Raw genomic sequence first — 57,671 nt, forward strand, 5'->3', positions numbered from 1 at the left:
AAACAAAGCAATTGTCTTGGTCTTATTAATTGAACCAGATAACTTTCTGAGGGCTTGAGACATTAATCTAGCTTGTAGACCAACGTGAGCATCACCCATTTCACCTTCAATTTCAGCACGCGGAACTAAAGCTGCAACTGAATCGACAACCACAATGTCGACCGCACCACTGGAAACCAAAGCGTCTGCAATTTCCAAACCTTGTTCACCAGTATCTGGTTGAGAAAGTAATAGATCGTCGATATTAACACCTAGTGCCTTAGCATACTCAGGATCCATAGCATTTTCGGCATCAATATAAGCGGCTGTTCCACCTTGTTTTTGCACTTCAGCAACAGCGTGTAAAGCAACTGTAGTTTTACCAGAACTTTCTGGACCATAGATTTCGACAATTCTTCCACGAGGAAATCCACCAACACCTAGCGCATTGTCTAAGGCTAGTGAACCTGTTGAAACTGTTGAGATTTGAGTGTTTAAATCATCACCCATTCTCATAATGGCACCCTTACCAAAATCCTTTTCAATCTTCTTTAAGGCTACATCTAGAGCCTTTTGACGTTCATCTTTAGCCAAATTCTTTCCTCCTAATGCATTCATCACTAAGTATATTATTAGTAATTCACCAAAAAAGCAAGAAAAAAGCGAACAAATGTTTGTTCGTTATAAAATTTTCCAAATGAGAGCAAATCCACAGAGAACTGATTTTAGACGAATAGCTTGTCTAGAGCCTGTAAAATGAAATTCTTGAACATTTTTTTGTTGTTTCTTACGATTCGTAGCGCCAATAAAAACAGTTCCAACAGGATTTCCTTCTAGTGAATCTGGTCCTGCCACACCAGTAAAGCCCAGTCCTAAATCTGCCGATAATTTTTCAGCAGACAATTTAGACATAGCTTCTGCAACAGGCGCACTCACCACAGTATATTGCTCAATAAGCTCAGGATTCATCCCTAGAAGGTCTATCTTGACCGAATCAGCATAAGTGACAAAGCCACCGTCAAAGACATTAGAGGCCCCCGGAACGGATGCTAAAGTCGCCTGAAATAATCCAGCAGTTAAACTCTCCGCAGCAGTTAACTTTAAATGCTTCTCTTTCAACAAATTAACCGTTTCAGTTGAAAAATCCTGCCATTTTGCTGGGACTCCGTTTTCGAAATCAGTTGTTTCAACATTTTTTAAAATATTGTTTGCTTCATCCATTGCTCTCACTTCCAAATTACGTATTATCTTTTGAAAATATCTCTAGCTTGGTAGAAATAATCAGCACCTGAGTAAATCGTAAAGATCAAACAGATGTATAAGAAAATTTGTCCAATTGGAATATTGATAGCTGAGAAGAAAATATTATGCATCAATAAGAAAATAATTGCCAACATTTGAGTAGTAGTTTTAATCTTACCAGGCATTTGAGCAGCCATGACCTTGCCACCCTCTTCTAAGACGATCGTTCTCAAACCAGTGACAGCCAATTCACGACAAACAATGATTGCAACGACCCAAGCTGGAGCCATTTTGAAACTTACTAGAAAAATAAAAGCTGTCATAACGAGCATTTTATCTGCCAACGTATCAGCAAACTTACCGAAATTAGTTACCAAATGATGTTTTCTGGCAATCTTTCCATCTGCTAAATCTGTCAATGATGCTGCAATAAAGACTACAGTTGCAAAGACGTGACTCATAGGAATCAAATCTCCTAAAACGAATAGGTCTCCCCAATCAGACCAATCAAAGGCAAGTAAAATAATAAATACCGGTATTAAAAAAATTCGAATCATGGTTAATTTGTTAGGTAAATTCCAAACCATTAAAATATCCTCCAAAAAAATGTGTTTTTACAAAATAATGGTGCCTACCATAAATAGATTAGACACCATTAGTTTATTTTTCAACATTAAAAGTAAGTGTTCTGACAATTGAACTGTTATCACTGCTACTCAAGTCTAAAGACTTACCATTAATAGTAATAGTTGTGTTATTAACATTACCAGTTTGAATCTTGAAACTAGTCGTATCAGCTGGAACAGTCGTTTCTTTCTTTTCGTCTGCACTAAGAGCTTGTTGCCAAGTAGTGTTTGAACCTTCAGTAAATTGGATCCAAGCTTGACCATTCTTTGCAGCAACTTCAACCTTCAAACCATCTGTCGGCATATTCTTAACGGTATATGTATCAGCGGTATCTGTAGATGTGACACTAACTGTCTTCGTTGCTGTTTTCTTAGTTTCCTTCTTAGCTGTAGTAGTTTTCTTAGCTTTTTTAGTCTTTTTCTTCGTCGTTTGTTCCGTATTATCTTTAGGAATTGTCACACTAGAAGTACTTTGACTACGATGAATCATCCCAAAAGCAATTACACCAATAATCACTAAAATAACGATTCCGACTACGATTTGAGGAATATAATTTCCCAAATTAGAGAAGAAAGAATTTGATTCTTCCTTGATCGTACGAGTCTTCGTTTCTTGTGGTGCTGCTTCTTGCTTAGGTTGTGAATTAGGAATATCAGCTTTATATTCCTCTAACAAGTCATCGCTTGAAATTCCAACAGCATCTGAATACTGTTTGATAAACGCTCTGACATAAAAGTCACCTGGAAGATGATCAAATTGACCTTCTTCGATTGCGATTAAATATCTCTTTTGTATTTTTGTGATTTGTTGTAAATCATCAATTGTGTAGCCCTTTTTGATACGGGCATTTCTTAACTTTTGGCCAATTTCGTCCATTATTTACCACCGATTAACTAATTTTTCTAAGTATAACATAAATTATTATCTAACTACCAACGACTACAACAACCAACCACCGGCGAAATAAATCGTCTGTCCAGTTAAATAATTTGATTTGATATTGACTAGATAACTGACTAAATCAGCTATTTCATCGGGATCTGCCAACCGATCAGCTGGTATTTCCTCTTTAACACTTTCTAAATCTTCACTACTGAATTCTTGTGTATTCATCTTAGTGTTAACAGCCCCAGGAGCTACGACATTAACTGATAAACCTAATGAGGCAACTTCTTTAGCATATGCATCTGCAAATGAAGACATAGCTCCCTTAACAGTACTGTAAACTACTTCCATTGCCGAACCAACTTTACCATAAATTGAACCGATAAAGACGATTCGACCGTGATGAGTTTTTGCTAACTTGTCTTGTAATTGCTGCAAGATCAAAATCGGCAACTTAACATGAATTTTCCACAGTGCATCGATTTCTTCTTCAGAAATATCCACCAACAACTTATAGTAAGTATTTCCTTGTGCAAAAACAACTGCATCTAATCCAAAAATTTGTTGTGTCAACTTATCTACAGAATCATTTTCCATGTCGAATTGAATCGGAATGAAATCCTGATGAGGATAATTTTGTGTCAGTTCCTTTGTTAACTTTTCAATTCGATCAACATTATGATTGTAATGTAAATAAAGCGACCAACCCTTTTGGGCTAAATTTTTGGCCGTGCTGGTACCAATATCACCAGAACTACCCATAATTAATGCGTACATAGCTTACTTCCTATTTGGTAATAAATTGTAGTAGGTACTATTGTCATCTTTTAAAAACTTCTTTGAAACTTCTAACAAGTCATCTTTTTGAATCGAATTGATCATTGCAACTAATTGCAAGTAATCAACATCGTAAAAATTCAATTCCGCCATTTGATTGGCAATTGCTTCAGGTGAATTTTGAGCAAATAAGTACGCTCCGATTGCATCACGTTTAATACGTTCAAATTTTTCATCCGATAAGACTTTGACTAATGATTCATAAGATAAGTGATTATGAAGATATTCTTGAAATTGTTCAGAATTATTAGTAGACCCACTAATAATGATAAAACAATAGTTGTTTTCTGCAACCACATTATAAGAAAAACTGTCATCAATTATCTTTAAATTATTCATTTCTTGATAGTTAGGTGAAGATTCACCAATCAAAGTTTCCATGATCATATTCATGATAAATTGGTGTCGGACTAATTCATAGCCGCTCAAATCGCTGTCAATTCGAATTCCATAAGCTGATCGAGCTTGCGTGATATCCATATATTCTTGACCACCAGACCCAATTTTTTCAAATTGATTCAAATTTTTTTGAACTGGTGCACCATTACTTTGAAAATTAGAATTTTGAACAATATTTTCAATTTTTTCAAAATCAACATCACCGACAATGACTAAATCCATATTATCCGGCCGATAATTATTTTGATAAGTCTCTAATAGATTTTCGCGGTTAATTTGCTGCAAGGACTGGCTACTGCCCGCAATATCTTCAGCAATCGGATCATTCGGATAAAGTTGCGCCAAAATTTTTTGTTCCAAAACAAACTCAGGCATATCCAAATACATTTGAATTTCTTGATCAATAATTCCTCGTTCTGATGCAACATTTTCAGCTGTAAAATGTGGGTTTTGAATCAAATCAAGTAAAACTTTCAAATTTTCATAAGGTTTTTCTAGTGTTTGAAACAAGTAAGCTGTCTTTGTGTAACTAGTGTAGGCGTTTGAATTAGCACCGAATTTAGCAAATTTCTCAGAAATATCATATCCTGGTTTAGCAAATAATTTATGTTCAATAAAGTGTGCAATTCCAGCAGGCAACTGTTTGTCGTTTTGCCAAGTATCAACAGAGCCAAAATTTGTCATTGCAACGCCATAAACTTGATTAAATCCGGTTAAAGGTACTACTGATATTTGAAAGCCATTCGGTAATTTTGTAACGTGATTTTCCAATCTTTGTGTCATATTAGTCTCCAATCAATTGATACTGAGCAATTGCATGCATGTTTTCTGCTACAACAGCGACCTGTTCTCGATCAAGATCATTTAATTCTTGTTCAAATTGTTCATCATCCAAAAGAGTCTTTGGATAGACTGTCTCCCAAATTCCTCGCATGATGTAATGCTGAATCGTATCACTAGAAATTTTACGTTGCGTCAACATAACTTTCTGAGCATGTCTAATTTGCTCATTGGTGACCTTGCCGTCTTTGATGTAGGCAATTTGCTCATTGATCAAATGTAGTGCTTTTTCAATCGAATTGGCATCTAATCCTGCTTGAATGGTGACTAAATGACTGAGTGGTTGATAAGTACTAGAAACTGAATAAGCTAAGCTGTTTTTCTCACGAACTTGTAAGAACAGCTGTGATTGGTCATCTCCACCTAAAATCAAATTCATAATCTGTGGAGCTAACCGATTAACTCCCTTGGTAAGACTGGTTTCGTAAGCCAAACCAATTCGACTTTGATTCAATCGCTTATGTTCAATTTCACTGGCTGGCTGTTTGATTAAATCATCAAAGTTGCTGAAAGAAATTTGTAAATCATTGCGATCACCCTTCAAAGCTTGGGTAAAAATACTTTGGTTGATATCTTCTAGAAAATTATTTTCATCAACGTTACCAACCACATTAATTATGACCGCATCATTAGCGATCACATCTTTATAAATATCTAACAATTGTTCGTTTGTGATATGTTCCAATTGATCAATATCACCAAAAATTGGAACTTGACGATCGGGGTCATTTTTATAAATCAACTTGATTAGTCCTAAAGCGCTAACTAGATCTTGATTATCCTGAATCGACACCAAATTAGACATTAAATTTCTTTTTTCAGTTGAGAAAGCAGTCTCATCAAAATAACCATTTTTCAGATTAGGTTTAAAAATAATTTCTCCTAATAGATCCAAGTTATCTTTAATTTGAGTCTGTGAACCAATTAAAAAACTAGGATCAGCGAATTCAACGCTAAAAGCCAAATCATTAAAATTCAATAAATTACGAGTATAGACGTTGATTTCTGAACCATACAAATCCATTTCCCGGTCATTTATCGCTTGAAAACTAGGATAGTTTTGTGTCGAATTAGACAAGACGTTTGCCAACAGGCGGCGACCAGTCGTCTCATCTTTTTTCAAAGGTCGCAAAAAATCGACCTGAATTTTAATCGTTCGAAATTTTTTAATTGGATTGATATTTAAAAAGACATTCTTTGCTAGTATTTGTTTCATTTTTCACCTAATTTTTTCTCATTGTTTCGAGTTGTTCTTCAGTTATTAAGACTTTGCGCGGTTTACTACCTTCACTCGGTCCGACGATTCCCTTTTCTTCCATCTGATCGACCATTCGAGCAGCTCGGTTATAACCAATTTGGAATCTTCTTTGTAACATTGAGACACTGGCCGATTGCTGTTTAACAATTAAATCAACGGCATCATCCCAGTATTCATCATTTGGTTTATCACCGCTGCCACTAGCCGAACCCTCATCAACATCGGTTGGAATCATATCTTCATCGTACTCAGCTTCTTGTTGATTGCTTACAAAATTAACTACATTTTCAACTTCTGATTCCGAAATATAAGCTCCTTGTAAACGAACCGGCTTACTCTTACCAATTGGTTGAAAGAGCATATCGCCTCGACCTAATAATTTTTCTGCCCCGACTGAATCAAGGATTGTTCGGGAGTCGACCCCACTGGACACCGCAAAAGCGATTCGCGAAGGAATATTGGCCTTAATCAAACCAGTAATGACATCAACTGATGGACGCTGTGTAGCAATAATGATATGTAAACCGGCCGCACGAGCCATCTGAGCTAAACGGACAATCGCAGCTTCGACTTCATGACCTGCTACCATCATCAAATCAGATAACTCATCGACAATAACGACGATATAAGGAAGGCGTTCCATTTTATCTTCCTCATCAGCCGTTTCATTAAACTTATCAACATCAGCGTTATACTCACCAATGTTACGGTGACTGGTATCTGCGAAAAGTTTATAACGCCGTTCCATTTCTTTAACTGCTTTTTGCAACGCTCCAGCAGCTCTTCTGGCATCAGTTACAACGGGAATCAACAAATGTGGTATACCGTTATAAACATTCAATTCAACCATTTTAGGATCAATCAAAATCAATTTAACTTCACTCGGTTTAGCCTTCATTAAAATTCCGGTAATAATCGTATTGATTGCAACAGATTTACCACTACCAGTCGATCCAGCAATTAATAAATGGGGCATTTTCGTGATATCTGCTTCAATAATATTCCCCGAAACTTCCTTTCCTAAAGGCACTACAAGCGGATGCGTTTTATCTTTTTGATTTTCAGTAATGTCTCTAAAGGAAACGGTTGAAATGGTTTGATTAGGAACCTCGATCCCAACAAAAGACTTACCAGGTATTGGTGCTTCAATACGAATATCTTTAGCTGCAAGTGCTAAGGCCAAATCATCAGCTAAGTTAACGATCTTACTTACTTTAACTCCGACAGCAGGCTGGACTTCATACTTAGTGATAGTTGGTCCTAAACTAGCTTTCTTAACTTCAACATCAACTCCAAAACTCTTGAAGGTCTGCTTTAACTTATCTTTATTTTCATCGATCAATTTGACTTCTGCACTTTGATCGGTTTGTGGAACTTGTTTCAATAAATCAACGCTGGGTAACTGATAATCACTGTCATCAGTTGCCTTGGTGCTGACTGGGTCAGGTAAATCTTTATCCTTAGTTCCGTCGATTCCATAAGGCTTAGAAACAACTTCGGCTTTATTCTCTTCAGCCTTTAATTCTGGAGCCTTAGGCATATCGATATGAAACTCTGAATCCTCTTCTTTAGGACTCTCACTTTTCTTAGCAAAACTATTAACATCCTTGAACTTATCATCGTCACGCTCGACTTTTGGCGAAATTGGACTTGGTTTCTCCGCTTTTGTCGTAGCACGCGTTTCCACGTAATTACTATATCCACCACTGAGTGAATCCTTGATTTTAATTAGTAAATGCTTAAATGAAACCAACACATTAGTTGTCACAATTGAGACTTGTTTCATCGTTACGTTGAACAACATTAAAATACCAATAAAAATTAATAACGCCGTTACAAAATACGTTCCAACAGTTGAAAACATTGGCATGAAGAAGCTATAAATATATGAGCCTATCATCCCTCCACCAACTGAATTATCAACTGATACTTGAGTCATTTCAGTAGCTAAAGTATTCCAAGTTACTAAATTATAATTATGGTACAACGACATATTAGAGAAAAATATGCCATGCAGAATAACTAAGGTACCCAAATATACAAATAACAAACCAAAATTACGTTTGGGTGTCATCATCGGTATTCTACCCGTTGCGATAATGAATGCTGCAACAAAAATACTAATGATCAATAAAACAGGATAACTGTCACCAACAAAAATTCGATAAATATTGTCAAAAGTTTTTCCAACAATACCGAATTTGAATAATCCTAAAACTGACAGTAATATCCACACGAGACTGACTAGTGATCTAATCAATCGGGAATTATTCGTTGTTGTTTTTCTCTTTCTAGGCTTTGTAGTTGCCTTTTTTCTTGCCATAAATACCTCACACGATCCTTAAAGTAATCATCTAAAATTATACCTTTTTTGAAGCTCAAAAAAAACAGCCCAGCTGGACTGTTTAACTTTCCTCTTGCTTAGCGAAAAATTCCGTCCTCCGCAACAAACTCAATTTTGGCTGGAACAATGTGGGCACGACATTTGAACCAAATCGAGTTTGTTGCTCCGGACTAAATAACGGTTCTATGATTTTTTTATTATCCATCTGATTATAACCAACAGATTTCCACATCACAGAACTTTTATAGAAGACTCCTACCAATACTAACAAGATTTTAGAAAGGATTCTATTTATCTGATTTTTTCTCTTTTGATTTTAATTCTTTTAAAGCGTCATTTGGTTCGATTTTAATATCTTTATTGAAATTCAATGAAAATCCTTGATTCAAGGCGACGCTTGTTACTTGATATGTCAAAGTTTCAATATACTCAACTACTGGGCGTGACAGTTGTTGAACATCTTTGGCTTCTAAATCTTGAATTTCACCATGGAAACCAACTGGTTGAACAACTTGGCCGATTAAACCTGAAACTTTGAATGGAGCATTTTCGGGATGGATTTCAAATGGTACGACGATTTGTAAAATCTTACCTTTGTCTTCATTCAACGGTTGACCATTCTCATCCTTAAATTCGGGATGTTCAATATTGATATTTAATTCAGTCTTAGGATCAGCACTCGTTGATTCAACGTCATAATGAAATCCTTGAACATTTACAGCACCCTTGATTATTTTCATAATTTTTTCTCCTAATCTAATTTATCATTTTCGTAATGGTGACTTAACTCTAAACCTGCGAATTTTTGTTGACGAACGGCTTCATAAAGGACTAAAGCTACACTATTTGATAAATTCAAAGCACGAATATTATCGCTCATAGGAATTCTCAAACATTTTTCAGGATTACGACGCATGAAATCTTCTGGTAATCCGGTTGTTTCTTTACCAAATAAGAAATAATGATCTTTTGATGTGTCAGAATAATCTTGATCACTGTATACCTTATTAGAAAATTTAGTAATTAAGTATAGATAATTGTCATCTGGAATTGAATCAAGAAAATCATTCAAATCATCATGATAAGTGATATCTACTTTATCCCAATAATCAAGTCCAGCTCGCTTCATGTGAGCATCATCAGTATTGAAACCTAGTGGACGAATTAAGTGCAATTTAGTGTTAGTACCTGCACAAGTTCTAGCAATATTCCCAGTATTAGCTGGCATTAGTGGCTCATATAGTGCAACGTGATTAGTCATTTTTCTTCTCCCTTTTTAACAAAAAAGCGCATACCCTCGGTGAAAACCACAGCAAGGACATGCGCTAGTAAAGCCTGATATTTATTTGCTTTTGTCAAAACTTCTTCTGAGAAAAACAAATAACTGCAAACTCAGTAAGTATTATATCCGACATATCCGGTATAGACAATAGAAATTTGAATTATTCGTGAATTTTTTTAGTAGTTTCCGTTTCTTTTGCCTCATTTTGATCATTATCGTCATACCAATTTGAATTACGTTTAAACCAATTGAAAATTCTTACAACAATAATTTTTAAAATGGCAAAAATTGGAATTCCGGCGACCATCCCGATCAAACCGTACATTCCCGCTGAAACTAGTAAAACTAAAATCGTTGTAACGGGATGCATTTGCATCTTATTTCCGACAATAATCGGTGAAATAACACGTGTTTCAACTGTTTGTTCAACTACAAAAACAATAATAACTTTTACGACCATTGATGGTGCAATAAAAGCCGCAATTACTAATGACGGAATCAGTGCCAAAGTAGAACCGATATAAGGAATCAAATTCAAAATGCCGGCAACAATTCCTAGTACTAGTGCATATCGTTGGCCAATAATCAAATAACCCACGAAAAACATGACTGCTACCCAAAAGGCGACTGTCAATTGGCCAGTAATATAAGAACTCAAGGCCTGACTGATTTCTGAAAGTGTGTCACCAACTGATTGTTTGATTCTATTAGGCATCACTTTTACAACTGATTGTTTAAATTTTTTATCATCTTTCAACATAAAAAATAAAATGAATGGTGCCGTCATGATGATAACTACAACGTTAGTAAGTACCCCCACTGCCGATCCGATATTATTGACCGTTCGTGGCAGAATTTGATTCATTGATTTTTCAAAACTTTTGGTAATACTTTCATTGGTATTTGCCAGTCGATCCCGAATAACATGCAATTTGGGATCAGAAAACATATTTTGTAAACTTTCATTTAGCGAATGCCAATACTGCGGCCAATTTTTAATCAGTGATTGAATTTGTTCTTGGACAAATGGTATTAGGGACATCACGCCCCAAATCAGAAGTGCCAAAATAATAATGAATACAAACGTGATTGAGATAATTCGATTAATATGAAACTTACTTTCCAAAACATTGATCAACGGATTAATCAAATAAAACAACACCAATGCTAGAATTACCGGTGGCATCGTGATTCCCAAGATTTGATTAATTGGATCAAAAACAAAACTCACTTTGGAAAAAAGATAAATAATCAAAAATACTAAGAAAATATTAAGCAAAATCACCGTCAATTGATTGTTTAGAAACCATTGGTAAAACCAACTTTTTCTCTTTTCTGGTGTTTCTTTCATAAAAGTACTCCCCAAAAATTTTCTATAAAGAATATACTATATACTATACAATGTTTGGAGGTTTTTGTAATGTTTGAAAAGGTTCTCTTTAGTGGATACACAAAAAAAGATGGTAAGGGTGTTTACTCTGCCGAACTAAATTCAGAAAATGGCGAATTGTCAACGCCAAAAGTTTTACTTGAGCTTAACGGCCCAACTTATATTGATGTAACAAATGATATGAAATTGATTGCTTTGGCTAAGAAAGATAATCGTGGTGGTATTGTTGTTTATGATATTAACGGTGACGAGCCAAAATTATTGGATGAAGATTTCTCAGAAGAAACTTCTCCTTCATATGTAAAATTTGATGCCTCACGTAATTTAATTTTCAGTGCTTATTTCCATTTGAGTAAAGTAAAGATTGATCATCTAACTGATGATGGTAAGATTGAACACTACTCAGAGGTTAAATTTGAAGGCCATGGCCCTCGAGTTGAACAAGACCAATCAAAGCCTCACTTTAGTGCTTTGACTCCCGATGGCAAGTTGATCATTTGTGATTACGGTGCTGACCGCATCTATATTTATGATATTTCTGATCCAAAGAATCCAGAACTCATGAATAATTACATTGCACCAAGTGGTTACGCTCCAAGACATTTGGTTTTCAATCCAACAAAACCTTATGTTTACGTTGCTTGCGAATTGTCATCAAAAGTTCTAGTTATGGAATATGATGCTAAAACTGCTGGCTTAACCTTAGTTGATGAAGTTGAAGCTGCTAAGGATGAACAAAAGAATACTACTGCTGCCATTAGAATCACTAAAGACGGTAAGTTCTTATATGTTTCAACTCGTGGTGCAAATACAATTGCCTTGTTTAGCGTCAGTGAAGATGGATCACGTTTGAAGAAAATCACTACAACATCTACCGACGGTAAAGGTCCGCGTGATTTCGATCTTGATCCTTCAGAAAAATACTTGGTCGCTGCTAACCAAGATTCTGACAACATCACTATTTTCAAACGCAACGAGAAAAAAGGAATTTTGACTAGTTTGGAAAATAATATTTCCATTCCTGAGTGTGTATGTGTACACTTTATTTAGTTCCAAAATTAGTCAGGAGAATAATTAATTATTATGTTCATTGAAATCATTAAAACTATTATCCTTGGAATCATCGAAGGTTTTACTGAATTTCTACCGATCAGTTCAACTGGTCACTTGTATTTAGCTGATGAATTCATCAAATTAAAGGAATCCACAGCCTTTATCAACATGTTTATGGTAGTTATTCAATTTGGAGCAATTTTGGCGGTTATACTCATCTACTTCCACAAATTGAATCCATTTTCGCCTAAAAAGGACAGTCACCAAAAGAAACAAACTTGGGATATTTGGTTCAAAGTTATACTCGCCATCATCCCTTCTGTCGTAATTGGTCTACCCTTAAATGATTGGATGGATGCTCATCTAACGAGTTGGCAAGTCATTTCAGCCACTCTATTGATCTACGGTATTCTTTTCATCGTGGTCGAGAATTGGTTGAAAGATAAAACTCCGCAGACAGCCGATTTAGATAGTTTATCTTATAAAACTGCCTTTCAAATTGGACTTTTCCAAGTGCTCTCTTTAGTTCCTGGTACTTCACGTTCCGGAGCAACTATTTTAGGTGGTATGACGGTCGGAACCTCTAGATTCGTTGCCACAGAATTTTCTTTCTTTCTAGCTATTCCAACGATGTTCGGTGCTAGTTTATTGAAAATTGTTAAGTTCTTTGCTAAAGGTAATACTTTCTCAGGAGATCAATTGATTATTCTCCTGATTGGTACATTCGTTTCATTTATTGTGGCTTATGCCTCAATCAAGTTCTTACTTGACTATATCAAACGTAATGACTTCAAAGCCTTCGGTTGGTATAGAATCATCTTAGCTATCATTGTGATTGCTTACTTTGGTATTAAAACTATGATAAATTAACAAAATCTGTGATAATCATAATGATTATCACAGATTTTTATTTCCAAACATTATTAGTGTTGTAACCGCTATCCATTTTGTTAGAATGGACTTATCAAATATCAAAAAAGAGGTTGATTATTATTTTTAAAGAAGTCGCAGTTGAAAATTTCACTAAAATTCCCCTAGCCGTTGCTAAAGGTGCCAACCGGATCGAATTAAACGACAATCTAGCTGTCGGTGGTACAACTGTCAGCCATGGTGTATTACAAGAGGCTACTAAATATCTGCAAGAAAAATCTATTCCCGTGGTCGAAATGATTCGTCCTCGTGGTGGCAATTTTGTTTACAACGATTTAGAGATCAAAATGATGGAAGCTGACTTGTTCGAGGCCCAAAAATTAGGTGTTGACGCTGTTACTTTCGGTGCTTTGACAAGTGATGGGGCAATCGATGAAGATGCCATGGAACAACTGATTGCCGCATCTAGTGGCATGCAAGTAGTTTTCCACATGGCTTTTGATGCTCTAGCAGAAGATAACAAAAAAGACGCTATCGATTGGTTAGTTGATCACGATGTCGACCGCATCTTAACCCATGGTGGCCCATTGACAACAGATATCAACGATACCTTAGAAAATATTAAAAAATACATTGACTACGCTGATGGTAGAATCACGATTTTACCTGGAGGCGGAGTTAACTTTAAGAACTGCGATGCCATCGCTGAAAAACTTGGTGTCAAAGAAGTTCATGGTACAAAAGTAATCGACGGAATTAACAATTAATTTACAAAATAAAACAGCACCTATTCTTAACGCACACAAGACTAATAATAGTCAACTGTACCCTACGAATAGATGCTGTTATTTTTTTGTTCCAGCTCAAATTGATTGCAAAAAGCACCATTCAGACTCTAACAAAATACTGCATAAACATTCCGGCAATACTAAAGTAAATCAAAACACTAGTTAAATCACTTAAAGTTGAGATAAAAGGTCCACTAGCCACGGCGGGATCAAAGCCAAAACTAGACATCAACATTGGAATCAAACTTCCGGCTAAGTTAGCAACAGTAATGGCAGCACACATGGCTAGACCGATTACCATCCCTAGCACAAAATTATGTTTCCAAATACCAACTAGTAACATGACCGAGACCCCAGTTACTAAACCAGTCACAAAACCAGTAATTAACTCTTTACCAATTAATTTTAAAAATTCATGACGATCAATTTCTTCAACTGCTAGTCGCCTAACTGCCACGGCCAAACTTTGTGTACCCGCATTACCGGCCGTACCAGTAATAGTTGAAATAAAGACCGCTAAAATACTAGCCTCTGCTAATAAACTCTCATAATGATTGATCAAAGTCGCTGTGATCATACTCAAAAGTAACAACGTAATCAACCAAGGCAAACGTTTGGAAGCTGACTTAAATGGTCCGTCATTATTGGCTTCATCCATACTAACACCGGCCAAACCTGAGTAATCTTGTTGAGCTTCATCATCAATAACTTCAATGACATCATCAACTGTAACAATTCCGACTAATTTATTTGAGTGATCAACAACGGGAACGGCTAAGAATTCATAATCTCTGAAAACTTGAGCAACTTCAGCCTGTTCAGCATCGACGTTCACCGTTATAACGTCACTATTCATTTTTTCACCAAGAGTATCGTTGTCATCTAGCATGATCAAATCACGCAAGGACATCACTCCAACAAGGTCTTCATGATTATCTAAAACGTATAGGTAGTAAATCGTTTCAGCCGTTTCAGCAAATTTTTTCAAAGCCTTAATTGCCGTTGCTGCAGTTTCTTGCTCATTAAACTGAACATAGTCGGTCGTCATAATACCACCGGCAGTTTCTGTATCGTAATGCAACAAACCGCGCAAATTATTAGCATCGTTACGTGGCATCAATTCTAAAAACTTATCCACATCAACTTTATCCAAATGTTCCAAAACATCAGCCGCATTATCATCATACATATCATTCAACATTTTTGAAGCGTATTCCAAATCCATTTCCTTTAGTAAATCAGGAATCGCTGGATTGTCATCTTCAATCGTATCAAACATATCACCCATTTCATCGGGCTCTAAAATTGAATAAAGGGTAATGCGTTCCTCTTTATTCAAAGTGAGATAGAACGTACTTTGATCATAGAAATGCATATCTAGATAGGTTTTTCGGAACCTTTTTTTATCATCACTATCAAGATATTTCTTTAACTGTTCAAATTTTTCTTGCAGTCTTTTTTCATTTTCATCCATTTCTCTCACCCCTCAACGCACCCTTTAAGACTACCATATCTTCTGGCAATGGCGCCTTTAAATTTAACAACTCTTTTGTTACCGGATGAACTATTCTTAAATTAAAACAATGTAACGCCTGTCGCTTAATTCGTGAATCTGTTTTCTTACTGTACATCTCATCCCCAATGATTGGATGACCAACCGCTGACAGATGAACTCTAATTTGATGAGTTCGCCCTGTTAATAGCTTCAATTCAACTAAACTGCCTCCCGAATAGACCGCCTTAGTTCGATAAATGGTCTGTGAAGCTTTGCCTTTTTGGTGGTCAATCGCCCGCAAATAAAAGGCGGTCGGATCAATACCGATCGGCAAGTCAATCAATCCAGTTGGCGGTGTCAGTTGACCATAAATCATTGCTAAATAAAATTTTTGAAAATCATCTGTATGTAAAATCTGATCCAATAGTGAATGAGCATACGACGTTTTAGCAAAAACCATCAATCCTGAAGTATCTCGATCTAAACGCGTAACTAAATGAATCGAACTATTTTCATGATTCTTTATCAGATAAGCCTTCACCAAATTTGCCATCGTTTTACTTGATTTAGCTTTTGCTGGTAAACTGGCTATTCCTGGTGGCTTATTGACTACCAACAAATATTCATCTTCAAAAATAACATCAATTTTACCAGCCATTGGTTCAATCAAATCCGATGGTTCTTCACTACTCAATACTACTAATAATTCATCCCCTGTTTTCAAACGAAAATTGAAATGACGATGCTTGTGGTTAACAAAAATCAATCCGCCTTTATTTTTCAAATTGTGCAATTGACTAGAAGAGAATTTATGTTGCACTAAAAATTTGCGGACAGTCTTTTTGTCAGTATCCTTGAGAATGAATTTTAAAAAGCGATTAGTCGTTTTCATTTTGTGCTAAAAAGGCAGTCTCTACTCTAGTCCAGAAGTGACGATGACGATATTGTGCAAACTGGGCACGTTGATAATGTAATTTGATGGTAATTTTTTTAACATTACGTAATTTAGTATTGATTCCATCACAACTGATCACGTAATCATCAGCTACTTGTGGATAAAGGTCGACTTGTTGATTGTGTGGGACGATAATTGGCGAAGAAATTGTCCGATAAACGCGATTGTTGATCGAAGCAATTTCAATCATTTGAAAAACACTAATCTTAGGGTGAATTAAGGCTCCACCAATTGATTTAGAATAAGCCGTCGAACCAGTAGGGGTAGAAAAACAGAGTCCATCCCCACGAAAACTTTCAAAAAATTCCTTATCCAAATCGACTCTTGTTTTCATTGTCAAAGAAGACAAACGACGTACAACAGTTTCGTTGATTGCCACACCATGGAAAAGTGAACCTTCCTTATTTTCAACTGCAACGTCTAAAACTGGATAACTCGTTGACGGGATATTGTCTTGACATTCAATAATTCGATTGGCTAATTCATCGATTTCAGTATCCATCCAATCAGAATAAAAACCTAGATGTCCCGTATGTAAAGCTAAAAATTTAACTTTATCCAGTCTGGCAGCATAAGCATGAAAAGTGCTCAAAAGCGTGCCATCACCACCGACACTGATCACCAATTGAGGATTTCTTCTATCCAAAATCAAACCAGCATCCAATAAACGACTACGTAATTTATTAGCAGCAGCTACTGATTGTTCTTTGTTATTATTATTGATCCATAATTTCATTTTTTATTTTGCTCCGTTGGACTATTCAGATCTCGTTTTCGATCCGTAAAATATTGTTGTGCATCTTGAATTTCTTCACGTATTTTCGACATTTCCTCATCAAGCATAAATGAGGCTTCGGCAGCTCGCTTCAAACGTTCATTAATTTCTTCAGGAAAATCGCCTTTATATTTATAATTCAGTGAATGTTCAATTGTTGACCAAAAGTTCATCGCTAAAGTTCGAATTTGAATTTCAGCTAAAATATTGATTTGGCCTTGAGAAGTTTGAATTGGATATTCAATTACAACGTGATAAGAACGATAACCACTCGGTTTACTATTAGCAATGTAATCACGCTCTTCGATCACTTGCATGTCTTCACGAATATGTAGTAACTTGGCAACCTCATAAATATCTTCAACAAATTGACATTGAATTCTGATTCCAGCAATATCTTGCATATCTTGCTTCAACAAATCTTCAGAAATAAATCGACGGCGCATTTTTTCCTTAATACTATCGACTGTTTTTACACGCCCCGTCACAAACTCAATCGGTGAATGTTCATTCTTTTCTAGAAACTCTTTACGTAAATTTCTAAACTTAATTTTTAATTCATCAACCGCCTGTGAATAAGGTATCAAAAATTCATTCCATTTAATTTCTGACATAATAACCTCGCTTTAATATTAATATATCGTAAATATCTAAAAGAATCATCTAAATCCAAATAATAGCTGTCATGAGTTTAATATTTTACCTTTTTGTAAATTGTTGGTAGAATGACAATGCAATAGAGATGGAGGGAAACATAATGTGGGAAGTATTCTTATATATTAATCCCTTATGTTCGTACTGCTTACGTGTGGAACAAAGCATCATTGATTTTACTCGTAAACACGACATTGACACACAATATCACTTTGTTACAAATTATAATATGGCAACAATCAACGATTACATTCAAATGAAGGGATTCAAACTTTCGGATATTGAGGAACGAAACAAAGCATCCCAAGAAGTAGTAGAAGCTGCGAAACTTTACAAAGCTGCTTCTTGTCAAGGCAACAAGAAAGCTCGTAACTTTTTAATGAACCTACAAGAACAAGTAAACATTTTGAATAATCCCTTTGATGATACCACTATCAGACGCGCAATTAACAACAGCGGCCTTGATTACAAAGCAATTATGACAGACAAAGAGAGTCAATGTGTCGAACAAGGATTAAAACATGATCAACAATTATCTATGGAAATGAATGTCCAAAAGGCACCAACAGCCGTTATCTTCGACTGCGAAAATGAGGATAAACCTGGTGTTATGATCAATGACTTCGGCAATTGTACCAATACTGAGGAAATCAATCGTAATATCAACGCGATGTTAGAAAGAGAACTTCCAAAGAGTGTTTCAAATAAATACGTTACTTCAGGAACTGTTATCAGTTTAGATAAATTTAGACATTAATAGTATTTAGATGTTGTCTTCTGCAACAAACTAAATAAGTAATTTTATTGTTTTATCCGATTTAACTCAAAATAAAGAAGCTTACTAATGAAAATGAAATTCGTTGGTAGAGCTTCTTTTTTTGTTCCATAATCTAATTATACAAATCTGATTTCTTTATCCTCAAAGACGGTTGCAACAACAATTGAGTTTTTTCTCCACAGCGCCGTTGCCAAGCTGGTGTTTTATAGATTGGGGCTTCCGCAAGAAAGTTTTGATCCAATAAAAATTCTTCAACCGTCTGTTGATTATTTAAGTAAAATCTCATTTTAATTTTTTGTGATTTAGCATCCAACTTGTGGCGTAATTTCCCAATCAAATACTCGTTCATTTTAATTTCCACAGTTTCTGGTTTTTGAGGATGAAAGACAAATAATTGAAATAAATTATCTTTTTGAAAATACTTCTTTTGATAATAAATTTTATTGAATGGCCCTAAAAAATAAATATGATGATATAAAATCAAACGATTCTGATTCGAATCTAACATCAGAATGAAGTAGCCAAACATTTGACTATAATTGATAAATTTCAAATGCTCCTTAGTCAATTTTCGATTCAAATAATGACCACCTAGGACCCAAATACTTTTCAAGTTAAGTGTTTGATAACCTTCAATTCGGTCGTTTAACGTCTTAGCATTGATGCGAGCACATTGATATTCAAATACCGTTTGATTCATTAAAATATCTGGTCGCTGTTGAATACTTGGTAAATAAAATTCTTCAAGTAATTTTTTTGGTTTCAAAAGTTTTAACAAGGAAATTAATATTTGCTTACCTTGCAAATGGATATCACGCTCATTAATTTCATTATTATTTTTATTTTTGTGTCGGAAATATTTACGTGAAGCTGTCGTAATCAATTTAACTTTTTGATGACAATCACAACAATAATAATCCATTTGGGAGTTAGCTTCTTTGGCAACAATTAAACTTCCTGACTCATTCAAAGCTGCATACATTTTTACCACCTCAGTAAAAATTACGCAAAAAAAAATCAACCCGCAGGCTGATTTCTATTTTCCAAAATAATATCTTGTTAATTCTAAAGCTGTCTTCTTCATGATTTCTTTACCATATTCTGAGAGAACAGCCGCAGTAACTTTCGTCTTAAAACTATATTCACTTAGCAATGCCAAAACATCACTATAACTCATCTCGTGCATTTCATCTGTGAATAAAATCAATTGTAAATAATACTTGTCTTTGTATTCCCAAAGATTGGAGATACCACTTTCCAAGTGTAGTAAATCAGCCAATTGGACATAGTCCTCAAAGTCCTTAAATTCAACAATAATTGTTTTCGTAGGTGTATCCGGGTCGTTCAGATATGGTGCGGTGTCACTATCATATTCTTCCGTGCCCATTTTTGCCTCATTATTATGATTATTAACGACTGAACCTTGTAGCCCATTTAATGGCAATGAACCTGTACCCTCAGAATCATCACTCTTACTGATCAACAATTCCAAACCTTCTTTGTTTGGCATTATTTGGAAAGTAACAGGTTCATTATTCGTAAAGACATGATCCTTATCAACTTCATCCAAAATACTGTAGAAGAACGTTTCAATTTGCTTTTTATTACCCAACAAATCTAGGACTGTTACCCCTCGTTCTTGTAAATCTTCTGTACTAAGAATGACTCTGATTGTATTCTCATTAAGTCGATCCATTTCCATCATAGTCACCTCAATTCTGTATCTACATTCTAACAGTCTCAAAAACTATTTCAACTATCATATATCGATAATTTTAGCCATTGAATTAATATACTAAATACAGAAATGTTAGTCAAAAATAATGACTTGTTTTTACAGACTATCTACTAAAGACCACTTCAGTGAAGTAGAATATGTCCCCCGTTGCACCGCTTGTCCATGCATGTTTAACAATAGACCTTTATTCTTATCCCACTCTAAGGTACTTTCGCCAGTTGGAAAATCACCAATCGAGACAACATTCGGTTCATTGGAAATTTTAGTATCTTGATTGTATTCATTTCGAAAGATTATCGCATCATTTAAAACCGAACCTTCATCGTTAGTAAACGGTGTCGCCATCTGCAGAGTTAAATATGCGTGATAGGTCTTTAGCGGGTAAGAATTATTCTCAATTTTTATTTGCATAGTATCTTTTCGAGAAATCACGCCAGAAAATGGTGTAACAAATCCGAAATCAACGTCTGGCACTTCTAAAGTCAGGCTCTCATATGGTTGTTGCTGTCTAACAAAAGTTTGCGCCTCGTGTCCTGGGGTCGAATAGTCAGCAATCAAATCGCTAGTGGTCAACAGTAAATTTCCAAGTGGATTAAAATCAGTACCACCTTTTGAAAAATCCACATTTTGCCAACGGTCACTGATTGAAATATTACCACCACTGCCAGGGATAGCTAGACCGGCATCAGCCTCAGGAAAATTCATATCTTCAGTGATAAAGGAATTACTACCAAGAGCTATTTTCCAAATATTAGGACTTCCAGAACTAAACGAGTCTGTATTAGTTACTTTTCTCATATCCCAATTAGATAGATCATAAGATGTAATTTTAGAAACACCTTTTAACATTTCCGAAACATTGGTTACATTTGAAGTATCAAAATCCCAAATATCAGCATCGACCAAATTAGAGTTACCGAGAAACATTTTCGAAAGATTTTTAGCACTACTAGTTTTCCAACCTGATAGATCACAACTCACTAATTTAGAACAACTGGCAAACATTGAACTGAAATTTTCTACTGCTGAAACGTTCCAATTTTTAACAAAATCTATATCTGTAAAGGTATTTTGAAAAAACATCTGCGACATTGATGTAACACTGGAAGTGTCCCAATTAGATAGATTTGTAATTTTGAAATCTAAGAGTTTAGTATTATAAAACATTCTGTCCATATTATTCACTTTAGAAGTATCAAAATTTTCTAATAAAGTTTCCAATTTTGTACATCCAGAAAACATACCGGCTGTTCTTTTTAGACTAGACGTATTCCAATTGCTTAAATCAAGATTATCAAATGCGCATCCCAGAAACATTTGTTCAGTAATTTGAACTTTCTCAGTATTAAAATCGCTCAAGCCTACAACTTCATTTAAATTACCATCATTCTGAAACATATTAGACATAGTCGTAACATTGGAAGTATTCCATTTAGATAAATCCAAACTAGTCACATTAGATAAACCAGAAAAAGTACCTGACATATCAGTAACGTTAGAAGTGTCCCAATTAACAATTTCAGGAAATTCAGATAAATTCATATTTCCGAAAGTGAAAGACATGTTTTTCACGTTACTAATATCCCAATTTTCTAATCCTTTAAGAGAACTTATTTTAGTACAATAACGAAATAAATAACTAATATCTGTCGCATTTTCCGGATTCCATTTGGATAGATCAACATCACTCAACGTTTTAGAAGAATAAAAAAGATTGCTAAAATCAGTCACTTTCGAGACATCCCAGTCCGCAATATCAGCCGTCGTGACTAGAGAGGAATAACTAAACATACTATCTAAATCATTAACTTGACTAGTATTAAAATTTTTTAAACCAACTATATTGGCTGGAACATTATAAAACATTCCCGACATATTGGTAACATTTTCCGTTTTAAAGTTGGAAACATCCAAATTCCCTGCTAAATTCGTCGCTTTAAAAAACATATTGGAAAGATTCGTCGCTGCAGAAGTATCTAGATTCTCAATACCAATTATTTCCTGCAACTTACTAGTATTGATAGTACTAAAAGCAAACATATTAGAAAAATCAGTAACTTCTGAAGTATCAAGATTAGTAACATCAATCGTCGTAGCTTGCGTCAAATCATAAAATAAATTATTGGAATTTTGATTAGCTTTAACTCCAGGTTCGACAACTACACTAGTGATTGATTTAGAAAAATCCTTCCAGTTACCAATTCCAACTCCCAATTCACCGGCATAAATGGTAAGTTGGCCGTTAGAATCAATATCCCAATCACACGTTCCAAATGTGCCACTAGCAATTGAAAGAGTTGATAAAGAATTGTTTTCCACAATATTGCTTTGAACAAAGGCATCCAAGCTAGTCGTCGAATCAGCCTTTACGACACCACGTCCACCAAGTAGAAGACCAAAAAATTGCACTCCAAAGAAGATCCTAAAAAGTGGCTTGATGCGTTTTTTATTAAATCCTCTTAAGAAAAACATTTTACCCAACCCCTATTGTATTTTTACCAAATAATACAACATTTATTTGTCTAAACAGACTTAATTTTAATAAAATATTTTATTTCTTTTTGATTATATTTCTAAAAAAATTTTTATTTCAGAGGGATGTAAGTTCTATAATTTGGCAAATAAATACCATTAAATTTTTTTGTGTAGAATCGGTACACAACACTCCATCACTAAAGAGAATAATGCTGTTCTCTTTCCAAAAGCTGTTTTCCAAAATAGCGTGACACTAACTCAAAAGTCCAATTCCATAAAAATAAGAACATAGGTTAATTCCAATAGAACATCTATTTCTAAAAGAATGGAAAATAACCAAACCATAGATTCTCCATTCAGCACCGGAGCAACATACTTAACCAAACATCCCAAAAAAAAGCAAAAAAAAAGACCACCCTCCGAAAAAGAAAGTGATCTGCTTATATTTTATAATCCAGCCATTAATTGAGCCTTTTGAAGTTCCATAGTTCTGACACTTCTTGGCAAGAATCTTCTAATTTCATCTTCATTGAAGCCAACTTGAAGACGTTTGTCATCCATGATGATTGGACGTTTTAGTAAACCAGGGTTTGTTTGAACTAAATCTAACAATTGATCAATTGTTAAATCATCCAAATTAACCTTTAAGTTTTGGAATGCCTTTGAACGTGTTGAAATAATTTCTTCAGTACCGTTCTCTGTCATTTGTAAAACTTGTTTAATTTCTTGCTTATTTAAAGGTTCTGAGTAAATGTTTCTTTCTTTGTAAGGAATGTCATGTTGTTCAAGCCAAGCCTTAGCTTTACGACATGATGTGCAACTTGGAGATGTATAAATGGTAACCATATATAATCTCTCCTTTCCTGTGTAGTATCAAACTCTTTAAACACATAACTATTGTAACTTAATGTAAGTGTAAAATCTACACTTTTCACAAAAAAATCACGAATATTTGTTCGAAACTAATAATATTGTGAAAACACGTACCCGACAAATGGCTATTTATGTAAATTATTCACAAGCAAAATAACAACATGCTTATTTATCCTATTAGTTAGAATTTATATCACTTTCATTGAAAGTGAAGTCCTTATTTCAAGCCATTACACTTCAATTTCTAGTCCCTGGAAAGCATGAACTACTGGAATATCACCGGCATATTTTTGTGACTGATTTAACATAACTTCGACATCAACCGTCTGTGGTAAATGACTGATCATTAATCTTTTAACTTGAGCATCCTTAGCTAAAGTTCCAGCTTCTTTCGTGTTCAAATGCCACTTTCTGCCAGTAACATCTTCTGGAAAATTAGTATCAGCAATTAATAAATCAGCGTCACGACTAAAATCAACCAAGCCATCAAAGTAAGTCGTATCAGCAGTATAGACGATAACCTTACCATCACTATTAGTGATTCGCATTGCATACGCTGGAACCGGATGAACCGTTCTCATGAATTCGAATTTCAAGCCTTCGATTTGAGATGGTTCATAATCGTTGTAAGCAATTCCTTGCGTTGCATTTGGCTCTGTCAGTTGTGCAAAGTTGACAAAATCTTGCGTATGACCATAAATAGGAAGTGGGTTTTCTTTTTTGGCTGCGAGCCAATTATACTGTAAAACGCCAACATCTGCTGTATGATCATGGTGATAGTGCGAAAGAACCACGGCATCCAAATCTGTTGGTTTCATGTAACTTGCTAGCGAGTTTAAAACACCGCTACCACAATCGATCAACAAGTTCTTGTCGTCATTTCGCAATAAGTATCCAGACGTACCGATACCATTGTATGGATACCCTCCGTAAAAACCTAAAACCGTAACTAACATAGAAAACCTCCAAAAAATTTAATTGAAAGGATTTCAATAATTATGAACATAACATTAAAGCTAGGTACATATCTATTTTTAAAGAGTCAGCAAACTTCTGCTGATACTTTATTAAAACCCTTATTCAGTACTAATGCAGACCATCTTTTAATAAAAAAATTATCCGTATTTGCGCAATACCGTAATATCAACGGTTTCTACGATCCACTCAATAAGTTATATTCCTTGACTTATCTGAAATTCAATCCTGATCAAGCCAAACTTTTTGAGAATAAATTGTTTAGTCCCCATCAATACTCCTTTAATTCTACCGCAACAGCTATCTATCAAAAAAGTGATAGTCCAAGGGAATATTTAATTATTAAAACATTTGGAACTGATAAACAGATCAAAGAATGGAACAAACAACTGCAATTAGAAGTTCAGACCCAGATTCAAGGGAGTGACGAAGAAGATTTTGGCTTCTTTACTAAAAGTTATTCAGTTCTCACAGACTAAATTTTTTCTTAATACCGTGCCAAGAAATTTGATAACTGGCAAAACCAAAGAGACAATACATAGCTATATAGCCACCATAAATTAAGATCAAATTTTTTGATACCTTTTGAGAAAAAGAAATACTACAACCAATAGCTTGCATTAAAGCAAAAACCAGTGGAATCAAAAATGTTAAGGCATTTTCCTTCCAAACAATCTTCTGAATCTCACGTTCTTCAACACCAATCTTTTGTAAGATTCGCAATTGTCTAGATTGATAATCATCCCGTAATAAAATTCGCAGCGTTAGAACACTACCTAGAGCAATCAACAAGGCTACACTAAAAAGTGACACAATAAAGAAGAAGAAGCCACCACCTTGATTTAAGCGTTGCTTCAAGCCACCTTGACGCATAAATCCTGTTTGAGCATAAATTTCTTCTTTATAATTTTTCGGAGCTTCCCCACTGATTTCAATCGTTGAATTCTCCAAAGAGGAATGGGCGTTAACTTTAATATAGTAATCACCCCGATACTTATCCAGTTTACGTAGTTGTTTTGCGCTTAAACGATCTCCCTTCTTAAATTTCCAGCCATATAGTTTATCACTGATTTCAGCTGGTAATCTCTCGTAATACTTATCAGGAACAATCATCATTGATCCATAATGCAACGACGAACCATAAGGGAACGAGTCACCTGTTTTAGCAGTGGCTATCAAAGGTGCACCTTTGACTTCGATGTCATGAACTTTTGAAAACTTATTATCCAAATAACCCGAATTGTAATCAATTTTTAGAAATTCGTTAGGCTTAATTTTCGAATTCCATTTGCGAATTCTTTTGGGCAAAGCCATATAACTCGAATATGACATAAAGGTCATTGGCTGTTTAACAAAATCCTCGCTACTTGATTTGTAATATGACACCAAACTTATTTTCACGTCACTGTGATATGTATCGACTATTTTAGCATTACTCTGCTTCAATTCTTTCCGGATCAATTTAACCGTATTTTGATCAGCAGATAACTCAAATGGATAAATCGTATTGTAATTTCGGTGAACGGTTTGATACCCATAGTAACAAAAAGTCAACAAAACTAGCGCCATGGCTGATAATTCTGTCACAAACCAGAGAGTTGAGATATTTTGAAATAAGCGCTCTTTTAAATACTTAAATGAAAAAAGATTGATTCCAGAATAAGCAACCGAACGATTTCTTTGGAAAAAATTCAAAATTGTCGGCAAGAAGCCATAATAAACTAAGTACGTCCCAAAGACATCGGCAACTAAAATAAAAGAAATCTCTGCTGCTGGCTTGGGCGAATAACTGACTGAACTAATATCATAAACCAACTGAACTGCCCAGAATTGAGCCGCAACTAATAAAATGACTCCGAATAAGCCAGCCGGAATTCTAATCCACCAACGAATTTTAAAAACTTTACGTTTTTTACCCTTTTGCAAAATTCGCATTGTTTTAAAAGCATTGATACTACTAAAGACTAATGTCGAATAGATAAAAATTTTCATTAAAAAAGTAACATCACTCAGGTCAATATGCATTAAAAAATTAACTTTCAAATTCATTAAATAAAACAGCATCATTCCTAAGAATTTTTGAAAGACTACTGTTCCACACAAACCAATTATCCAAGCAAATAATTGTACGACTGCTGTTTGTAAAAAACTAATCGCGATTATGATCCAACGCTGCATCCCCAATTTCTCAAAGGTCATGAATTCTTGGTGCTGCTGTTTTACGAAAAAGCCACCCACATAAACCATGTAGAGCCAGGCACAAAAAGCAAAGAGCCAACTCATCATGATTGAAATATCGCCTAGTAAAGATTTCCATAGAGGAATGGCATGCTTAATTGAAGGATTGCTACCCAAAGAAACCAATGTTCCATAAATTCCAATGGCAAAAGCGCAAGCCAAAATATATATTAAATAACTGTCACGCATATTGTAGAGTGAGCGCTTAATAATTTTGCGATACATTGAAGTAGTTACCTCCCCCAATTGTTCGTTGCATATTGATGATTTGTTCAAAGAACTTGTCACGGTCACCAGGATTGACGACCTCAGAGAAAACTACACCATCTTTGATGAAAACTACACGACTACAATAACTAGCTGTAAAGGCATCGTGAGTAGCCATCAAAATGGTTGTTTTTTCCCTTTGATTAACTAGTTGCATGTAATTTAATAAAATCGTGGCTGATTTTGAATCAAGACTTCCCGTTGGCTCATCCGCAAATAAAATTTCTGGGCTGTTGATCAATGCCCGAGCGGCAGCTACGATCTGCCTTTGTCCGAGTGACAGTTCATCAATATTTCGCTCGGATAATTTTTTTATATTTAAAAGATTCATCATATAATTAAAGCGTTCTTCAATTAATTTTTTGTGCGAGTGATTTAAGGCCAAAGGTAAAATGACATTTTCCTTAACATTTAAGGAATCAAGCAATTCGAAGCTCTGATAAATAAACCCCATTTTATTTCGACGGAATTTAGTTTGAGCTCGATCGTGCAGTTGGGTAATATCCAAGTCATCAATGATTATCTGACCATGATCAGGTCGTTCATTAGTCGAGATCATATTCAACAGGGTCGTTTTTCCAGCTCCAGATGGACCCATGATGCCTAAAAATTCTCCATGATCAACTTCTAAACTAATATCTTTGATGGCATGAACGGCATTTTTCTTTTTTCCAAAATCCTTTGAGATATTCTTTACGATTATTTGCAATCTAACTTCTCCAAAATTAAAAAATATTGTTATCATATTATATACGTAGTGTCTATATTCTAGCACGGAGGGAATTTTAATATGTCCAAAATTATGATTATTGAAGATGATCCATCCATCTCCAAGTTAATCAGTGAAAATCTTGCCAAATGGCAAATCGACTCTTACATTACTAAAGACTTTAACAACATCATTGACCAATTCAATGACTATGCACCCGATCTAGTTTTACTAGATATTAATCTTCCAGTCTATGATGGTTATTATTGGAATCAAGAAATCAGAAAAATTTCTAAAATTCCGATCATCATCATTTCATCTAGAAATTCCAATATGGACCAAATTATGGCGATGAATATGGGAGCTGATGACTTCGTTGAAAAGCCATTTTCCATCGATATCTTAGTCGCTAAAATTAATGCGCTCTTGCGTCGAACTTATGACTTCACTAAGAGTACCAATGACGTGATCGAACACAACGGTTTAAAGTTGAATCTGTCGAGTGGTTCAGTTGAAATCGGTGATAACAAAATTGATTTATCTAAAAATGAATATAAACTTTTACAACGTTTGTTAAAAGACCAGGGAAAAATTGTTACCAGAGAGCAATTATTGAATTTCATGTGGGACGATGAGCGTTTCGTTGATGACAATACTTTGACTGTTAACATCAATCGTTTACGTGGCAAAATTGAAAAGTATGGTTTACAAAATTATATCGTTACCAAAGTTGGTCAAGGATATATTATTCCGTAGAGGTTAATTATGACATTTTTTAAATATTTGAAAGACCATGTTTACTCAATTTTAATTGTTTTATTCGGGATGACTTTCGTTGAACTAGTGCTCTTTTTAGATCCTAATGTCCATTTCTACACTGGTACTTTAATCTATACTTGGTTTTTAGCGGTAATTTTTTTAGTGGCTAACTTATTTCTTTCCTACCACCATAAAAAAGATTGGTACAAACAACTAGAGGCATATCAAAATGATCTCTCAAAGGAACTGGTTGGAGCTAATAATAACGAGCAACAATTTATTCAGTCTAAAATTAACAATATTTCTTTAGAGTATCGCAATGAACTGACTGAACTTTATCAAAATCAAAAAGATCAACGCGAGTATACCGAATCTTGGGTTCACGACATTAAAGTTCCATTGTCAGCTCTGAAGCTTGCCAAAGACAATGATCTCGATAAAGAACTAGTTGCCGAAGAAATCGATCAAATTGATTATTTAGTCGATCAAGCTTTGTACTTTGCCAGATTAAATAATTTTTCTAATGATTATTTAATTCAAGAACAAGATTTAAATAACATTGTTAAGTCATCGATCAGAACTAATAAACGACTCTTTATCAATAAACGAATCGGTATTAGTCTTGATATTTCTGATAAAAAAATTTTAACGGACGAAAAATGGTTGAGCTTTATCATTAATCAAATTTTATCAAATAGTTTAAAATACACTCCACATAATGGCAAAATCACAATTTTCACGACTGAAAAAGATAATAACATTGAATTACACATTAAAGATACTGGAATCGGTATCTCGAACCAAGATATCAGCCGAATTTTTAACAAGGGCTTTACCGGTGAAAACGGCCGAAAATCTGGCAGTAAGTCGACTGGTATGGGGTTGTATTTAGTTAAAAAAATGATTGATAAACTAGGTCACAAAATCTCAGTTAAATCTGAAAAAGATCACGGAACTGAATTTACTATTACCTTTCTAGATTTACCTTATTACAATAATTAATTTTAAAATAATAGCACCTATTTTCCACAATGCGCTGACTTAACAATAGTCTTACGCAATTAAGAAGATAGATGCTTTTTTAATTAGCACAATTTAGAATTTCATAACTAATTCGAATGCCATTGTAAAAATTTTTAATAGTAATATTTTCATCAATATCATGATTATGTTCATCTGCATTGGCATATGGAATTGTAAAGACTGGTACATTTAAAGCATTTTTCCAAACATAGTTTGGAACAGAGCCTGGCATGACGGGTTCAATATAAACTTTTCCAGTAGCTTGTTTGATAGCTTTTTTTAACCATGCTATTTGTGACGCTTTAGCAACCGTCTTTTCTGGTGCTAATTCACCAATAATTTTTACGTCCAAATTATTTCGATCTATTTCTGTACGATAAACTTTCAATAGATTGGCCTTGATTGTAGCAATATCTTGGGCGTCAACTAATCGACAGTCTACTTTTAAACTTGCTTGGTGAGGGATGCTAGTTTTCACACCTTGTCCCATATATCCAGCCTTCATACTAAAGATATTGAAACTCGGTTCAAACATCAATTTTTGATAATAAGTTTCTTGGTCCATTGGCAAATCATTAATGCCAGCTTGTTGACAAATTTGTTGTTTATCAAACGGAAGCTCCATTAACCATCTCTGCTCTTGCTTCGTAGGTGGTTCAATTCCATCATAAAAGTGTGGTATTTTAACGTGTCCAGTTTGACGGTCATAAATTTTATCTAACTCATTTATTAATAATGTAACTGGATTTTGCATGATATTGCCAAAACTACCAGAATGATTATCGTGCTGGCCAGTTTTAGCAGTCAATTCAAAAGCAAAAATACCACGATTCCCTAGACGCAAAACGTTTGTCCCATCAGGATTGGCAGAACCATCTACAACGACTACCAAATCAATTGAATTTAACTTTGTTTTTGATAACTTTTTTACTGTCCCTAATAAATTAGGACTACCTTGTTCTTCTTCGCCTTCAATAAAGAAAGTCACATTAAATGGCAATTGTGAATGTGTCTGTAAATATGTATACACACCGAATATTTGGGCTAATAACTGGCCTTTATTGTCGCCAGCTCCTCGAGCAAAAAAGCGGTCTTGACGTTTGGTCAGACTAAACGGATCACTAGTCCACTCCCTTAAATCTCCGGGTGACATAACATCATAATGACCATAGAACAAAATATTTTTGTCAGTTTTCCCCTTTAAGTTGGCTAAAATTATCGGATGCCCAGCTGTTTGAATAACTTGAACTTCTGCATTTAAACCACGCAACAAATTCACCACGAAATCTACCGCTTCCGTGATATTTTCTCCAGTGACACTGAGACTTTTTATTCCAATAAATTTTCTAAAAGCATTTTCAAATTTTTCTTGATTCTTTTTTATAAATTCATCCCGTTGCTCCAAATTATCGCTTCCTCATACACTATTTTAAAGGAAACAAAAAAATAGTAAATCCACTGCTGTGAACTTACTATTTCAATTTTAAAGATAACGTTCTTTAACCTTCTTGACATCCTCTAGAGTTATGTCGCAAGAATCATCTTTTGATTCAGATAAAGCTTGTTCGTAAAGTTCATCATCAATGTTATCTTCAATTTTCTCAACAACTACTGCACGAAGAAAAGACGAAATGCTCATTTGTTTTGATTTCGCATATTTTCTAATGATCTTTTCGTCAAGATCATCTAATTGAAAAGAAATGACTGCCATTTTCTCGTCACCACCTGTTAATTTCGTTATTAGTTTATGCTTGTGGATGATTTTTTTCAATATTCAAGTTATCCACAGTTAAATATTATATAAAATTTATTCTCATAATTTAAAATAAATTACCTAAAAAGCGATTACATTGTGTCCATATACTTTATTTCTAATAAATTATCAAAAAACATTTAAATAAATATTTATCTTTTCTTCGATATTATAACATCCATTATAATGACAGGTAAAAAAGAAGCTGAACTAATGCTACTTGCATTAATACAGCTTCTTTTTAGTCAAATATTTCCACTTCATATTCTACATTTTAAGTAGTAAAGCATTGATGGCAACGACTACTGTCGAAAGTGACATTACTACCGCACCAACAGCAGGACTTAATACGAATCCTACTCCAGCCAGAATACCAGCTGCTAATGGAATTGCAACAATATTATAGCCTGCTCCCCACCAGAGATTCTCAACTGTTTTGCGATATGTATTATGTGATAATTTTAAGAACTTAATAATGTCGCTAGGATCACTATTGTACAAAATTACGTCAGCTGAATCGATGGCGACATCAGTTCCGGCCCCAATGGCAACACCAATCGTGGCAGCTGCCAAACTTGGAGCATCATTGATACCATCCCCGACCATCATGACGTGATGACCAGCTAATTCCAAATCCTTAATAACTCTATTCTTATCTTCCGGTAACAGTTCAGCCCGGAATTCCTCAATTCCCATTTGTTTGGCCATTGTGGCTGCGGCTGCTTGATTATCACCCGTCAACATGATTGGCGTGATATTTCTAGCTTTGAGTTGCTTGATAAATTCAATTGTATTCTTCTTGATCTTATCACCCAAAGCGATGAAACCAAGTACTTTTTTGTCTGTGACCAAGTAACTAATTGTATTACCTTTATCTAGATAAGTTTTTACTAACTTATTATCGACTGGGATATTTTCTTTCTTCAAATACTTCAAATTGACTAAATAATACGTCTTTTTATCAATTGAACCACTCATTCCGTATCCCTTGATAGCCTGAACATCTGTAAAATCTGTGGCAGAAATCTTTTTATCTTGAGCATATTTGACGATGCTACTTGCAATTGGATGACTGGAACCATTCTCTAAACCGCTAACGAGTGACAATAATTTATCCTCAGTTAAATCACTCAAACTGATCACACCATTAACAGTAAATTTACCCTCAGTCAAAGTTCCGGTTTTATCCATTGCAATGTAGTCGATCTTGCGACTATTTTCCATTGCTTGATTGTCACGAATGATCAAACCATTTGTGGCAGCAATCGACGTACTACGTGACATAACTAGTGGAATAGCCAACCCTAAAGCGTGCGGACAAGCGATGACTAACACGGCCACTAACCGATTCAAAGCCGTATTCATGTCACCAAAAATTAGCCAATAAACAAAAGCAATAATTCCGACGGACAAAGCAGCATAGAAGAGCCAACTAGATACTTTATCAGCTAATTGTTGTGTCTTCGAACGATTGTTTTGTGCATCCGCAACTAATTTGCTGATCTGTGACAAATATCCTTCATTGGCCGTCTTATCGACTTTTACCCGGATAGTACCCTCGCCATTGATCGATCCGCCAACGACTTTACTACCGACGTCCTTTTTAATTGCCTTTGATTCACCAGTGATCAGTGACTCATTGACATAACTATTACCACTAACAATATGTCCATCAAGTGGAACTGATTCACCAGCTCGAATCTCAACGATATCATCTTTTTTGACCATCGAAATATCATGATCCATCGTTTCATTTCCATGAACCATATGAACTTGATCAGGAACAAGTGTCGCAATCTTTTGTAAAGCATTACCGGCACTCATGGTAGACTTCATTTCAATCCAGTGACCTAATAACATGATCACGATCAGTGAAGCTAATTCCCAGAAGAAGTCCATAATATGATTCGAAGAATGAACCAAATTATTCATTACAAAAGCATACAAACTATAAATATAAGCGACGCTGATTCCCATTGTGATCAGTGTCATCATAGCTGGTTGCTTTGAAGCAAGTTCTCCTTTAGCTCCAGTAATGAATGGTTTTCCACCGTAGAAGAACAAAATTGTTGCTAAAACTAAAACTATCCAATCAGAACCTGGAAACTGAACTTGGAAAGGTAGATTTAAACCCATGAATGGTGACAAAATAAATACTGGTATTGCTAAAACAAGCGAAATCCAAAACTTTTTCTTTAAGTCCCCCATGTCCATCATATGACCGCCGTGCATCATCATATGGTCATTTGACATATCCATACCGGACATATCGTGATCCATCTTCATTCCATCCATATCCTTCATACTAAATCACCCTCCAAACAGTTACATTCAACTTCTTCTGGGGCAGTTTTTTGCTTTTCTTGCAAAACTTGCATTATTCCAGAAATATCACTTTGAGAAATCTCCGAATTCTCAATTAATTCTTTAATTGCTGACCCTTTTTTCATACAGCACAGATTATCGAATAAATTGTTCACACTTTGACTGATAGCCGAGTCCTCACTGATCAATGGTTTGTATATAAATGGACGACTAGTCTCATCAGCTTTCAAGAAATCCTTTTTCTGTAAACGAATGATCAGGGTCTTAATCGTGGCAGCTTTCCAATCCATCTTTCGTTCTAAAACTTCGATAACTTGTTTACTAGTTGCTTGACCTAATGTCCAAATAATCCTCATTACTTGCCATTCGGCTTTACTCATCGTTTCAATTTCCTTCATAACTTCACACTCCTTTTAGGTTTACAACTGTAATCTTTCTCAACAAAATACAGTTTACATCCGTAAACGAAATATGTAAAGTCATTTGCTTTTTTCATTCTCATAAAAAATAAAAATACTGTATATAATATTTTTATATCTCATATTATATACAGTATTTAACTTTTTTAATATTTTTTTGCATAAGTTAAAAAAATAACCCTAGATAATCAATATCAATTACCTAGAGTCATTTTAATCTGAATAAATTTATCTAATTGGGCAAGCGCCACCAGCACAGTCTGATTGGTCAACTAACTCAATATCTTTTTTATCATGGTTATTTGTTTGTTCTGCGAATACTTCAGCTACGTTTTCGTTAACTTCAGATTCACGTTCTTGATAAACTTCCTTATTGATTGGTTCCTTAGGAGCTTGCTTGAAGCCTGAACCAGTGTATGGCAATAGTGAAGTTGATTTTGTTACGTTTCTGTATTGATACATCAAGTCAGCGATTTGGTCGCCTTCCTCTGGTTGGAAAGTGATCGTACAACTTACGGCATTGTCTGACCAATAAGTTTGTAAGAAAGCTTGTGTAGCAAATTGTTCAGCAATTGAAACTGATCCAGCTGATGCAAAGTTAGGATCATCAGCGTTAGCAGCTCTAACTGGGAACTCAACGCACATTGTATGTTTTGTATAGACATCAGGTTCGATCTTGTATCCACAAGCTTTCAAAGCTGGTAGTAGTGGATCTGAATCTTGGAATCTGATTCTTTGAATTAAGTAACCTGCATAATGGAAATGCATACCTTCGGATACACCAGCAAGTTTAGCAACTGTACCTGATGGTTTAACAGTTGTGTGCTTAACTGAAGCTTTGCATCCTAATTCCTTTGAGTACTCCTTGTCAGCTGTAACGACGGAATGATATAAGTCATCAAATTTGTCTGCAACACGTTGATCGTAAATAGGTTTTTGAATTTCTTTTCCTGTTTCAGGATCAGTGGCAGTTTCAAAACCAGTCACAACACGATTACCAAATGTAGTCAAAATCCAGTCTTGAATACCAGACATTGAAACACCGATACGACGATTCTTTTGAATAACATTACGTGATACTTCCCAGTCATAATTACTGAATGTAACACGCTTTGTATATCTTGCAGCTAGTCTGAAGGCCTCTTCTAGTGACCAACCTTGTTCTTGAGCAATCAATGGGAAAACTTCAAATAAGTTACATGGTTCACCGTTACTCAATGAAATCTCACCACATGGGTTAGTACCTTCAACGCCATCATCGATTCCTGGTTGATAACCATCAATAGCACGTCCATAGTTACGTGATAATTCAAGGTTAACGATACCTGGTTCACCATTATGAGTGATCGAGTCAGCAATCGGTGCATATTGGTTGAATTTTGAGTCAACAGCCACACTGTTATTTGAAGCCCAACGGTGATGATAAAGTTTTTCTTGGTCTTGTTTCATCGTGATAAAGTCTTCATCAGTAGCGCCACCTAAAGCAAGTTCTGCGGAACGACGAACATTACCAGCAACAACAGTTTTACCAATCAAGTTACCCATATCAGTACAGTCAACTGAAGTCAATTTACGACCAACTGCATTGTTCAAAACTTCGTTGATATCAAAGAACATTTCGATCAATGGTACTGGACCTGATGCTGTTCCACCGAAGCCTTTGATTTTTTCGCCTTTAGCACGAATCTTAGTGATATCAAGGACAACGTGATCCAAACCATCATTGGTACTGTTAAAGTGGGCATCGATCATATTCGCATTTCCAATCACCCAACCTTCACGAGTATCTGGCAAGACGTAATTACGGGTATTTTTTAGGCTGTGAGTCTTTTCCCATTCATCACGGTCAATTGCACCAGCTTCAAGAGATTCTTTGTAAGAAGCACTCTCTTTGCCGATAAGGACAGTTAAATCAACCTTATTGTCAACAACTGGCATCAACTTCATATTACTTGGGACAACGGAAAAACCAACGCCGCCACCCTTCATCAATTGGTCAAACATGAATGAAAATGGCATTGAGACTGCTAATTGATCTTGTTTTAAATATGATGGCACGATATGACTGTCGCCATACTTTTGTGGTCTAACAGCAATGAACCAGCAATTGTTCAAAGCATCCCCGTTACGGTCTTGATAATCAGTACCAGAGATCCAAAGATTACGGCCAGATGGAGTTGCAGCAAGTCCATAGACCAATTTGTATAATTCTTGTGCTTCATTAACTAATCCGGCATATTGTTCATCAGTTATTTCAGCATTTTTTAGACGAGGATCAAGGTTGATGTTACCTTCGATCACACGTTTAACGGTTTCAGACCAGTTTTCGGTCCGGCCTAGTTCTGGGATCCAACGAGCATAAGTTCTCTTGTAGGTGACCCAGCCTAATTCACCCCAGTGGGGTTTAATTGTATTTTTAACTTCGTCAATAAAGTCGTCAGACAAAATAATTTTTTTAATTGTTTTCATTAACACTCACTCCACATAAGAAAGATAACACTATATATAGTACCCTGATTTATTTTTAATAACAATATATAGTACTCAACTATTTCTATTGACATTTCAAAACAGTTTTTGCGTGCCGCTATTTCGGCATTCCAATTTTTAAAAAAATTTCTCCAATCCGTCTTAACCAAAATCGAAAAAATTCAAAGTCGCAATTACTATTCTAATATCTAATCGAAGACCTTCGCAACGGTTTTTTAAATTTAAAGTTCTTCAAAAAAAGCAAGTGGGAAACAACAAATTTTTTCCTTGACTCGTCCTAAACCTTGTCAGATACGTGATTGCTACATAAAAAAATTTATTCCAAAAAATTTTCTTTTTAAACCATTTATGTTTAGACAAGCTGAGATAACCTTATCAGAACACAGGTTCTCATCGCAAAATAAAAACTAGACCAATTTTAAAAAATGATCTAGTTTTATTTTTTTAAATTTCTTTTTTTCTCAAAATTTTATACAAACCGACTCCGGCTAAAATCGCAATGATCGGTAAAAATTCAATCCGGTATCTTCCCTGTACTTCAATTAACAATTGTGCTGCCGCAAATGCAAATAACGGTAAGATCAATAAATATAGACTATTACTAAATTTGGTTTTAAATAATGCTAATGAACCGATCCAAGAGAACACTATCAAAATAATCGAACCTAGATAAGCTAAGTAATCAATCCTTTGAACTGTTTGAGCGGAATGATTTTGACTGTAACTAGAAAAATTCGTAGCCATCGTTCGTGATGACCAAAGTCCTTCAAGTTTATTCATGAATAAACTCAACCATTTGTTATGCTGATTTAAATAATTAATCTCTTGATGTAAGGCTGCCTTTTCTTTTTTAGCCATAACTTTTCTCGGCTTACTAGCGTCAATTAAACGGTCCATATCTGGAGAATAAGTTCCATTAGACTGATAGTTAAGACCCGTCACAAATTTCCACTCAGTGTCAGAATTTGACAATCCGTAAGCATTCAAGCCTGAAGCTTTTATTCCAAATCCTGCTAACGAAAAGAGCGCAAAGTAAATCATTAAACCAATGAAAACTTTCAAAAATCTTTGATAATTAATTTTACCATTTTCAAACAGTAAATAAATGACCGCAAATACTACAATTCCTGCAATGATCACTGGACCAATAGGTCTAATCAAACATCCGATCGTTAACGTAACACCTGAAAATAGATCGGCCCACAATTTGTTCTGCATGAGTAAATAAAAAGTTAATAAGTAAAACAGCGATCCTAAATATTGATTACTGGCCTGACTGTTTAACGCAAACCAATCTAAGTCGATCATTAAAACTAATACCGACAAACGTGCAATCTTGATATTTTTGAAAATTTTTTCAGCTAATAAGTAAGTTACCAACAAGATAAGTGCTTGATAAATTACATTTAAAAATTGAATTGCAAAAATATGATAACCGAAAAGCTTTACAACTCCTAAAACATAAACCATATAACCAGATTGATAAGCAAATCTGGAAAAATAATCATTATCAGTCTGATATAATTTATCGCCATTGAAAACACCAGGGACTCGACTCCAAAAATTTCCAAAGTCACTCACTTGCGTCCTTGGTACCATCAAGATCCAAGTCGTCGCTACGATCATGAAAATTAGTATCATGCCTAAAACAATTGTCCAATTGATTTTTCGATTGCTATCATCAATTTTCACTAAAATAAATCCTGCTCCAATTACTAACAGAAAAGCCAAAACTAAAGTAGTCCAATTAAAGGCTCGATTGACTAAAGCAAAATTTTGAAAATAGTACTTTACCATTAAAATTGCGACTAAACCAGTAAAAATAGCTAAAACCAGTAATAAAAATCGGCTAATTCCCTTTTGTATCTTTAAGATAGTGATCCCCGTCCTAACTATTATTGATTATTGTCTAAACAAGTTAATTTTAGCACGGTATTAATGGATCTGTCTTGATTGAAAGGCTTTCATAATTTAAAAAAAACTACCAAATTACAGAGCAATTTGATAGATTTAAAAAAATTATTTTATTTTATTTTAGAACAAGTATCTTAAAAAATTTGATTACCTAATCTACTTTATATCAATATGATTAAAAAGACTCTTGGTACACTCAATCGTGCCATCATCATAAACAATTTTCATGGTAAAATCTGGCATCATTTCGACTGAAACGACTCTAGGAACTTCTTTACTCCTATTTATGCCCCCAATAAAAACCTCATTCACTACTTTGTAATCGATTTCATTATAAACTGATTGATATTTCCAATCAATAAAGAAACACAAAATAAAAAAGATGCAAACAACAATTTGCACCCATACTTTAATTTAGCATCAATTTATTTTCAGAATTATGACATTTGTTTTCCCTTTAAAAATTGTCCTCCAATGAAATAAGTTATAAAGGACATAAATACCGACATGCCAGCAAAAATTATCAGGGATGTCCAATTGTAATATCCACTAGTCAACAACATAAAAATAAAATAAACGACTAAATAAATTATCCAAGTCGGCTTTTTCCCTAGATTGGTCATTGTCCTAATCAGCGCTAATGGAAAAATTATGAGAACTTCCCAAGGAAAGTTATTAAATATATTTTGACCTGTGATTAAATTCCTAATAAGAACAATCGCTAACCACAAAACAACAAATATTAAAAAATTTCGAATTACTTTATTTTTCATTCAACCCCCACTCTCAACTTAATAACTAATAGCGTATCTTATTTTTCAAGTTGATTCAATTGGGCTGTTACTTTCAAGATATTGGGATACTTTTTAGCAGCTTTATTTTCATAAAAGGCCGGATTATTTAATTTGTATTTTCCGTTTTTTCTAATCCAAAAAGTCGTCTCAGAATTAGTGATCGGATAATAGTTCTTTCTAGTTAACCCAAATTTGCGATAGGTTTTTGCTTGACCTTTATTTTCTGGAAAATACTTTCCTAACCCCATAATTACCGTCGATTTGATTGGTGGGATTGGAAAAATCTCACTGGGATAATAGACAATTTCTTTAGGATCTTTAAATCCATAACTTGTATATAGATCTTTGACTTGAGTCAATCCACCACTGAAAGTAGTTTTAATGGTTTTGCCAAGCAAGTTTTGATTACCACTGATCACTTTTTTAATATAAACTGTAGCTTTTGTTTCTGGCGCAATCGGCATTCCAATCATCGGCGTCAAATTTAAAACTTGGGCGACGACGACATAGCGATTAGCTTTTTTTAAAGCCTTGAAGTTCATATTTTCGTCGTTGTAGCCTGTTGGAACCGCTGTCAGAGCTTTTTGCATTTGCTTCGACTCAATTACAGGCACATTTTTTAAACGCTTCTGATAGCGTTTCTGATTACTTTTCATTTCAATTTTTTGTTTATCAGTTAAAGCTGCCGACTGGGGACTTTTACTGCTGCAACCTACCAAAACTAGTAAACAAAGCGTGAAGACAATTAATTTTTTCATTCGCAATATCCATTTTCTTAGACTATTGGCAGTTTAACATACTTTGCTAATTAGGAGGCCGTCTTCCACACAAGCCTTGTGCTACTTTATTTAAAGACAAAAAAAGAGAGTCCACGATGTGAACTCTCAAAAAGTTTTACTTGTTCAAGTATTCTTCAACAAGCTTCTTGTTATCTTCATTAGTGATTGATTCATTAACGGCACGATCAGCTAATGTAGCTAAGTCTTTAGTACTCAACTTCTTCATCAAACTTCTTACACGAAGTACTGATGTAGCACTCATTGAGTATTCATCTAGACCCATGCTCAATAGCAATGGAAGCATTGTGTTGTCACCAGCGGCTTCACCACACATGCCAGCCCACTTACCTTCTTTATGAGCTGATTCAATAACATGTTTGATCAATCTCAAAATTGAAGGGTTATATGGTTGGTATAGGTATGAAACATGTTCATTACCACGATCAGCAGCCATTGTGTATTGGATCAAGTCGTTTGTACCAATACTGAAGAAATCAACTTCCTTAGCAAATTGGTCTGCAAGAACTGCAGCAGCTGGAACTTCCATCATCATTCCTAATTGAATGCTGTCAGAAACTTCAACACCATCTTTAACTAACTTAGCTTTTTCTTCTTCAAAGACCTTCTTAGCATCTCTGAACTCTTGCAATGTACCGATCATTGGGAACATAATACGCAAGTTACCAAAAGCAGATGCACGAAGCAAAGCTCTTAGTTGTGTTCTAAAGATTTCTTGTCTATCCAAACTGATACGGATAGCACGGTAACCTAAGAATGGGTTCATTTCTTCTGGAAGTGGTAAGTATGGCAAGTGTTTGTCACCACCGATATCCATAGTACGGACAACGACTGGCTTACCTTTCATTCCTTCAAGAACCTTCTTATAAGCCTTGAATTGGTCTTCTTCTGTTGGAAGAGAATCTGATTGCATGTACAAGAACTCTGTACGATACAAGCCGACACCTTCGGCACCATTATCAATAACACCTTGTAGATCATCAGGTGTACCGATATTAGCAGCGATATCAAAGTGCTTGCCATCAGCTGTAACTGAAGGTTCGTCCTTTAATTTCTCCCATTCAGCTTTTTCTTCAGCAAATTCCTTTGCCTTTTGTTCATATTTCTTGATATCGTCATCACTTGGATCAACGATTGCAGCACCGTTTAATCCATCAACAATAACAGTATCACCGGCTTTAACATCTTTAGTGATTGTGTCAGTACCAACTACAGCTGGCAATTCCAAAGAACGTGCCATGATAGCTGAGTGAGCTGTACGACCACCAATATCAGTAACAAAGCCTTTTACATACTTCTTATTTAATTGAGCTGTATCACTAGGTGTCAAATCATGAGCAACGATAACAACCTCATGGTCGATCAATGCTGGATTTGGTAATTCAACGCCTAATAAATGAGCCATAACACGTTTCGTAACGTCACGGACATCGGCTGCTCTTTCTTGCATGTATGGATTATCAGTCATACCTTCAAAGATTGAAATGAAGTTTTCTGAAACATCATGCAATGCTTGTTCAGCGTTAACACTCTTATCGGAAACTTCTTTTTCAACTGCACCTGTAAATTCGGGATCAGCCAAAATCATCTTGTGAGCATCAAAAACTTGAGCTTCCTCTTCACCTAGAGATTCCTTAGCGGTATCTCTGATTTTTGTAAGCTCATCATCTGATGTAGAAATAGCATCTTTAAGACGACTGATTTCTGCATCAGCATCTGAAATACTTTTCTTAGTGAAAGACAAATCTGGTTGAACTAAAAGGTATGCTTCAGCAGTAGCGATACCATCACTTGCTGCAATTCCCTTAATAGTTTTAACCATTATTCTGCCAATCCTTCCTTTGTCATTGTTTCTGAAATAGCAGCGATTGCATCACTTGCATCGTCACCATCAGCAGTAATTGTAACATCAGCACCTTGGCCAACACCGAGTGACATAACACCCATGATTGACTTCAAGTTAACTGACTTGCCTGAGAATTCGATGTTTACATCTGAACTGAATTTACTTGCTGTTTGTACCAACATAGTAGCTGGACGTGCGTGGATACCTGTTTCTGCAATAATGTGAAAATCTTTCTTTTCCATAATTAATACCTCACCATATAATATAAAATTCTGTAGATATACTACAAATATTCACTAATTAATTTACCATTATCTCTAATTTTTCACAAGGGCTTTGCACAAAAAATCGTGAGATAACTCAAGTGTGATAAGCCGTTTAACGCTTACAACGCTTGACGCTGAAAGCGTTTATATTATAAAACTTTTTCAAAGATAATTGAAAAAAATATCATTTCTACTATTAAATAAATTTTTTTTTAGAATTCCAAGACTTAGCACTTGCATTAGTCGAGTGCTAATTATATACTACCGTTGTATCCTGTGCAAAAGGAAAGGTGGGGTGCGTATGCTTTGTCAGAATTGTCATAAGAATGAAGCGACGATTCACTTGTACACGAGTGTTAACGGCCAACGGACAGAAATCAATCTCTGTCAGGACTGTTATCAAAAATTAAGAAATCAAGCTAACGAAGGTATGAATAATATGGCACAAAATCCTAACGGTGGATTTTCTAGTTTTGAAGACTTGTTTAACGCCTTAAACGGTGCACAACAACCTAACAATGCTTTCCAGCAACAAGGTCCACAAACTCAAATGGGCAATGGTAACGGTAATGGCCGTCGTCCTAGAGGAAATGGAGTCTTAGACCAATACGGTGTTGACTTGACTGCCCTTGCTAAGAAGGGTCAGATCGATCCAGTCATTGGTCGTGATAAGGAAATCAATCGTGTAATCGAAATATTAAATAGAAGAACTAAGAACAACCCTGTTCTAATTGGTGAAGCAGGTGTCGGTAAAACCGCCGTTGTTGAAGGTTTAGCACAAAAAATCGTTGACGGCGACGTACCGGAAAAATTACAAAATAAACGTGTTATCCGCTTGGATGTAGTTTCACTAGTCCAAGGTACTGGCGTACGTGGTCAATTTGAACAAAGAATGCAACAATTGATTAATGAACTACAAAAGAATAAGGAAATTATTCTTTTCATCGATGAAATTCATGAAATTGTCGGTGCTGGTAATGCTGAAGGCGGAATGGATGCAGGTAATGTTTTGAAACCTGCCCTTGCCCGTGGCGATATGCAATTAGTTGGTGCTACTACTTTAAATGAATATCGGACAATTGAAAAAGATTCTGCTTTGGAACGTCGTCTCCAACCAGTTCAAGTTAATGAACCTAGTGTTGACGAAACCGTTCAAATCTTAAAAGGTATTCAGCCTAAGTACGAAGATTACCATCACGTAAAATTCTCAAATGAAGCTATCAAGGCTGCGGCTGAATTATCAGCTCGTTACATTCAAGATCGTTTCTTACCTGATAAGGCAATCGATTTGATTGATGAAGCTGGTTCTAAGAAGAACTTACAAATCAATCACGTTGATATGGAAGATCTCGATAATAAGATTTCTGACGCTGAAGTTCAAAAGCAAGCTGCCCTTCGTAATGAAGATTACGAAAAAGCTGCTTACTACCGTGATCAAGTAACTAAGTTCCAAAAAATGAAAGATGGCGCTAAAAACGAACCAATCGATAAGAGTATCGTCAGTGAAAAAGATATTCAAAAAATTGTCGAAGAAAAGACTAACATTCCAGTTGGCGAGTTACAGTCTAATGAACAAGCCCAATTGAAGAATCTTGAACCTGATTTGAAAGCTCACTTAATTGGTCAAGATAAAGCTGTTGGCGATGTTGCAAGAGCTATTCGTCGTAATAGAGTCGGTTTCAACAAATCTGGTCGTCCAATTGGTTCCTTCTTATTCGTTGGACCTACTGGTGTTGGTAAAACTGAACTTGCTAAACAACTTGCTCGTGAACTATTTGGTTCAGAGGATTCAATGATCAGATTCGATATGTCTGAATATATGGAGAAACATTCAGTTTCTAAATTGATCGGTTCACCTCCAGGGTATGTTGGTTACGAAGAAGCTGGTCAATTGACTGAACAAGTTCGTCGTAATCCATACAGTTTGGTTCTATTAGATGAAATTGAAAAAGCTCATCCTGATGTAATGCACATGTTCTTGCAAATCCTCGATGATGGCCGTTTAACTGATTCTCAAGGTAGAACAGTCAGTTTTAAGGATACTATCATCATCATGACTTCAAATGCCGGACAAGGCTTACAAGAAGCTAATGTCGGCTTTGGTGCAGAAGCTAGTGGAACTACTAACTCAATCATGAATCGTTTATCAGAATTCTTTAAACCTGAATTCTTGAACAGATTCGATGGTATCGTTGAATTCAACTCATTGACAAAAGATAATCTTCTCAAGATCGTTGATTTGATGCTTGATGATACAAATAAGATGATTGCTGACCAAGGTTTGAGTATTCACGTAACTAAAGATGCTAAGGATAAATTAGTTGATTTAGGTTACAACCCTAAGATGGGTGCTCGTCCATTACGTCGTGTGATCGAAGAACAAATTGAAGACAAAGTTGCTGATTACTTCCTAGATCATCCAAATGATAAGGATCTACAAGCAAGCATTGTCAAAGGTGAAATTAAAATTTCCAAGTATAGTGCACCTGATACTGAAGAATAGTGGTGCTTTGAGTCTAAGACAGTTGTCTTGGGCTCTTTTTGTATACAAAAAAACTCTCCTATTTCAATTTACATTGTTGTAGGAGAGTTTTTTAATGAGTGATTACTTAATCATCATTTTCAACTTCAAGTATTTTACCCGTTTGGGCATTGATTTTTACACTTTTTTCAGTGCTATTCTTTTTCACAGTAACTTCCCAGTAAGTCTTCCCTAGGTCCTTATCGAGACTGAATTCGGTACTGACTCCACCGCCAATTTTGTCTTCAGCAATCTTGGCAGCTTTTTTGATTGAAATCAAATCGTCTACATCCAAAGTTTCAGATTTACGAGATGCATCATCTTGATCATCTTCGTCAAGCTCTTCTTGAGAGTTCTGTAAAATCTTCTTATTACGAGCGTTAATATTCAACTGATACTCTTTTTGCTCATCAATTCCTTCTATCTTATAAACTGGTCCTCGATATGATTTTTCCAGCTCTAAAGAAGTAACAGAAGTCTTGGGATAAGTCTTTTGATACAGCTTGATTGCATCGTTAGCACTTACCTTGATCTGATTTTTTAGAACTTTTGAAGAATTAGACTTGCTTTGTGTCGAACTACTAGCGGAATTAGTTGAACATCCAACTAGCAAAATGGACAACATAATGGTGATGAATCCCATTATTTTTTTCATTATCGAATCCCCCACTTAATCTATTAGATATCTTACTTTCAGTATACTGAAAATGAGGCCTGACAAGCAACGAAAAGCATTATAAATAATTCTATACCAAGCTTAGAAACCATTGTTAGCGGTCATTTCTTTGAACCACAAGCCACTCTTTTTAACCGTTCGTTTGAAATTATTATCCAGGTCAACGCTATAAAAACCGTAACGATTGCGATAACCGTTTAGCCAAGACCAACAGTCAACAAAAGTCCACATATGATATCCGAAACAATTACTACCAGCTTCCATTCCCTTATGAAGCATCGACAAATGATCTTTCATAAAATCAATTCGATAATCATCTTCAATCATCCCATCAGCGTTCTTAAACCGAGCTTCATCAGCTACACCCATTCCGTTTTCACTGACATACCAAGGAATATTTTTGTATTGATCACGCATCATGATGGCAATATCGTACAAAGCTTTAGGATAGATCTCCCAACCACGATATGGATTGATTTTCTTATCTGGCCAATCATATGGCTCATACAAATCTTCTGGCATTTTAGCTGGGAAATGAGGATTTGTCGGTGCTTGGACACGTCTAGGCTGATAATAATTGATTCCGATGAAGTCAACTGTGTTATCAGCTATCAATTGTTGATCATCTTTTTCAACGGTTGGTAAAAGCTTATTTTCTTTTAACAATTCAATTAATTCATTTGGCACCTTACCAAGCACAGCCGGATCCAAAAAGCTCTGTGTGTTCAACAAATCAGAATCCTTTTTAGCCTTTAAATCGGCTGCACTTTGACTGCGACTATAAGCTGGCAAAACGTTTAAAATAATTCCAATTTCTCCGTCGATTTGACTCTTTCTAAATTCACGCACAGCGCAGACGTGTGACATCAAAGTATGATACCCAACCTGTACTGCTTTTTTCATGTCAACAATAGCTGGATAATGGAAACCTAATAAATAACCGCATTCGACGTGAACCATTGGCTCGTTGAAAGTTGTCCACTTATGCACCAGATCACCAAATTGTTCAAAGGCAGTTTTAGCGTAGAAAGCAAAATCTTCCACCGACTCACGAGCTTCCCAGCCACCTTTTTCCATCAGCCACCAAGGCATATCGAAGTGAAACAAATTAATAATCGGTTCTATATTGTGATCAAGCATATCTTGAAAGTAGTCTCGATAAAAAGCCACTGCCTCAGGATTCAAAGTCTTTCCATCCGGCAACAGACGAGCCCAAGAAATTGAGGTACGATAAGAATTCATCCCAATCTTCGTCATGTTTTCAACGTCTTCATGATACATTTCATAAGTATTAGAAGTATCCTTTGGCCCTTGATCCTGGTTGAATTTTTCAGGATTCATTTCAAACCACTTGTCCCAAGTTGTTGCAGACTTACCATTCAACAAACTGTGACCCTCTGTTTGAGGTGCGGAAGCAGCAGCTCCCCACAAAAAATCTTTCGGAAAGTTAATCATTTTTATCTCCTTATAAAAGTCTTCTTGTAGAATTGTATCAAAGATTGTGGTGTTTTTGGGAAACGTTTTCACAACGAAATATTTTTTAACCTTGAATTATATGAAATATAATTAGAGTCAGCTTTACGATACTCAAGCGACATTTTCAACGTGAGTATTGTAAGTAAATTGCACGCCCTTATCTCCCAAGAATTTGACCATTGGTTGAATGAACGATTCATATTGATTGTATATGGAAAAGAGTGTTATTTGCGATAAAAACAAATAACACTCTCATTTTTAAAATTCTTCATATACTGCAGGATCTTGATTATTTGTTCGACCATCCGTTTTAGTTAAAGCATTGATTTGGCGCATATCTTCAGCCGATATTTCAAAATCAAAAATATCCATATTTTCACGTTGACGAACTGGTGAAGCTGATTTAGGAATTGGAATTGTCTTTAATTGCAATTCCCATCTTAGTATCATTTGGCCAACAGTTTTATTGTATTTTTTGCTCAATCTAATTAACACTTCATCTTGCAACACTGAACTAGCACGTCCAAGCGGACTCCAATCCATCGTCACGATATCGTTATCCGCATCGAATTTACGCATTGATTCTTGATTGAAATATGGATGTAATTCAATCTGATTAACACTTGGCATAACGCCTGTTTCATTTTTTAATTTATTCAAGTGATCTGGTAAAAAGTTGCAAACACCAATTGATTTTACTAAGCCAAATTTCTGAGCATCAATCAAAGCTTGCCAGGCTTCAACATACATACCACGTTTAGGATTAGGCCAATGTAGTAAATACAAATCAAAATAATCCAAATGTGCTCGGTATAGTGATTCTTGTAATGCCGTTATAGCATCATCATAAGCATAATAGCGACCTGGCAACTTAGAAGTAACTGTTAATCGATCACGATTGATACCACTCTCCGCAATTGCTTTACCAACAGCACCTTCGTTCTCATAATTATAAGCTGTATCAAGCATCGTATAACCATTGTTAATAGCCGAAACAATACTTTGAACGCCACTACGGCCATTTAACTTGTAAGTTCCAAAGCCAAAGCTAGGAATTTCTTGTCCATCATTTAATTTATACATGAATATAATCCTCCTCAATACTTATAAACTACAACAAATTGAGAAATTGGACAAAAGAAAAAGTCCTACATCGTTGCCCCCAAAATCGGCTTTGCTATGGAAGACGGTATACTACACCAACCAAAAAAAGAAGCTAAGCAATTATACAATCACTTAACTTCTATAATTATTCTTATTTCAACAACAAAAAACACAAAACTAAATCATCACGGTCTTTTAAATCAAAACCAGTTTGTTCATGGAATTTCTCCATGCGATACAATAAAGTATTTCGATGCAAGAAAAGCTCTTTTGCAGTCTTAGTTAAATTGGAATCACACTTGTACAAAGCGTTGATCATTTGAGTTGTCTTAGAATCAATATCGATTTTTTTCTTGAGTGATTTAAACATATCCGTATTCTTCAGATTTTGCTCAATCAAGAAATCTAAGATAACTGTCGACAAGTTGTTGACGTTGTCTTTCATTTCTAGTGACTTATGGAACAGTTGGCGTTCCATATCAAAAATATTAGGGAGTTTCTCATTGACGGGCCAAAATTGCCCTACGTATACTCGACTTTTCGTATAAAAATCAGAATCAATCAGTTGAATCATTCTTTGGACCTCGAGCTTGTCCATATTAGTCTTAGTTTCTTTTTCAATCAGTATTCCTGTGTACTTGTTGATCCAAAAACTATCGACTACCTCGTCAAACGTATCAACAAATACATTTAACCATTCTTTTGCTCGATCATCTGATTCCAACTTCTGTACTTCAAATTGGAGTACACGAACGTTAGATTTCTCTGAAGGAATTTTGTCACTTTCATGAACTAAGAAGTTCCACCAGTTGTTATTAATGGATTTATTATTATTATCTTGACTGACTAATGACAAGAGAAATTTTTCTTTATTACTTAAATGGTTCTTCTTAATTGTGATCCACTGATCTTGAATCAAAAAGTTATAATCATCAGGATCAGAACTTGGTTCAACCACAACCTTTGCGTCAGGGTATAATTCCAATAACTTTGCAATACTTCCCAGCATACTTTAACCACCTATTTATTCGATTGCGTCTGTGGTCTTTTCATCAAAGAAATGTGCCTTGTTCAAATCAAATGTTAGACGTACTGTAGCGCCTGGTTCGTGATAGTCACGAGCATCAACAATAGCAACAAATTCTGTGTCATCAACCTTTGAATAAAGCATTGATGTTGCACCTAGCAATTCAGAAACCACAACCTTACTTTCAACTGTTGCTTCTGGGAATGTCTCTTCCATTGCGCCTTCAGCGTGGATATCTTCTGGACGTACACCCAAAGTAACATCCTTATCATTATAACCCGCATCGTCAAGAATCTTAGAACGTCCTTCAGGCACTTTTAGATTTAAACCACCATTATCGGTAACCATACCATCCTTGTAGTGAACATCAAAGAAGTTCATTGAAGGTGAACCAATAAATCCGGCAACGAATTTGTTCTTAGGTGTTTCATAAACTTCTTTAGGGGTACCAATTTGTTGAACTTCACCCATTGACATAACAACGATTCTGTCAGCCATAGTCATAGCTTCAGTTTGATCGTGGGTAACGTAAATTGTAGTTGTATTCAATTCTTGGTGTAGTTTAGCAATTTCGGCACGCATCGTAACACGAAGTTTAGCATCCAAGTTTGATAGAGGCTCATCCATCAAGAAGATTGGAGCATCACGAACGATAGCTCTTCCTAAAGCAACACGTTGTCTTTGACCACCAGATAGAGCAGCAGGTTTTCTATCTAGGTATTCTGACAAGCCCAAAATCTTTGCGGCGTGATCAACCTTTGTCTTAATTGTATCCTTATCATATTTACGAAGTTTCAAACCAAAGGCCATGTTATCAAAAACGGTCATATGTGGATACAGAGCATAGTTTTGGAAAACCATAGCGATATCACGATCTTTTGGTGCAGTATCATTTTCATACTTACCATTGATCAGTAATTCACCTTTTGTAATGTCTTCAAGTCCAGCAATCATACGTAAAGTTGTTGATTTACCACAACCTGAAGGTCCAACGAAGACGATAAATTCCTTATCCTTAATGTGTAAATCGAAATCAGAAACAGCATAATTATCTTTTTCAGCATTAGGATATCTCTTATAAATGTGATTTAAATCAATTTCTACCATATTATTAAACCCTCTCAACATTTAGTTATTAACTCTAATTCATAAATACATTGTATTTTAAAAGCGCTTTCATTGTTATTACAAAACAACTAAAAACTATCAACATTTTTGTGCACTTTTACTAAAAACTAAATTTAAATGAGATTTATTCTTTAATTTGATAATCAAAATAATTCAAAAATAGTTCGCAATACATCATATTAGCCCATGAGAACCATTCACGAGTATATTTAGTCGGATCATCGACATCAAAACCTTCGTGCATCATATTCGTTCCTGCTGTCGTATTGACCATCTTATCTAACAATTTTGCCTTAACTGCCTTATCAGGTTGAGTCAAACCCTGAATTACCAGAGCAATGTGCCAAATATAATTTTTTGGAGTATGCGGACTACCTAACCCTTGACCAAATTTACCTGCATAATAGTATGGATTCTCAGTACTCAAAATCGTTTTACGAGTATTCAAATAAGTTGGATCATCCATCGACGTGTAGTGTAAATATGGCGTGCTCAAAAGATTGGGAACATTGCCATCATCCATAACTAAATAATGCCCTAACCCATCAGTTTCATATGCATAAATTCTTTCTCCAGCTTGATTAGTCGTTGTTCCATACTTTTCAATTCCAGTTCGAACTTTAGTTTGAATATTCTTAGCTTGATCGACAATTTCAGGATCATCCAAAACAGAACTAAAAATTTCTTGAATATAATCCAAAACTAAAACAGCAAACATGTTGGCTGGAACTAAATAACCATAGACGCAAGCATCGTCACTGGGTCTAAAGCCTGACCAGATCATCCCAGTTTCTTTAACCGGTGACCCCATACCATCATTGGTTAAAGTATCTTCCGGACGGTCTTCATCTCTTTGGAAACGATAAGGTGACCTAGTTGCGTGACACTGTTCAGTTTCAAACACATGCAATAATTTCTCAATCCCACTGACAAAACTCTCATCAAATTGGTCAACTCGACCAGTATTCTTATAGAGTAAGTAGGCCAGTTGGACCGGGAAACACAGTGAATCAATTTCAAACTTGCGTTCCCAAATCCAGGGCGTCATTTCTGTATGGTCTTTGTGATGCCCGGCATTGTTAGGTTCGCTATTGAACGCATTAGCATACGGATCGTGATTCATGTTGAAAAATTGGCGTTTAACGACTCCACGGATAAAATCAGATATCTCAGGTATCTTTTGTGCCATCACCAAGTATGGACGGACTTGACAAGTTGAATCCCGTTGCCACATCGCTGGAATGTCGCCAGTCAATATAAAAATATCGTCATCGGCAATTTTCTTAACTGTCGTTTCTAAAGTGTTAGCGTAAGTGACATTGAAAACTTTACTCCAGTCAGCATGCTTAACTCCGGCCTTTTGAGTAACGCTATCCATAAATTGCTTTACTGCTGGTGAAATAGTTTGTTTATTCAAAATTTGTTCCTCCAATTGATATATCATTTTCACTAATAGTATAATGCAATCGTTTTCAAAAAACTAGTAACTTTTATTTCCAGATATGCTATATTAGTAGTATTAGAAAGGATGGCTTGCCATGGAACCAAAGTATAAATTGATATACCAATCCTTAAAAAATAAAATTTTAAATCACCAAATAAACGTCGGTGATAAACTTCCCAGTGAAAACCAATTGGCTAAAGAATATTCCGTCAGTCGTATCACCTCTAAACGGGCGCTAACTGAATTAGAAAATGATGGACTCGTCAGTCGTCAAGCCGGTGTTGGTACAATCGTCCAAAAGGATCATCTTACGGAAATTAAAAATGAGATCTTATTTGTCATCCCTTTTGCCAATAATGCTGAATTCGGCGATTACACTAGTGGCCTATTACAAGTTTTCAATGAACAACGAAATTTTCAAATCACGACCGTTACTAATCAAAAATTCCGTAACTTCCCACTATCAAGAATCAATCAAGCAAAAGGAATCATTTATTATGTCGAGTCCCTAACGAATGACCTAAAAGTTATTACCAAGTTATTTCTAGATAAAATCCCAATTGTTATCTTAGACAAGTCTTTTGACGACTTACCGATTCCCTGCGTAACTTGTGATAATTTTAACGGTGGAAAACTAGCCACGACCACTTTATTACGATCGGGTTTACAAAAACTCGCTTTCGTGACCAATGAAGACAGTATCAGCGATTCGTCCGTCCGTTCACGCTACTTTGGTTTTTTAAGTGCGGTTCAAACTCAAAAATCGATCACTTCAATTTTGTTCAACATTAAAGAACACGATATTTCTGCTTTGATCGCCGATATCAAGACTAAAAAAATTGATGGCATCGTCGCCCAAAATGATGTCGTCGCTATCAGAATCATGAATCAATTACATCAATGTGGTATCAAGATTCCTGAGGATGTTTCTGTTATTGGTTTTGACAACATTCAAGCCAGTACTTTAAGTTATCCCGCTTTAACTACCATTGAACAAAATTTTGTTGCTTTAGGAACTAGTGCCGCCAAATTATTACTCCAACTAATTGAGGCACCTAAGCAAAATATTCCGCCACAAACCATCATTCCGGTGAAATTGATCAAGCGTGATTCGGATAAATCTTAAAATTTCCTTTACTTTCTTTTAAACATTTTTAAGATACCAACAGAAAGGCTATTCCCGTAAATCTTCTATGTTAGAATGACACTAATTTAATGTTAGAAGGGAATTTTATGGGAAAAAAACATACTCGCCACCACTTTTCCCATAACGGGGAAAAAACTATGGAAAATGACGTACTATCACCTAAAGTTAAAAAAATTGCTCGTGATGATGTGAAAATCAAAATTCATTACGTTGATTCTTTGGGACATGAAATTGCTAAGTCTAAGACCATCAAAGGTCATTATTTGGATAAATTGGACATTCCTTGGCAAGAAATTCCAGGTTACGTTCTATCCTCTGTGAATAACTTCCAACAAACTTTCATCCCTAATTCTGACGGAATTTATTTAGTTTATGTCAATCAGCTCTCGGCTCCAGTGATCATCTATCACCGAAACTCCCACGGTCAATTAATTTCTGATCCACAATATTTAGAAGGTAAATTAAATCAAAGTTTTGACTCACATCCTTTGCAAGAAGCCAATCATTTTTTGATCCACACACCTAAGAATGCTTCTGGACAGTTTACCGACAAAGTTCAAGAGCAGGAATACATTTATAACGTCAGACCAGTTCGTGAACTAAAGATTCAAAAGAATTTATACGTTAAGACAAAAAATAATACTAACGTCTTCAACGAACCATTGAGTAAACAACCACTCGACAAAAAGCTGCCTTATGGAACATCTTGGAAAGTCTTTGGCGCCGTGTCGGAAACTTACAACAATCTCATTTGGTATAACTTAGGTGGTAACACTTGGGTTCCTAGTTCAGAAAAAATTACTACTGAAATAATCAATCGTCCAACAACGAAACAAGAAATGTTGACCAGTCCGCTCAACGAAAGTGTCAGTGACATTAGCTACACTTATTCAGTGATTGACAGTATGAATATTAATCGCAACGTCAAAGTCCTCTACTACTCTGATCAATACATCACTGCTTGGAAGACTCCTTATGGAGATATGGACAATCAACGCTTCAAAGGTGACCAACAAGTCTTTGTAAACAAATTAGTTCAATTAGACAACTACAGCGTCTGGGCACAACTAGATGACGGTTATTACGTTGAAAGCAAATATCTAAATCTATAAGAAAGCAAAAGCATCTTTTGGTAATCAATTATTGACTACTAAAAGACGCTTTTATTTATTCTATTTAACTCTAAAACTAAATAAAGAAGCTGAATTAGCGCTACATGCATTAATTCAGCTTCTTTTGTTTTATAAAAATCTTTACATATCTTCTAAAGCATTATTTGCGGCAATACGTCCAAAGGTGAAAATATCACTTAAGGAATTTCCGCCTAGACGGTTACCAGCGTGAATACCGCCTGCAACTTCTCCAGCAGCATACAATCCTTTAATAATTTCATTCTTTTCATTGATAACATGAGCTTTGGTATCGATCTTCAAGCCACCCATTGTATGGTGAACGGCTGGCTTTCTTGGTGTGGCATAAAATGGTGCCACTTTAACCTTCAAATCAAAAGCGCTCTTGTGGAATTCTGGATCTTCACCTGCATCAACATATGAATTGTACTTATTGATCGTATCAACAAAAGTATCAGGATTCATTCCGAGTTGCTTAGCTAAACCTTCTAGCGTGTCATCACGATACAAGGTACCTTGTTCAACTTGTTTGTCGATTTGAGCTTGGCTGGTATTATAAGCAGTTTCTTTGATCTTGTCATCAGCAATCAAATAGAACAAACTTCCATTATCGATAGCAGCCTTAGTCAATTCATCACGACTACCATATTCGTTAACAAAACGTTTACCCTTTTGGTTAACCATCACAAAGTTCTGTGGTGGAACTTGCAAACCACTAAAGAGTTCACCAGTCTCTGGATCTGACACTGGCATCATTTGTGAGAAGCCCATACCAACTAATTTGGCACCAGCACTTAATCCCAAACGAATTCCGTCACCAGTAATAGCTGGTGAATTAGTTGTCTTGATGTTGTCATCGATATTTGACCAATAAGTGTTGTACTGTTTCAACATCTTTGTATTAGCACCGAAACCACCTGAAGCTAAAATAACTGCTTTAGCATGAACGATAACTTTCTTACCATCAGAACTTCTAGCAATAACACCAGAAACTTTGCCATCTTCAATGATCAATTGCTTAACGGCAGTATCAGTGATAATTTTACTATCGTGATCTTCAACAAATTTCTTCAAAGCTTGGATAAAAGCAAATCCTTGACTGCCAAGTGGCTTATGTCCACGTCTCCAAAGAGCACCAACTGGCATTGTCACTTGCGTCTTATCAAATTTAACGCCAATGTCTTCAAGCCATTTAACTGACTCTAAAGCGTGGTCTGTCAATACTTTGACTAAGTCATATTGACCATAGATCTTGTTGCCATTGAGATCAGTTCTTTTTCCACCGAGATAAGTTTGAATTCGGTGCAAAAGTTTTGAATCGAAGAGATAAGCTTTTTTGTCTTCGTTTTCTTTCAAATATTCAGCGATTTGTTTCTTCAAAGCTTGAAAATCAGCCAAATATTCACTGTCAATTGTGGATTCATCAATTTCCATGATTTCCTTCAAAGTGTGACGCTCACCAGGAATCTCTTGGAATTTATTTTGCCACTCAGGGTCTGCCGCGTTCATTGGACCACCGGCACGAACAGTATTTCCACCCACTGCTGGGAATTTTTCAACTACGATTGCTTTTGAACCGTCCTGAATTACTCGGGCAGCTGCGGTCAATCCAGCACCACCAGCACCAACTACGACGACATCAGTGTTATACTCAACAACATTTTGCTTGTTAGGACCAGCTGACTTCTTACGTTTCTTCAAAATATCTGGGTTAGCTCCAGACATCTTAACAGCTTTAGCAACTCCATCAATCACACCGTTACTTGTGATTGAAGCTCCAGAAACCACATCGACGTTTAGAGTTTGTCCATCGATAATCTCTTGTGGAATTCGTTTGAAGGCTACATCAGCAATTCCTTGTGTTTCACTAGATGTGTCGATATCGATTTTTTCAATTCGGTCATCTGACAAAGTAACTTCCATTGGTAAATCACCGTTATGGCCAACAGCCGTAACTTTGAAGGTACCAGGTTGATAAGTAATGTCTTCTGGGATATTCATTTGAGCGATGATATCAGAGAATTTCTCAAATTTAGCAAAACAGCTATCTAGAAAATCAATTGTCCGGCTATCTTTTAAATCGCCATTGTCATCAAAAGCTTCTTGAGCTTTGCCCAATAAGAATTCTGAACCAGGCATTACACTGGCATTTACTCCGGGAGCATCAAGAATTTGACGTAAATGTAATTGAGCTCTGGATGATCCTTGAACGCTGTATGAAGCACCCACGATCATTACAGCTTTACCGTCGAAAGGATGTAAGTTAAACGATAACCATTCAATTATGCTCTTCAAAGCAGCAGGAATTGAGTGATTATGTTCTGGTGTAGCGATGATCACTCCATCAGCATCCTCAATCTTTTGATTGAATTCTTGAATGATAGGACTATTTGATTCATCTTTTGACTCATTAAACATTGGAACATTCTTCAATTCCAAAATCTCAATTTCAGCTTGATCACTGAAATGTTTTTGCATGAATTGTAACAACATTCGGTTGTATGATTTTTTGGCATTTGTACCAACAATTCCAATAAACTTCATTACATGTCCTCCCCATTAGCAATTTGATCCCATGAGAATTTTTGATTTTCTTCAAAGAACTTACTATTAGCAGTTAATTTTTCTGTCAATTGTACAAAAGAGATAAATTCCTCAAAATCTTTATCTAACTCTTTCACTTTATCTTCATAAACTAATTTGCCATTATCATCAAAAGCTTGTAATGAACGACCAAGCAAAAATTCAACATTTGGCATTATCAAAGCTTTTAATTCTGGTGCCTCAAGAATTTGACGCAAATGTGCTTGTGCTCTAGAAGTTCCCAGTGAGCCATGAGAAGCGCCAATTATCATAACTGGCTTATTGATAAGTGGTCTAGTTGTATATGAAAGCCATTCGATAGTATTTTTTAAAGCAGCTGTAACTGAATGATCATATTCTGGTGTGGCAAAGATAACGCCATCACTTTCTTTAATTGCATCTGACAAAATTTGAACAGCTTTAGGCGCTGTTTTATCTTCTGGTTCATCAAAAACTGGAATATCTGCTATTTCACAAATTTTTAGTTCTACTTTCTTACCGAAACGTTGTTGCATGTATTGCAATAAGCGACGATTGGTTGATTCAGTAGAATTAGTTCCTACGATTCCAACTAATTTCATAACAAATCTCCTTCAAATTGTGTACCGTTACACAAATATTCAATTAAAATAAAATTTCGTAAAGTAGCCTTAAAATGGTAGTATTAATACGAAATGATACATTAATCTTAATTTTTCTACATTTTACAGTTTAGTCGCTAATCATTATTTTGTGAAATATTTATTTAATTATTGGATTATAAGTGATTTGCTATAAGTAAGGAGTGACACTATGTCAAAAATTGATTCTGCTAATATGTTGCGTTTTTTAGACATGTTATTGAAACATGGAAATTATACGAAAGCTGCTAAAGACTTATATATTTCCCAGCCTTATTTGACGCAAACGATTCAAAATGCCGAAAAAGAATTAGGAATAGAAATTATTAACCGTAAATCTTCGCCATTGCAATTAACCGATGCTGGCAGAATTTATTATCAATATCTCAATTCCCTCGAGACCGAAAAAAATAATTTTGAAAAACAAATTTTGAGATATTCTTCACCTAACAATACTGTCATTCGTTTGGGAGTCTTATCCAGTTTAGGAACTTACCTTTTGCCGTTATTTATAAATTCCTATTTGAGCAATCATCCCAAGGTCAAAATCGAATTACATGAAGATATTCCTGAAGCCAACGAAAAAAAGACCCTCAACGGTGAAATAGATTTCCTCTTGGGACAAAATCCCGAAACTATTTCTCCTAAATTGACGGTCAAAGATCGCGGTACTCATGGTTATTTTGCAATTATTCCTAAAACT

At 35.5% G+C, this 57,671-nt stretch carries 52 protein-coding genes (2 of these 52 running past the window's edge); 11 read left to right on the forward strand and 41 right to left on the reverse strand.

Features of this window, described 5'->3' with window-relative positions:
- The 11 genes from recA to U8521_RS06615 form a co-directional block, all read right to left on the reverse strand.
- Positions 1–573, reverse strand: the 5' portion of a protein-coding gene (gene recA / locus U8521_RS06565; RefSeq protein WP_442886132.1) for a recombinase RecA. 567 nt of this gene lie to the left of the window's left edge; only the first 573 of its 1,140 coding nucleotides appear in the window; the start codon lies at positions 571–573; its stop codon lies off the left edge, out of view.
- Between the two features lie 87 nt (positions 574–660).
- Positions 661–1,200 carry a CinA family protein gene (locus tag U8521_RS06570; protein ID WP_334352244.1) on the reverse strand — a complete coding sequence of 180 codons (540 nt, stop codon included), beginning with the start codon at positions 1,198–1,200 and terminating at the stop codon, positions 661–663.
- A gap of 23 nt (positions 1,201–1,223) precedes the next feature.
- Complete coding sequence (gene pgsA / locus U8521_RS06575) at positions 1,224–1,808, reverse strand: CDP-diacylglycerol--glycerol-3-phosphate 3-phosphatidyltransferase (protein ID WP_135371125.1); 585 nt, start codon at positions 1,806–1,808, stop codon at positions 1,224–1,226.
- A gap of 73 nt (positions 1,809–1,881) precedes the next feature.
- Positions 1,882–2,724: a helix-turn-helix domain-containing protein gene (locus U8521_RS06580; RefSeq protein ID WP_334332342.1), complete on the reverse strand. Its 843-nt coding sequence runs from the start codon at positions 2,722–2,724 to the stop codon at positions 1,882–1,884.
- 63 nt (positions 2,725–2,787) lie between these two features.
- Complete coding sequence (ymfI, locus tag U8521_RS06585) at positions 2,788–3,510, reverse strand: elongation factor P 5-aminopentanone reductase (RefSeq protein WP_334332341.1); 723 nt, start codon at positions 3,508–3,510, stop codon at positions 2,788–2,790.
- A gap of 3 nt (positions 3,511–3,513) precedes the next feature.
- Positions 3,514–4,752 (reverse strand): EF-P 5-aminopentanol modification-associated protein YfmH, encoded by a 1,239-nt coding sequence (gene yfmH / locus U8521_RS06590; protein ID WP_334332340.1) that lies wholly within the window; start codon positions 4,750–4,752, stop codon positions 3,514–3,516.
- Between the two features lies 1 nt (position 4,753).
- Positions 4,754–6,025, reverse strand: a complete 1,272-nt coding sequence (gene yfmF, locus U8521_RS06595) for an EF-P 5-aminopentanol modification-associated protein YfmF (protein ID WP_334332339.1) — start codon at positions 6,023–6,025, stop codon at positions 4,754–4,756.
- Between the two features lie 7 nt (positions 6,026–6,032).
- Entirely contained in the window at positions 6,033–8,390 is a 2,358-nt protein-coding gene (locus U8521_RS06600; RefSeq protein ID WP_334352245.1) for a DNA translocase FtsK, read from the reverse strand.
- 308 nt (positions 8,391–8,698) lie between these two features.
- Positions 8,699–9,151 carry a DUF1149 family protein gene (locus tag U8521_RS06605; RefSeq protein WP_334352246.1) on the reverse strand — a complete coding sequence of 151 codons (453 nt, stop codon included), beginning with the start codon at positions 9,149–9,151 and terminating at the stop codon, positions 8,699–8,701.
- Positions 9,152–9,162: 11 nt separating this feature from the next.
- Positions 9,163–9,672 (reverse strand): tRNA (uridine(34)/cytosine(34)/5-carboxymethylaminomethyluridine(34)-2'-O)-methyltransferase TrmL, encoded by a 510-nt coding sequence (gene trmL / locus U8521_RS06610; RefSeq protein WP_334332336.1) that lies wholly within the window; start codon positions 9,670–9,672, stop codon positions 9,163–9,165.
- A 181-nt stretch (positions 9,673–9,853) separates the two neighbouring features.
- Complete coding sequence (locus U8521_RS06615; protein WP_334352247.1) at positions 9,854–11,044, reverse strand: AI-2E family transporter; 1,191 nt, start codon at positions 11,042–11,044, stop codon at positions 9,854–9,856.
- 69 nt (positions 11,045–11,113) lie between these two features.
- Between U8521_RS06615 and U8521_RS06620 the strand changes: the two genes are divergently transcribed.
- From U8521_RS06620 to U8521_RS06630, 3 genes are all read left to right on the forward strand, one after another.
- Complete coding sequence (locus tag U8521_RS06620) at positions 11,114–12,133, forward strand: lactonase family protein (RefSeq protein WP_334352248.1); 1,020 nt, start codon at positions 11,114–11,116, stop codon at positions 12,131–12,133.
- Positions 12,134–12,166: 33 nt separating this feature from the next.
- A complete protein-coding gene (locus U8521_RS06625; RefSeq protein ID WP_334352249.1) occupies positions 12,167–13,006 on the forward strand; it encodes an undecaprenyl-diphosphate phosphatase in 840 nt (279 codons plus the stop codon).
- A 122-nt stretch (positions 13,007–13,128) separates the two neighbouring features.
- The gene (locus U8521_RS06630; protein ID WP_334352280.1) at positions 13,129–13,773 is read left to right on the forward strand and encodes a copper homeostasis protein CutC; all 645 of its coding nucleotides are present in this window, start codon (positions 13,129–13,131) and stop codon (positions 13,771–13,773) included.
- 121 nt (positions 13,774–13,894) lie between these two features.
- Here U8521_RS06630 and mgtE read toward each other — a convergent pair whose 3' ends face one another.
- Genes mgtE through yjbM form a run of 4 tightly spaced genes read right to left on the reverse strand, consistent with a single transcriptional unit; the run spans position 13,895 to position 17,633 of the window.
- On the reverse strand, positions 13,895–15,268 hold the full coding sequence (gene mgtE / locus U8521_RS06635; RefSeq protein WP_334352250.1) for a magnesium transporter: 1,374 nt from the start codon (positions 15,266–15,268) through the stop codon (positions 13,895–13,897).
- On the reverse strand, positions 15,261–16,181 hold the full coding sequence (locus tag U8521_RS06640; RefSeq protein WP_334352251.1) for an RluA family pseudouridine synthase: 921 nt from the start codon (positions 16,179–16,181) through the stop codon (positions 15,261–15,263). The genes mgtE and U8521_RS06640 overlap by 8 nt, the downstream gene beginning before the upstream one ends.
- On the reverse strand, positions 16,168–16,980 hold the full coding sequence (locus U8521_RS06645) for an NAD kinase (protein WP_334332330.1): 813 nt from the start codon (positions 16,978–16,980) through the stop codon (positions 16,168–16,170). The genes U8521_RS06640 and U8521_RS06645 overlap by 14 nt, the downstream gene beginning before the upstream one ends.
- Complete coding sequence (yjbM, locus tag U8521_RS06650) at positions 16,977–17,633, reverse strand: GTP diphosphokinase (RefSeq protein ID WP_334332329.1); 657 nt, start codon at positions 17,631–17,633, stop codon at positions 16,977–16,979. Before yjbM ends, U8521_RS06645 begins: the two co-directional genes overlap by 4 nt.
- A 143-nt stretch (positions 17,634–17,776) precedes the next feature.
- Between yjbM and U8521_RS06655 the strand changes: the two genes are divergently transcribed.
- Positions 17,777–18,430, forward strand: coding sequence for a DsbA family protein (locus U8521_RS06655; RefSeq protein WP_334352253.1), 654 nt, complete (start codon positions 17,777–17,779; stop codon positions 18,428–18,430).
- A gap of 133 nt (positions 18,431–18,563) precedes the next feature.
- On the opposite strand, the gene U8521_RS06660 is transcribed toward U8521_RS06655, so the two are convergent.
- From U8521_RS06660 to U8521_RS06680, 5 genes are all read right to left on the reverse strand, one after another.
- Positions 18,564–19,433 carry a competence protein CoiA family protein gene (locus tag U8521_RS06660; RefSeq protein WP_334352254.1) on the reverse strand — a complete coding sequence of 290 codons (870 nt, stop codon included), beginning with the start codon at positions 19,431–19,433 and terminating at the stop codon, positions 18,564–18,566.
- 54 nt (positions 19,434–19,487) lie between these two features.
- Positions 19,488–20,153, reverse strand: a complete 666-nt coding sequence (locus U8521_RS06665) for an adaptor protein MecA (protein ID WP_334332398.1) — start codon at positions 20,151–20,153, stop codon at positions 19,488–19,490.
- A gap of 132 nt (positions 20,154–20,285) precedes the next feature.
- Positions 20,286–22,661 (reverse strand): BspA family leucine-rich repeat surface protein, encoded by a 2,376-nt coding sequence (locus U8521_RS06670; protein WP_334352255.1) that lies wholly within the window; start codon positions 22,659–22,661, stop codon positions 20,286–20,288.
- 450 nt (positions 22,662–23,111) lie between these two features.
- Complete coding sequence (gene spxA / locus U8521_RS06675; protein WP_010020587.1) at positions 23,112–23,510, reverse strand: transcriptional regulator SpxA; 399 nt, start codon at positions 23,508–23,510, stop codon at positions 23,112–23,114.
- A 257-nt stretch (positions 23,511–23,767) separates the two neighbouring features.
- Positions 23,768–24,493, reverse strand: a complete 726-nt coding sequence (locus tag U8521_RS06680) for an MBL fold metallo-hydrolase (protein WP_334332325.1) — start codon at positions 24,491–24,493, stop codon at positions 23,768–23,770.
- Positions 24,494–24,535: 42 nt separating this feature from the next.
- On the opposite strand from U8521_RS06680, the gene U8521_RS06685 reads away from it, so the two are divergent.
- The gene (locus tag U8521_RS06685; protein ID WP_334332324.1) at positions 24,536–24,991 is read left to right on the forward strand and encodes a hypothetical protein; all 456 of its coding nucleotides are present in this window, start codon (positions 24,536–24,538) and stop codon (positions 24,989–24,991) included.
- Here U8521_RS06685 and U8521_RS06690 read toward each other — a convergent pair.
- Positions 24,981–26,975, reverse strand: coding sequence for a hypothetical protein (locus tag U8521_RS06690; protein WP_334352256.1), 1,995 nt, complete (start codon positions 26,973–26,975; stop codon positions 24,981–24,983). The genes U8521_RS06685 and U8521_RS06690 overlap by 11 nt on opposite strands.
- On the reverse strand, positions 26,956–27,726 hold the full coding sequence (locus U8521_RS06695; protein WP_442886133.1) for an ABC transporter ATP-binding protein: 771 nt from the start codon (positions 27,724–27,726) through the stop codon (positions 26,956–26,958). The genes U8521_RS06690 and U8521_RS06695 overlap by 20 nt, the downstream gene beginning before the upstream one ends.
- A gap of 81 nt (positions 27,727–27,807) precedes the next feature.
- Here U8521_RS06695 and U8521_RS06700 point away from each other — a divergent pair, with 81 nt between their 5' ends.
- Entirely contained in the window at positions 27,808–28,482 is a 675-nt protein-coding gene (locus U8521_RS06700; protein WP_334332321.1) for a response regulator transcription factor, read from the forward strand.
- A gap of 9 nt (positions 28,483–28,491) precedes the next feature.
- On the forward strand, positions 28,492–29,487 hold the full coding sequence (locus tag U8521_RS06705) for a HAMP domain-containing histidine kinase (RefSeq protein WP_334352257.1): 996 nt from the start codon (positions 28,492–28,494) through the stop codon (positions 29,485–29,487).
- A gap of 79 nt (positions 29,488–29,566) precedes the next feature.
- Here U8521_RS06705 and U8521_RS06710 read toward each other — a convergent pair whose 3' ends face one another.
- The 10 genes from U8521_RS06710 to U8521_RS06755 all read right to left on the reverse strand — a co-directional run bounded on the left by U8521_RS06710 (position 29,567) and on the right by U8521_RS06755 (position 42,088).
- A complete protein-coding gene (locus U8521_RS06710) occupies positions 29,567–30,913 on the reverse strand; it encodes a M20/M25/M40 family metallo-hydrolase (protein WP_334352258.1) in 1,347 nt (448 codons plus the stop codon).
- A gap of 78 nt (positions 30,914–30,991) precedes the next feature.
- Positions 30,992–31,219 (reverse strand): type II toxin-antitoxin system RelB family antitoxin, encoded by a 228-nt coding sequence (gene relB / locus U8521_RS06715; protein WP_334332318.1) that lies wholly within the window; start codon positions 31,217–31,219, stop codon positions 30,992–30,994.
- 309 nt (positions 31,220–31,528) lie between these two features.
- Positions 31,529–33,565, reverse strand: a complete 2,037-nt coding sequence (locus U8521_RS06720) for a heavy metal translocating P-type ATPase (protein ID WP_334352259.1) — start codon at positions 33,563–33,565, stop codon at positions 31,529–31,531.
- Entirely contained in the window at positions 33,562–33,984 is a 423-nt protein-coding gene (locus U8521_RS06725; RefSeq protein ID WP_334332316.1) for a CopY/TcrY family copper transport repressor, read from the reverse strand. Before U8521_RS06725 ends, U8521_RS06720 begins: the two co-directional genes overlap by 4 nt.
- A 249-nt stretch (positions 33,985–34,233) precedes the next feature.
- Positions 34,234–36,474 carry a ribonucleoside-triphosphate reductase, adenosylcobalamin-dependent gene (gene nrdJ / locus U8521_RS06730; RefSeq protein ID WP_334352260.1) on the reverse strand — a complete coding sequence of 747 codons (2,241 nt, stop codon included), beginning with the start codon at positions 36,472–36,474 and terminating at the stop codon, positions 34,234–34,236.
- A gap of 465 nt (positions 36,475–36,939) precedes the next feature.
- A complete protein-coding gene (locus U8521_RS06735; protein ID WP_334352261.1) occupies positions 36,940–38,292 on the reverse strand; it encodes a glycosyltransferase family protein in 1,353 nt (450 codons plus the stop codon).
- Positions 38,293–38,846: 554 nt separating this feature from the next.
- The gene (locus U8521_RS06740; RefSeq protein WP_334352262.1) at positions 38,847–39,182 is read right to left on the reverse strand and encodes a hypothetical protein; all 336 of its coding nucleotides are present in this window, start codon (positions 39,180–39,182) and stop codon (positions 38,847–38,849) included.
- 38 nt (positions 39,183–39,220) lie between these two features.
- Positions 39,221–39,961 (reverse strand): putative periplasmic lipoprotein, encoded by a 741-nt coding sequence (locus U8521_RS06745; protein ID WP_334352263.1) that lies wholly within the window; start codon positions 39,959–39,961, stop codon positions 39,221–39,223.
- Positions 39,962–40,097: 136 nt separating this feature from the next.
- On the reverse strand, positions 40,098–41,822 hold the full coding sequence (gene ptsP, locus U8521_RS06750) for a phosphoenolpyruvate--protein phosphotransferase (protein ID WP_334332310.1): 1,725 nt from the start codon (positions 41,820–41,822) through the stop codon (positions 40,098–40,100).
- Entirely contained in the window at positions 41,822–42,088 is a 267-nt protein-coding gene (locus U8521_RS06755; protein WP_334332309.1) for a phosphocarrier protein HPr, read from the reverse strand. Before U8521_RS06755 ends, ptsP begins: the two co-directional genes overlap by 1 nt.
- Before the next feature lie 325 nt (positions 42,089–42,413).
- Here U8521_RS06755 and U8521_RS06760 point away from each other — a divergent pair, with 325 nt between their 5' ends.
- Positions 42,414–44,615: an ATP-dependent Clp protease ATP-binding subunit gene (locus U8521_RS06760; protein ID WP_334332308.1), complete on the forward strand. Its 2,202-nt coding sequence runs from the start codon at positions 42,414–42,416 to the stop codon at positions 44,613–44,615.
- A 106-nt stretch (positions 44,616–44,721) separates the two neighbouring features.
- On the opposite strand, the gene U8521_RS06765 is transcribed toward U8521_RS06760, so the two are convergent.
- The 7 genes from U8521_RS06765 to U8521_RS06795 all read right to left on the reverse strand — a co-directional run bounded on the left by U8521_RS06765 (position 44,722) and on the right by U8521_RS06795 (position 51,461).
- Complete coding sequence (locus tag U8521_RS06765) at positions 44,722–45,288, reverse strand: PepSY domain-containing protein (protein ID WP_334352264.1); 567 nt, start codon at positions 45,286–45,288, stop codon at positions 44,722–44,724.
- 102 nt (positions 45,289–45,390) lie between these two features.
- Positions 45,391–46,764, reverse strand: a complete 1,374-nt coding sequence (locus U8521_RS06770) for a glycoside hydrolase family 1 protein (RefSeq protein ID WP_334352265.1) — start codon at positions 46,762–46,764, stop codon at positions 45,391–45,393.
- A gap of 132 nt (positions 46,765–46,896) precedes the next feature.
- Positions 46,897–47,028, reverse strand: coding sequence for an oleate hydratase (locus U8521_RS06775; protein ID WP_442886135.1), 132 nt, complete (start codon positions 47,026–47,028; stop codon positions 46,897–46,899).
- A 15-nt stretch (positions 47,029–47,043) separates the two neighbouring features.
- Positions 47,044–47,868, reverse strand: a complete 825-nt coding sequence (locus tag U8521_RS06780) for an aldo/keto reductase (RefSeq protein ID WP_442886137.1) — start codon at positions 47,866–47,868, stop codon at positions 47,044–47,046.
- Between the two features lie 172 nt (positions 47,869–48,040).
- Positions 48,041–48,898 carry a helix-turn-helix domain-containing protein gene (locus tag U8521_RS06785; RefSeq protein WP_334352266.1) on the reverse strand — a complete coding sequence of 286 codons (858 nt, stop codon included), beginning with the start codon at positions 48,896–48,898 and terminating at the stop codon, positions 48,041–48,043.
- Positions 48,899–48,913: 15 nt separating this feature from the next.
- Positions 48,914–50,023, reverse strand: coding sequence for an ABC transporter ATP-binding protein (locus U8521_RS06790; protein WP_334332304.1), 1,110 nt, complete (start codon positions 50,021–50,023; stop codon positions 48,914–48,916).
- 145 nt (positions 50,024–50,168) lie between these two features.
- Positions 50,169–51,461 (reverse strand): glycoside hydrolase family 125 protein, encoded by a 1,293-nt coding sequence (locus U8521_RS06795; protein WP_442886139.1) that lies wholly within the window; start codon positions 51,459–51,461, stop codon positions 50,169–50,171.
- Positions 51,462–51,582: 121 nt separating this feature from the next.
- Between U8521_RS06795 and U8521_RS06800 the strand changes: the two genes are divergently transcribed.
- Both U8521_RS06800 and U8521_RS06805 read left to right on the forward strand, forming a co-directional pair.
- The gene (locus U8521_RS06800; protein WP_334352267.1) at positions 51,583–52,614 is read left to right on the forward strand and encodes a GntR family transcriptional regulator; all 1,032 of its coding nucleotides are present in this window, start codon (positions 51,583–51,585) and stop codon (positions 52,612–52,614) included.
- A 158-nt stretch (positions 52,615–52,772) separates the two neighbouring features.
- A complete protein-coding gene (locus U8521_RS06805) occupies positions 52,773–53,747 on the forward strand; it encodes a MucBP domain-containing protein (RefSeq protein ID WP_334352268.1) in 975 nt (324 codons plus the stop codon).
- Positions 53,748–53,888: 141 nt separating this feature from the next.
- Here U8521_RS06805 and U8521_RS06810 read toward each other — a convergent pair whose 3' ends face one another.
- Together U8521_RS06810 and U8521_RS06815 are read right to left on the reverse strand one after the other, a co-directional pair.
- The gene (locus tag U8521_RS06810) at positions 53,889–56,309 is read right to left on the reverse strand and encodes a flavocytochrome c (RefSeq protein ID WP_334352269.1); all 2,421 of its coding nucleotides are present in this window, start codon (positions 56,307–56,309) and stop codon (positions 53,889–53,891) included.
- Positions 56,309–56,929, reverse strand: coding sequence for an NADPH-dependent FMN reductase (locus U8521_RS06815; protein WP_334332300.1), 621 nt, complete (start codon positions 56,927–56,929; stop codon positions 56,309–56,311). Before U8521_RS06815 ends, U8521_RS06810 begins: the two co-directional genes overlap by 1 nt.
- 211 nt (positions 56,930–57,140) lie before the next feature.
- Between U8521_RS06815 and U8521_RS06820 the strand changes: the two genes are divergently transcribed.
- On the forward strand, positions 57,141–57,671 hold the 5' portion of the coding sequence (locus U8521_RS06820) for a LysR family transcriptional regulator (RefSeq protein ID WP_334352270.1). The gene runs 417 nt beyond the window's last position; only the first 531 of its 948 coding nucleotides appear in the window; its start codon is at positions 57,141–57,143; its stop codon lies off the right edge, out of view.

The sequence above is a fragment of the Companilactobacillus miaonis genome, assembly GCF_036913615.1.
GTDB lineage: Bacteria > Bacillota > Bacilli > Lactobacillales > Lactobacillaceae > Companilactobacillus.

What these genes read in the sequence shown, in the direction of transcription:
- U8521_RS06570 (WP_334352244.1), bottom strand. Translation starts at nt 1,200, where the DNA reads ATGGATGAAGCAAACAATATTTTAAAAAATGTTGAAACAACTGATTTC.
- pgsA (WP_135371125.1), bottom strand. Translation starts at nt 1,808, where the DNA reads ATGGTTTGGAATTTACCTAACAAATTAACCATGATTCGAATTTTTTTA.
- U8521_RS06580 (WP_334332342.1), bottom strand. Translation starts at nt 2,724, where the DNA reads ATGGACGAAATTGGCCAAAAGTTAAGAAATGCCCGTATCAAAAAGGGC.
- ymfI (WP_334332341.1), bottom strand. Translation starts at nt 3,510, where the DNA reads ATGTACGCATTAATTATGGGTAGTTCTGGTGATATTGGTACCAGCACG.
- yfmH (WP_334332340.1), bottom strand. Translation starts at nt 4,752, where the DNA reads ATGACACAAAGATTGGAAAATCACGTTACAAAATTACCGAATGGCTTT.
- yfmF (WP_334332339.1), bottom strand. Translation starts at nt 6,025, where the DNA reads ATGAAACAAATACTAGCAAAGAATGTCTTTTTAAATATCAATCCAATT.
- U8521_RS06600 (WP_334352245.1), bottom strand. Translation starts at nt 8,390, where the DNA reads ATGGCAAGAAAAAAGGCAACTACAAAGCCTAGAAAGAGAAAAACAACA.
- U8521_RS06605 (WP_334352246.1), bottom strand. Translation starts at nt 9,151, where the DNA reads ATGAAAATAATCAAGGGTGCTGTAAATGTTCAAGGATTTCATTATGAC.
- trmL (WP_334332336.1), bottom strand. Translation starts at nt 9,672, where the DNA reads ATGACTAATCACGTTGCACTATATGAGCCACTAATGCCAGCTAATACT.
- U8521_RS06615 (WP_334352247.1), bottom strand. Translation starts at nt 11,044, where the DNA reads ATGAAAGAAACACCAGAAAAGAGAAAAAGTTGGTTTTACCAATGGTTT.
- U8521_RS06620 (WP_334352248.1), top strand. Translation starts at nt 11,114, where the DNA reads ATGTTTGAAAAGGTTCTCTTTAGTGGATACACAAAAAAAGATGGTAAG.
- U8521_RS06625 (WP_334352249.1), top strand. Translation starts at nt 12,167, where the DNA reads ATGTTCATTGAAATCATTAAAACTATTATCCTTGGAATCATCGAAGGT.
- mgtE (WP_334352250.1), bottom strand. Translation starts at nt 15,268, where the DNA reads ATGGATGAAAATGAAAAAAGACTGCAAGAAAAATTTGAACAGTTAAAG.
- U8521_RS06640 (WP_334352251.1), bottom strand. Translation starts at nt 16,181, where the DNA reads ATGAAAACGACTAATCGCTTTTTAAAATTCATTCTCAAGGATACTGAC.
- U8521_RS06645 (WP_334332330.1), bottom strand. Translation starts at nt 16,980, where the DNA reads ATGAAATTATGGATCAATAATAATAACAAAGAACAATCAGTAGCTGCT.
- yjbM (WP_334332329.1), bottom strand. Translation starts at nt 17,633, where the DNA reads ATGTCAGAAATTAAATGGAATGAATTTTTGATACCTTATTCACAGGCG.
- U8521_RS06655 (WP_334352253.1), top strand. Translation starts at nt 17,777, where the DNA reads ATGTGGGAAGTATTCTTATATATTAATCCCTTATGTTCGTACTGCTTA.
- U8521_RS06660 (WP_334352254.1), bottom strand. Translation starts at nt 19,433, where the DNA reads ATGTATGCAGCTTTGAATGAGTCAGGAAGTTTAATTGTTGCCAAAGAA.
- U8521_RS06665 (WP_334332398.1), bottom strand. Translation starts at nt 20,153, where the DNA reads ATGGAAATGGATCGACTTAATGAGAATACAATCAGAGTCATTCTTAGT.
- U8521_RS06670 (WP_334352255.1), bottom strand. Translation starts at nt 22,661, where the DNA reads ATGTTTTTCTTAAGAGGATTTAATAAAAAACGCATCAAGCCACTTTTT.
- spxA (WP_010020587.1), bottom strand. Translation starts at nt 23,510, where the DNA reads ATGGTTACCATTTATACATCTCCAAGTTGCACATCATGTCGTAAAGCT.
- U8521_RS06680 (WP_334332325.1), bottom strand. Translation starts at nt 24,493, where the DNA reads ATGTTAGTTACGGTTTTAGGTTTTTACGGAGGGTATCCATACAATGGT.
- U8521_RS06685 (WP_334332324.1), top strand. Translation starts at nt 24,536, where the DNA reads ATGAACATAACATTAAAGCTAGGTACATATCTATTTTTAAAGAGTCAG.
- U8521_RS06690 (WP_334352256.1), bottom strand. Translation starts at nt 26,975, where the DNA reads ATGTATCGCAAAATTATTAAGCGCTCACTCTACAATATGCGTGACAGT.
- U8521_RS06700 (WP_334332321.1), top strand. Translation starts at nt 27,808, where the DNA reads ATGTCCAAAATTATGATTATTGAAGATGATCCATCCATCTCCAAGTTA.
- U8521_RS06705 (WP_334352257.1), top strand. Translation starts at nt 28,492, where the DNA reads ATGACATTTTTTAAATATTTGAAAGACCATGTTTACTCAATTTTAATT.
- relB (WP_334332318.1), bottom strand. Translation starts at nt 31,219, where the DNA reads ATGGCAGTCATTTCTTTTCAATTAGATGATCTTGACGAAAAGATCATT.
- U8521_RS06720 (WP_334352259.1), bottom strand. Translation starts at nt 33,565, where the DNA reads ATGAAGGATATGGATGGAATGAAGATGGATCACGATATGTCCGGTATG.
- U8521_RS06725 (WP_334332316.1), bottom strand. Translation starts at nt 33,984, where the DNA reads ATGAAGGAAATTGAAACGATGAGTAAAGCCGAATGGCAAGTAATGAGG.
- nrdJ (WP_334352260.1), bottom strand. Translation starts at nt 36,474, where the DNA reads ATGAAAACAATTAAAAAAATTATTTTGTCTGACGACTTTATTGACGAA.
- U8521_RS06735 (WP_334352261.1), bottom strand. Translation starts at nt 38,292, where the DNA reads ATGGTAAAGTACTATTTTCAAAATTTTGCTTTAGTCAATCGAGCCTTT.
- U8521_RS06740 (WP_334352262.1), bottom strand. Translation starts at nt 39,182, where the DNA reads ATGAAAAATAAAGTAATTCGAAATTTTTTAATATTTGTTGTTTTGTGG.
- U8521_RS06745 (WP_334352263.1), bottom strand. Translation starts at nt 39,961, where the DNA reads ATGAAAAAATTAATTGTCTTCACGCTTTGTTTACTAGTTTTGGTAGGT.
- ptsP (WP_334332310.1), bottom strand. Translation starts at nt 41,822, where the DNA reads ATGGTTAAAACTATTAAGGGAATTGCAGCAAGTGATGGTATCGCTACT.
- U8521_RS06755 (WP_334332309.1), bottom strand. Translation starts at nt 42,088, where the DNA reads ATGGAAAAGAAAGATTTTCACATTATTGCAGAAACAGGTATCCACGCA.
- U8521_RS06760 (WP_334332308.1), top strand. Translation starts at nt 42,414, where the DNA reads ATGCTTTGTCAGAATTGTCATAAGAATGAAGCGACGATTCACTTGTAC.
- U8521_RS06765 (WP_334352264.1), bottom strand. Translation starts at nt 45,288, where the DNA reads ATGAAAAAAATAATGGGATTCATCACCATTATGTTGTCCATTTTGCTA.
- U8521_RS06770 (WP_334352265.1), bottom strand. Translation starts at nt 46,764, where the DNA reads ATGATTAACTTTCCGAAAGATTTTTTGTGGGGAGCTGCTGCTTCCGCA.
- U8521_RS06780 (WP_442886137.1), bottom strand. Translation starts at nt 47,868, where the DNA reads ATGTATAAATTAAATGATGGACAAGAAATTCCTAGCTTTGGCTTTGGA.
- U8521_RS06785 (WP_334352266.1), bottom strand. Translation starts at nt 48,898, where the DNA reads ATGCTGGGAAGTATTGCAAAGTTATTGGAATTATACCCTGACGCAAAG.
- U8521_RS06790 (WP_334332304.1), bottom strand. Translation starts at nt 50,023, where the DNA reads ATGGTAGAAATTGATTTAAATCACATTTATAAGAGATATCCTAATGCT.
- U8521_RS06800 (WP_334352267.1), top strand. Translation starts at nt 51,583, where the DNA reads ATGGAACCAAAGTATAAATTGATATACCAATCCTTAAAAAATAAAATT.
- U8521_RS06805 (WP_334352268.1), top strand. Translation starts at nt 52,773, where the DNA reads ATGGAAAATGACGTACTATCACCTAAAGTTAAAAAAATTGCTCGTGAT.
- U8521_RS06810 (WP_334352269.1), bottom strand. Translation starts at nt 56,309, where the DNA reads ATGAAGTTTATTGGAATTGTTGGTACAAATGCCAAAAAATCATACAAC.
- U8521_RS06815 (WP_334332300.1), bottom strand. Translation starts at nt 56,929, where the DNA reads ATGAAATTAGTTGGAATCGTAGGAACTAATTCTACTGAATCAACCAAT.